General features: G+C 39.8%; 48 protein-coding genes. 13 read left to right on the top strand and 35 right to left on the bottom strand.

Going from position 1 to position 49802, the window contains the following annotated elements:
* The coding region (locus T408_RS11000) for a DegV family protein (protein WP_211230830.1) at window positions 1-442 on the top strand (442 nt) is incomplete at its 5' end.
* A gap of 57 nt (window positions 443-499) precedes the next feature.
* On the opposite strand, the gene addA is transcribed toward T408_RS11000, so the two are convergent.
* From addA to tig, 10 genes are all read right to left on the bottom strand, one after another.
* A complete protein-coding gene (addA, locus tag T408_RS0105550) occupies window positions 500-4342 on the bottom strand; it encodes a helicase-exonuclease AddAB subunit AddA (RefSeq protein ID WP_035420215.1) in 3843 nt (1280 codons plus the stop codon).
* Window positions 4335-7907 carry a PD-(D/E)XK nuclease family protein gene (locus T408_RS0105545; protein WP_028119073.1) on the bottom strand — a complete coding sequence of 1191 codons (3573 nt, stop codon included), beginning with the start codon at window positions 7905-7907 and terminating at the stop codon, window positions 4335-4337. The genes addA and T408_RS0105545 overlap by 8 nt, the downstream gene beginning before the upstream one ends.
* A 27-nt stretch (window positions 7908-7934) precedes the next feature.
* A complete protein-coding gene (pepT, locus tag T408_RS0105540; RefSeq protein WP_028119072.1) occupies window positions 7935-9167 on the bottom strand; it encodes a peptidase T in 1233 nt (410 codons plus the stop codon).
* Window positions 9168-9206: 39 nt separating this feature from the next.
* Entirely contained in the window at window positions 9207-10007 is an 801-nt protein-coding gene (locus T408_RS0105535) for a Nif3-like dinuclear metal center hexameric protein (protein ID WP_051444814.1), read from the bottom strand.
* Window positions 10000-10722 (bottom strand): tRNA (adenine(22)-N(1))-methyltransferase, encoded by a 723-nt coding sequence (locus T408_RS0105530; protein ID WP_028119070.1) that lies wholly within the window; start codon window positions 10720-10722, stop codon window positions 10000-10002. Before T408_RS0105530 ends, T408_RS0105535 begins: the two co-directional genes overlap by 8 nt.
* Window positions 10723-10794: 72 nt before the next feature.
* Window positions 10795-11913: an RNA polymerase sigma factor RpoD gene (rpoD, locus tag T408_RS0105525; RefSeq protein ID WP_028119069.1), complete on the bottom strand. Its 1119-nt coding sequence runs from the start codon at window positions 11911-11913 to the stop codon at window positions 10795-10797.
* Between the two features lie 3 nt (window positions 11914-11916).
* Window positions 11917-13767: a DNA primase gene (dnaG, locus tag T408_RS0105520; protein ID WP_028119068.1), complete on the bottom strand. Its 1851-nt coding sequence runs from the start codon at window positions 13765-13767 to the stop codon at window positions 11917-11919.
* Window positions 13768-13786: 19 nt separating this feature from the next.
* Window positions 13787-14368, bottom strand: a complete 582-nt coding sequence (yihA, locus tag T408_RS0105515; protein WP_028119067.1) for a ribosome biogenesis GTP-binding protein YihA/YsxC — start codon at window positions 14366-14368, stop codon at window positions 13787-13789.
* Window positions 14369-14379: 11 nt separating this feature from the next.
* Window positions 14380-15618: an ATP-dependent Clp protease ATP-binding subunit ClpX gene (gene clpX, locus T408_RS0105510; protein WP_028119066.1), complete on the bottom strand. Its 1239-nt coding sequence runs from the start codon at window positions 15616-15618 to the stop codon at window positions 14380-14382.
* A 111-nt stretch (window positions 15619-15729) separates the two neighbouring features.
* The gene (tig, locus tag T408_RS0105505) at window positions 15730-17013 is read right to left on the bottom strand and encodes a trigger factor (RefSeq protein WP_028119065.1); all 1284 of its coding nucleotides are present in this window, start codon (window positions 17011-17013) and stop codon (window positions 15730-15732) included.
* A 210-nt stretch (window positions 17014-17223) separates the two neighbouring features.
* On the opposite strand from tig, the gene recU reads away from it, so the two are divergent.
* From recU to T408_RS0105490, 3 genes are all read left to right on the top strand, one after another.
* A complete protein-coding gene (gene recU / locus T408_RS0105500; protein ID WP_028119064.1) occupies window positions 17224-17838 on the top strand; it encodes a Holliday junction resolvase RecU in 615 nt (204 codons plus the stop codon).
* A gap of 17 nt (window positions 17839-17855) precedes the next feature.
* Complete coding sequence (locus T408_RS10995) at window positions 17856-20414, top strand: transglycosylase domain-containing protein (RefSeq protein WP_084543938.1); 2559 nt, start codon at window positions 17856-17858, stop codon at window positions 20412-20414.
* A gap of 207 nt (window positions 20415-20621) precedes the next feature.
* On the top strand, window positions 20622-21821 hold the full coding sequence (locus T408_RS0105490) for a dicarboxylate/amino acid:cation symporter (protein WP_028119063.1): 1200 nt from the start codon (window positions 20622-20624) through the stop codon (window positions 21819-21821).
* 51 nt (window positions 21822-21872) lie between these two features.
* Here the strand turns inward: T408_RS0105490 and T408_RS0105485 are convergent, their stop codons facing one another.
* The 7 genes from T408_RS0105485 to T408_RS10990 all read right to left on the bottom strand — a co-directional run bounded on the left by T408_RS0105485 (window position 21873) and on the right by T408_RS10990 (window position 26211).
* A complete protein-coding gene (locus tag T408_RS0105485; RefSeq protein WP_028119062.1) occupies window positions 21873-22289 on the bottom strand; it encodes a hypothetical protein in 417 nt (138 codons plus the stop codon).
* A gap of 139 nt (window positions 22290-22428) precedes the next feature.
* Complete coding sequence (gene rplS, locus T408_RS0105480) at window positions 22429-22785, bottom strand: 50S ribosomal protein L19 (RefSeq protein ID WP_028119061.1); 357 nt, start codon at window positions 22783-22785, stop codon at window positions 22429-22431.
* Between the two features lie 122 nt (window positions 22786-22907).
* Window positions 22908-23639: a tRNA (guanosine(37)-N1)-methyltransferase TrmD gene (trmD, locus tag T408_RS0105475; protein WP_028119060.1), complete on the bottom strand. Its 732-nt coding sequence runs from the start codon at window positions 23637-23639 to the stop codon at window positions 22908-22910.
* The gene (gene rimM / locus T408_RS0105470) at window positions 23629-24156 is read right to left on the bottom strand and encodes a ribosome maturation factor RimM (protein WP_028119059.1); all 528 of its coding nucleotides are present in this window, start codon (window positions 24154-24156) and stop codon (window positions 23629-23631) included. The genes trmD and rimM overlap by 11 nt, the downstream gene beginning before the upstream one ends.
* A 59-nt stretch (window positions 24157-24215) precedes the next feature.
* Window positions 24216-24461, bottom strand: coding sequence for a KH domain-containing protein (locus T408_RS0105465; protein WP_028119058.1), 246 nt, complete (start codon window positions 24459-24461; stop codon window positions 24216-24218).
* A 28-nt stretch (window positions 24462-24489) separates the two neighbouring features.
* Window positions 24490-24762, bottom strand: coding sequence for a 30S ribosomal protein S16 (gene rpsP, locus T408_RS0105460; protein ID WP_028119057.1), 273 nt, complete (start codon window positions 24760-24762; stop codon window positions 24490-24492).
* A gap of 117 nt (window positions 24763-24879) precedes the next feature.
* A complete protein-coding gene (locus T408_RS10990) occupies window positions 24880-26211 on the bottom strand; it encodes a branched-chain amino acid transport system II carrier protein (protein ID WP_051444813.1) in 1332 nt (443 codons plus the stop codon).
* A 171-nt stretch (window positions 26212-26382) separates the two neighbouring features.
* On the opposite strand from T408_RS10990, the gene trhO reads away from it, so the two are divergent.
* Complete coding sequence (gene trhO / locus T408_RS0105450) at window positions 26383-27357, top strand: oxygen-dependent tRNA uridine(34) hydroxylase TrhO (RefSeq protein WP_028119056.1); 975 nt, start codon at window positions 26383-26385, stop codon at window positions 27355-27357.
* Window positions 27358-27422: 65 nt separating this feature from the next.
* Here the strand turns inward: trhO and T408_RS0105445 are convergent, their stop codons facing one another.
* From T408_RS0105445 to T408_RS11740, 3 genes are all read right to left on the bottom strand, one after another.
* On the bottom strand, window positions 27423-28073 hold the full coding sequence (locus tag T408_RS0105445; protein ID WP_051444812.1) for an HAD family hydrolase: 651 nt from the start codon (window positions 28071-28073) through the stop codon (window positions 27423-27425).
* Between the two features lie 18 nt (window positions 28074-28091).
* Window positions 28092-28772, bottom strand: a complete 681-nt coding sequence (gene trhA / locus T408_RS0105440; RefSeq protein WP_051444811.1) for a PAQR family membrane homeostasis protein TrhA — start codon at window positions 28770-28772, stop codon at window positions 28092-28094.
* Between the two features lie 82 nt (window positions 28773-28854).
* A complete protein-coding gene (locus T408_RS11740) occupies window positions 28855-29568 on the bottom strand; it encodes a glycerophosphodiester phosphodiesterase family protein (RefSeq protein WP_169730303.1) in 714 nt (237 codons plus the stop codon).
* A gap of 204 nt (window positions 29569-29772) precedes the next feature.
* On the opposite strand from T408_RS11740, the gene T408_RS0105430 reads away from it, so the two are divergent.
* The 4 genes from T408_RS0105430 to T408_RS0105415 all read left to right on the top strand — a co-directional run bounded on the left by T408_RS0105430 (window position 29773) and on the right by T408_RS0105415 (window position 32941).
* On the top strand, window positions 29773-30057 hold the full coding sequence (locus tag T408_RS0105430; RefSeq protein WP_035420212.1) for an ArsR/SmtB family transcription factor: 285 nt from the start codon (window positions 29773-29775) through the stop codon (window positions 30055-30057).
* Window positions 30058-30126: 69 nt separating this feature from the next.
* Window positions 30127-30855 carry a TraX family protein gene (locus tag T408_RS0105425; protein WP_035420209.1) on the top strand — a complete coding sequence of 243 codons (729 nt, stop codon included), beginning with the start codon at window positions 30127-30129 and terminating at the stop codon, window positions 30853-30855.
* A 76-nt stretch (window positions 30856-30931) separates the two neighbouring features.
* The gene (gene thrC, locus T408_RS0105420) at window positions 30932-32428 is read left to right on the top strand and encodes a threonine synthase (RefSeq protein WP_028119051.1); all 1497 of its coding nucleotides are present in this window, start codon (window positions 30932-30934) and stop codon (window positions 32426-32428) included.
* Window positions 32429-32434: 6 nt separating this feature from the next.
* Entirely contained in the window at window positions 32435-32941 is a 507-nt protein-coding gene (locus T408_RS0105415) for a GNAT family N-acetyltransferase (RefSeq protein WP_028119050.1), read from the top strand.
* 19 nt (window positions 32942-32960) lie between these two features.
* Here the strand turns inward: T408_RS0105415 and T408_RS10980 are convergent, their stop codons facing one another.
* Window positions 32961-33431, bottom strand: a complete 471-nt coding sequence (locus tag T408_RS10980) for a methylated-DNA--[protein]-cysteine S-methyltransferase (RefSeq protein WP_035420207.1) — start codon at window positions 33429-33431, stop codon at window positions 32961-32963.
* A 127-nt stretch (window positions 33432-33558) separates the two neighbouring features.
* Between T408_RS10980 and T408_RS0105405 the strand changes: the two genes are divergently transcribed.
* Window positions 33559-34377 carry a transglutaminase domain-containing protein gene (locus T408_RS0105405; RefSeq protein ID WP_028119049.1) on the top strand — a complete coding sequence of 273 codons (819 nt, stop codon included), beginning with the start codon at window positions 33559-33561 and terminating at the stop codon, window positions 34375-34377.
* 104 nt (window positions 34378-34481) lie between these two features.
* On the opposite strand, the gene T408_RS0105400 is transcribed toward T408_RS0105405, so the two are convergent.
* The 3 genes from T408_RS0105400 to T408_RS0105390 all read right to left on the bottom strand — a co-directional run bounded on the left by T408_RS0105400 (window position 34482) and on the right by T408_RS0105390 (window position 38917).
* Window positions 34482-35342, bottom strand: a complete 861-nt coding sequence (locus T408_RS0105400) for a MetQ/NlpA family ABC transporter substrate-binding protein (protein ID WP_028119048.1) — start codon at window positions 35340-35342, stop codon at window positions 34482-34484.
* Between the two features lie 63 nt (window positions 35343-35405).
* Complete coding sequence (locus T408_RS0105395; protein WP_028119047.1) at window positions 35406-37190, bottom strand: ABC transporter ATP-binding protein; 1785 nt, start codon at window positions 37188-37190, stop codon at window positions 35406-35408.
* Window positions 37187-38917, bottom strand: coding sequence for an ABC transporter ATP-binding protein (locus T408_RS0105390; RefSeq protein ID WP_028119046.1), 1731 nt, complete (start codon window positions 38915-38917; stop codon window positions 37187-37189). The genes T408_RS0105395 and T408_RS0105390 overlap by 4 nt, the downstream gene beginning before the upstream one ends.
* Window positions 38918-39293: 376 nt before the next feature.
* Here T408_RS0105390 and nagB point away from each other — a divergent pair, with 376 nt between their 5' ends.
* Entirely contained in the window at window positions 39294-40007 is a 714-nt protein-coding gene (gene nagB, locus T408_RS0105385) for a glucosamine-6-phosphate deaminase (protein WP_028119045.1), read from the top strand.
* Window positions 40008-40062: 55 nt separating this feature from the next.
* On the opposite strand, the gene T408_RS0105380 is transcribed toward nagB, so the two are convergent.
* Both T408_RS0105380 and T408_RS0105375 read right to left on the bottom strand, forming a co-directional pair.
* On the bottom strand, window positions 40063-40347 hold the full coding sequence (locus T408_RS0105380; RefSeq protein WP_028119044.1) for a YkvA family protein: 285 nt from the start codon (window positions 40345-40347) through the stop codon (window positions 40063-40065).
* Window positions 40348-40435: 88 nt separating this feature from the next.
* Window positions 40436-41896 (bottom strand): FAD-dependent oxidoreductase, encoded by a 1461-nt coding sequence (locus tag T408_RS0105375; protein WP_028119043.1) that lies wholly within the window; start codon window positions 41894-41896, stop codon window positions 40436-40438.
* Window positions 41897-42039: 143 nt separating this feature from the next.
* Between T408_RS0105375 and T408_RS0105370 the strand changes: the two genes are divergently transcribed.
* A complete protein-coding gene (locus T408_RS0105370) occupies window positions 42040-42576 on the top strand; it encodes a TetR family transcriptional regulator (RefSeq protein WP_035420205.1) in 537 nt (178 codons plus the stop codon).
* A 311-nt stretch (window positions 42577-42887) separates the two neighbouring features.
* On the opposite strand, the gene T408_RS10975 is transcribed toward T408_RS0105370, so the two are convergent.
* The 9 genes from T408_RS10975 to T408_RS0105325 all read right to left on the bottom strand — a co-directional run bounded on the left by T408_RS10975 (window position 42888) and on the right by T408_RS0105325 (window position 49477).
* Window positions 42888-43643, bottom strand: coding sequence for a hypothetical protein (locus T408_RS10975; protein WP_028119041.1), 756 nt, complete (start codon window positions 43641-43643; stop codon window positions 42888-42890).
* 24 nt (window positions 43644-43667) lie between these two features.
* Window positions 43668-45026 carry a PFL family protein gene (locus T408_RS0105360; RefSeq protein ID WP_028119040.1) on the bottom strand — a complete coding sequence of 453 codons (1359 nt, stop codon included), beginning with the start codon at window positions 45024-45026 and terminating at the stop codon, window positions 43668-43670.
* 9 nt (window positions 45027-45035) lie between these two features.
* On the bottom strand, window positions 45036-45299 hold the full coding sequence (locus T408_RS0105355; RefSeq protein WP_028119039.1) for an ACT domain-containing protein: 264 nt from the start codon (window positions 45297-45299) through the stop codon (window positions 45036-45038).
* Between the two features lie 92 nt (window positions 45300-45391).
* Window positions 45392-46066, bottom strand: coding sequence for an RluA family pseudouridine synthase (locus T408_RS0105350; protein ID WP_028119038.1), 675 nt, complete (start codon window positions 46064-46066; stop codon window positions 45392-45394).
* Window position 46067: 1 nt separating this feature from the next.
* Window positions 46068-47147 carry a mechanosensitive ion channel family protein gene (locus T408_RS0105345; protein ID WP_028119037.1) on the bottom strand — a complete coding sequence of 360 codons (1080 nt, stop codon included), beginning with the start codon at window positions 47145-47147 and terminating at the stop codon, window positions 46068-46070.
* A 124-nt stretch (window positions 47148-47271) separates the two neighbouring features.
* On the bottom strand, window positions 47272-47823 hold the full coding sequence (locus tag T408_RS0105340) for an FUSC family protein (RefSeq protein WP_028119036.1): 552 nt from the start codon (window positions 47821-47823) through the stop codon (window positions 47272-47274).
* Window positions 47823-48275: a hypothetical protein gene (locus T408_RS0105335; RefSeq protein ID WP_028119035.1), complete on the bottom strand. Its 453-nt coding sequence runs from the start codon at window positions 48273-48275 to the stop codon at window positions 47823-47825. Before T408_RS0105335 ends, T408_RS0105340 begins: the two co-directional genes overlap by 1 nt.
* Before the next feature lie 178 nt (window positions 48276-48453).
* Window positions 48454-48807, bottom strand: a complete 354-nt coding sequence (locus T408_RS0105330) for a zinc ribbon domain-containing protein YjdM (protein WP_028119034.1) — start codon at window positions 48805-48807, stop codon at window positions 48454-48456.
* 19 nt (window positions 48808-48826) lie between these two features.
* The gene (locus tag T408_RS0105325) at window positions 48827-49477 is read right to left on the bottom strand and encodes an amino acid ABC transporter permease (protein ID WP_235731623.1); all 651 of its coding nucleotides are present in this window, start codon (window positions 49475-49477) and stop codon (window positions 48827-48829) included.
* A 116-nt stretch (window positions 49478-49593) separates the two neighbouring features.
* Between T408_RS0105325 and T408_RS0105320 the strand changes: the two genes are divergently transcribed.
* Window positions 49594-49802 (top strand): helix-turn-helix domain-containing protein (locus T408_RS0105320; RefSeq protein ID WP_028118946.1); only part of this gene is annotated, 209 nt, incomplete at its 3' end.

The raw sequence follows: 49802 nt of genomic DNA, 5'->3' as shown, positions 1-49802 counted from the left end.
TACGTTGCCTAAGTATTCAATTATAAACTCCAACTTTTGGGGGTCACATCAAAAGACGGCTTTTTCCTTTCTTCCACAAACGCTGGAGTATTTAAATGCCGGAGGCCGAGTATCAAATGCATCTTATCTTGGAGCCAAATTATTAAAAATATACCCGTCCATTGAGATCAAAGACGGCTTATTAGTCGCCGGGAAAAAATATCGTGGATCTTTTAAAAAAGCGGCCCTTCACTTTGTTGAAGACTTTCTCAAACAAGACCAACTAGACTTAACAAGCCTTAAATTAGTCGAAACAGTGGGATTAGACCCAGATACCAAGGCAGCCATTGAAAACTTATTAAAGGAACAAGGGATCCAGCCAGGTGAATGGTTACAAGCAGGAGCGGTAATTACTTGCCATGGCGGACCCGGCGCTTTTGGAATCAGTGCTATAAAAAAATAATAATGAACCCTAAGTTTGGCTTCTTTTAACAGGCAAGCAAACTTAGGGTTTTTCTAGTTAAAATTCAATTAAGTCTTCCATTTCAACAACCAGGCCAAAATCCAATAGGACCAAATAAACAGTCTTAACCGGTCGGCCTAAAGCTTGGCTCAAAGCTTCTTTGTAGATGGATAGTGGGAAACGATACTTATCCTTGATCTGATCAACCTGATCCTCCTGGCTAAAGTTAGAAAAGGCACGTTGACGGTCAGTTTTATAATCTAGAAGAATCAGTTGATCTTCATAAATCAAATAACCATCAATAACCCCGTGGATCAATAGCTGGTCTTGGCTTAATTGCCGAACTTGGCTAGAATCTATATGCTGGCCCAGAATTCGATCGGCATCCAATAGATATGAGAAGGCTTTTTCGCGTTTAAAATTTTCGGCATTTCGGATTAAGATTTGGCCCAAAGGGCTATTTAGAAATACCGCAATCTTATCTAAGTCTAAGAATTGGACTTGATCTTGAGTCATCTTTGCCTGAGCGACCAATTGATTGGCTTGCTTGATTAACAGGTCCAGATAATCAGTTGACTCCCTAAAGCAAGCGAAATCCAATTGTTGCAAATAAAAGTGAGTAAAGCTTCCAATGTCCGCATAAGAATAGTTACTAGTTTCCGCTTGAATAAATTTAGGGGCTTGGAAACTATCTTGGGTGTAGCGAATACCTTGAATACCTTGGGAGATGGTTCCTTCATAATCGATCTTCTCAATGAGGGGCTCCTCATATAGTCGCTTAAGTTCAGATACCGATTGATAACTTGACGTTGAAGTTGCCAATGGATAATCATAGTTTAATTGCCAATGACTAATCATTCCTTGACTAGGATCGGGAACAGGTGTTTCTTGGTGTAATTGTTCAGAGATTTGCTCTAACCAGTGGTCTATATTGTTAGTTTGCTGGGTTTGTTGTTGGACTTGACTCGCAACCAATTGATCACTATAAAAACTGATTTGAAGCTGATCCAATTGGAAGCTTGTAGTTTGGCTTTTATTCTCTTTAAAGCTCAGTGCTTGATTAATCCAAGTCAACCAAGATGGGCTGGATCGACGCAATTGGCGATCCACGGTCGTAGCATGAGGATCACTGAGTAAGCCAACTTGATCGGCTTGTTTCTCCCATTGCTCCACGGAATCCACAGTTCCTACTATAAATAATTTTTGCTCACAACGGGTGAGGGCCACATAGAGTTTACGCATCTCTTCAGCTTTCAAGCGATCCGCCTGTTCTATCTTATAAGCTTGGTGAACATAGGATGAGTATTTCAAATAAGTATCCGCTTGGTAGTAATCTGTCGCCATCCCATATTGCTTGGATAGAGTATAACCTTGTTGAACATCCTGTAAATTAAACTTTTTACCTGTATTGACCAAATAAACTACAGGGAATTCTAAACCTTTCGAAGCGTGAACGGTCATTACCCGCACTTGGTCTTCATCCGGATCTAGAACTTGAGGTTCTGCCAGATCATTTTCCCGGTTCATCACTTGCTCAATATAATAAATAAATGAAAAGAGATCTTTAGAGTGAGTAGATTGGTAATCTTGGGCTCGTTGGTAAAGGGCATGTAAGTTGGCCTGCCGCTGTCTACCATTACTGAGGCCCGAGACATAGTCCAAATAATAGGTCTCATCATAAATCTTCCATATTAATTCTACTAAGGAATGATCCAGCTGATAGCGTCGCCATTGATCTAACTGACTGAGAAAATAAGCGATTTTTTCTTGAATAACTAAGGCCTCTTTTTCCTTTACTTCTAAGCGAGCATATTCGAGAATAGCGGCATAGAAAAGCCCGTTCGGCACTTCGATCCGGATCCTAGCCAAATCTTCATCTGTTAGACCCACAAAATAGGATCTCAATACAGCAACCAAGGGAATATCCTGCATCGGATTATCAATTAATTTGAGCAAGCTCAAAAAGAGTTGGATTTCCTGCCTTTGGAAATAATTATCTATATTTTGAGCCTTGAGTGGAATTTGATAACGGGCAAAGATTTGCTGGTAGGTCAAGAAGACCTTCTTAGTTGAAGATAATATCACGATATCCTTATAAGATATCGACCTCATCATGCCCTGCTCCTTATCATAGATCTGATAGTCATTAGCTAACAATTCTTGAATAGATTGGGCCACCATATGAGCTTCTTTTTCTTCACTGGTCTGCCAATCTTTGTCTTTTGGATCTACTAGATCATCGGTGGAACTTTTACAGTTAATTAACAAATCGATCTTGAAGGCTGGATCTGGGCTCACCGGTTGAAAGCTTTTATTGCCTGTTTTTAGGGCTTCAGGTAAATGATAATCCATCTCACCAAATTTCTGATCCATCAATCTTTCAAATAGGTAATTAGTGAATTGCAAGACTTCGTCTCGAGACCGATAATTCTGGTCTAAGACAATCAATTCACCCTGATCACTGACTTGATAATTTTGATATTTTGCTAAGAACAAGGAAGGTTCAGCCATCCGAAAGCCATAAATTGATTGCTTGACATCCCCAACCATGAATAAGTTTCCAGGTAAATCTGTACGCTTTTCATGAGAGAGCCACGACAAAATTTCGGATTGGATCTCATTAACATCTTGATACTCATCTACCATCACTTCCTTAAATAAGTCTTGATAATAAACGGCAGCAGGACCTGCTTGGCGCTGAGAAGTTATTGGATCAATGGGAGCTAAGATATCTAAGGTGAAATGTTCTAAATCAGCATATTCTAGTATATGCTGGCTACGTTTATGGGCTTGGAGTTTATTTTTGAATAAGAGGACCAGATTGGATATCTTATCCAAACTACCTCCCGCTTGTTCTTCTACCCAGATCATCTCTTGATAAGGGTAAGTAATCGTCGATTGGATATCAGACTTAACCAGTTGGCTAGCTTGATCTCGTAATTCCTTAAGATCTTGGACCCATTCATAGTCTTCAGATTTCTTTGAATTATTGGGCCAGCGAGGAAAGTTGATGTTTGTGATCGCATCAATTAGTCTCTCCAAGTCGCTTGAGTCTAGTGCTTGATAGATGACGGCTAATTGCTCCTGGTCATGGTCGAGTACCGGCGCATACTTCTCGATGGTCTCCGACTGACAAGCATTCAAGCTTTGCTGCGCTTGGTCCAGTAGTTGACTAGCAGAAAAAATAGCCTCGCGGTATTGACTGGCTAAAGATTGTTCATAGAGGTCACTCGACATAAAACTTTGAAAATCCTTCGTCCATCTTCCTAAATTCTTTAACCATGAATCAGGTTGGGGATGTGAATTGGATCGTTCAAATATAACAATCACCATTTGATATAAACGGTCATCACTGCGTGCCTTAGCATATTGGCCTAGAAGATCGCTGTATTCTTCAAGACTTAAGCTAGATTCATGGTCACCTCTGACAATTTCAGTAAGTAAGTTCTCCCATACTTTCTGGTAAAGCATGGCTTGTTCGGTAGCATCAGTTAGAAGAGAAAAATTGGGGTTCAAATCTATTAAATAAAAAAACTGTTGAATGACCGCTAGACAAAAACTATGAATGGTTTGTATGTGACTGTTGGCTAGACGATTCAATTGATCTACATAGAATTGCTGTTCTGGACCCGGCAGCTGATCAGATATGATCTGTCTCAGCTTTTCTTCCAAGCGTTCCTTCATCTCCTTAGCGGCTGCTTCCGTGAAGGTTACCACCAGTAATTGATCCAAGTTTAAATGACCTCTTTCAAGGTGATTAATCACTCGTTCGATCAATACAGTCGTCTTTCCCGATCCTGCTGAGGCAGCTACAAGAATGTTATTTCCTTCTTGATGGATAGCTTGCCACTGTTGATCGTTAAATTTTGAATGAATGGGTTTAAGTGGTAGCTCACTCATCGGTATCCTCCTCTTGATAAATTCTAGCTAATTCTTCTAGAACTTGTTTACTATCCATTTGCTTGTGACGATAGACTTGGTAGTCCTCCGTAGGATCAAAACCTGTAATCACCCGGTATGGATGCTTTAAGGATAAGGTAAACTGATTTTCATAGAAGGGCTGGAACTCTATATGACCGGCTTGGATTGACTCAGCCGCCTGTCTGATTAATGTTTGCGTATGTTTCAACAAATAAGTTAATTCTTCTGAATTAAAGTAGTTAACGTAAGCGTAATAATCACCATTCTTTTTAACTTGAACGGGATAGATACGACTGCTTGTCTGGTCTTGCAAGCTGGCGTCTACTGTGGACAGAGTCGAACCGTCAATACTCAGCAAGCCTTGAAAACGAGGATAGAAATCAGAAGGTTGAACCTCCTTAGCTAAATCTTTAGATTCAACTATCTGATAATCATTCATGATGGGCTGATAGAAAGCACCTAGAGGTATTTGGTTGCTAAGATATTGACTCGCAACAGCTAGATAGGTTAATAGCTGGAGATCCAAGCCATAGTAGGCGTCAACAAGGTTAAATTTCTTTTCTGTAGATTTATAATCGATAACCTGGAATAAGTCCTGACTAGTATGACAATCAATACGGTCAATCTTACCATTAATGGTTAAGTGGCCACCAGAGGTAAGCTGATACTTAAAACCAGGAATCGATTCTGAACCTGGACGACCAAAGACCGTTTCAGTTAAATACGGTTGGAAATGATTAAGCCGACTCTGATAACTAATCACCTGTGTTAAATAATTCAATTGCTGCTGAATTTGGCTTTCAACTAAGGAGAGCCGCGGGTGACCTCGAAATAGATCAAAACGCGAGTCTACATTGATTAATTGACACGTTTCAGTAAATAGTTGATCCAGATCTTTGGGACCTGCTTGAGATAAGACTAGTTTCTTGGACTGGGCCAGCCTCATATATAGGTCGAGAAAATGATGGAAATAGTCTCCACTCTTAGCTGGTGTAATCTCATATCGATCTCGTTCTTGCAATTTCAAACCATAGGTCAAGAAATGACTATAGGGATCTTGATAATATTGCTCAATCTTTGAAATGGAAGCATAAATATCTTTGCCATAGAGCTTGAGGGCAAGGTTAGGGCTAATGTTTTTAGGAAGTTTGGAAAAGTTAAATAAACCAGGAATTAGATTAACTAAGTAGTGACTTTGAGCATCCTTCTGGCTAGTTAGATAACGCAAAATAGCTTGCAAAGCCGTCGGCAAGGAGTCGGCTTCCCTAGCTAAGACTTGAATGGCCTTAAGGATCGATGCAAAAATACTACGCTCAGATCCAAATTCATAAGTGTGCGGGGAATCAATCATAGTCATGAAATTAGGTGATTCACTAAAGAAGCTAGTCCCGCTACTTACTTTCTCTACAATCGGACGAATCAAGGGCGAGAATTGACGACTGGCTTCACCGACTTGCCGAGCATAAGTCAAATACAAACGGTTACTGGCTGTTAAAAATAGCTGGTAAGCAAACAGATTCTCTTGTTGCTTATCTAAGGCCGGATCTGCAAGTAACGACTGGTGTGGGAGTAAGTGTTGAATAATTTGCTGGCGATCTTCTTCTCTTAACAAACTATCGTTGGTGGTAGCCTTGGGAAGTGCTTGGTCATCTAAACCAATCACAAAGGCGACTTTATATGGTCTAATCCTTGGACTTTCAATATTTGTAAAAGTTACTTGATCCAAAGTCGGTGGAATAATATGGAAAGTTGCTTGTTTGAGACCGGCTAACAATAAATCACAAAAGTGATTATAGGTTATGGTTGATTGACCATATAAATCATGGAATTCTTCCAGAATAGCCATTAAATTAGCCCACACTTGCTCATACTGTCTCGAGTCACCAATCGCTCCTTGTAGGATAGCTTGGTCTCGCTTATTTTCCAATCTTTTTCTGATTCTACTAGCGATTAAACATTGATACAGCCAGTGACTAGCTTGACTACCAGAAACTTCTTGGTCCCAAAAAGCAAAACTTTGAACCAGGTCTACATTAAACCACTGCCGGTATCGATCCAGTAGTTCACCTAATGTTCCTAGTTCTTGGCCCTCCTGGTCCATATAGGCGAGCTCTCGGGTTTCAAATTCCCAATCAAAAGAAGGATTATTGAACCGATAAGAAAAATAGCCATTTGCCAGCATAATATTCTCGACGATGGCTAATTGGTGTTGCCATGATTCAAAAGCTAAATTTCCTTCGTCATCACTCAACCAATCCGGAGTAAAGAGATCTGACTTTAACACGGTCATCAAATCTGTGTATTGGTAGTGGTAGCGTGGCAAATTAAGAAAGGCTTCCAACCAAATAACCAAATGATGCTCCTCCATCAGAGTCTGGTTGTCATAAAAGACAGGCACTTGATTGCGGTCAAAGTAATGCTGGTAGGTGGCTTGATAACGCCCTAGGTCTCTAGTTAAGACCACAATATCTTGATAGCGATATCCTCCTTCTTTTACCAGGTGGTCTATTTCGTTGGTAACCATTACCAATTCACTTACCGGAGTATCCATCTCAAAAACTTGTAAGTGATCAGCAGAGAGGGATTTAATTTGAGTAGAAATGGGCTTTAAATTTAAATAATCACGTGCTGTATTTGCTAATTGCATAAGTTCTGGCTTGATAGCGTAAAAAGGCTCACTGATTTGCCAATCTGCTAATAAATCCACTTGCATAAAACTAGCTAAGTCCTTTAATTGATGATAAGTGCGCAGACTGGTATTTAATAGCGGTTGATTAACTTGATTCCATACTAATGCTTCTTCCTGGCTACAAGGCAAGCTCACAGCCAGCCACCGACAATATTTAGCCAATTGTAAGATAAGATTGACTTGCTTGGCATTAAATACTTGATAGTGATCAATAACGATATATAAAGACTTAATACGGTCTGAATGACCGGCTTCAAGATAGTCAAATAAATGTTGGTAGGATAGATCACTAGCTAAAGCCAAAGGCTCAACTCGATCTATGAATGCTTGATACAAAAGCTGAATTTCACTTAAGCGTAAATGATCTAAGAGCATTGGATCAATTGGATTGGTTGAACTTGATAAGGAAGAATCAGCTAATAAGAGATCTGCTGGTTCAACATTACCATCGTAAAGTTCAATAAATAAATCTAACAATTTATCCACAAAACCCATTTGATTGACTTGTCCAGCTAAAAGGGTCAGTTGCTCTTGGTGATCAATTAAGATCTGCTGAATGAGCATAGCCAAGCCACTATCACTAATTCCTGTCTGATGGGTCATTTCCTTGGGCATTAAAAACCAAGACAGCCGCGTAAATGAAGCAACTTGTATGTCTATCATTGCTGCTTGATCCGCTTCTTGATATTTCTGGATCGTCTCTAACATAAGCGACTCCATATCAAATTTCATATGCTCAGGAACAATGTAGTAAATTTCAGCAGAGGGATCCTGCTGCTTGATCTTTAAGAGATGATGAATGATTGGGGTTTTCTTATCAACGGCTAGGTCCCCAGTAATAATTTGAAGCGACACAAACTCCCTCCTCTAAGCACTAGCTATTTATTTTGCATTCAATTCAGCAATCTTGACTATCACTTGACAAGCTTTAACCATTGATTCAACTGCAACAAACTCATAACGGCCATGCATGTTCTCTCCGCCAGCAAATATATTAGGCGTTGGAAGTCCCATAAAGCTGAGTTTAGAACCATCTGTTCCACCCCGAATACCCGCAATCACAGGTTCAATATCTAAGGATTCCATAGCTGCTTTGGCTAGTTCTATTGGGGTCATATCTTGCTCGATAATTTCCGCCATATTGTAGTATTGATCTAATAGCGAAATTTCAACTGGATCGTAAAGATATTTTTCGTTAATTTCTTGGCAGATAGCGACTAATTTTTCTTTCATTTCTTGGAAGGTTTGTCGGTCAAAGTCACGAATAATTAAGATTAATTCAGCTTCTTCAACTGTTCCCTTAATTTCATAAACATGATAGAAACCATCCCTTCCATCTGTTAATTCAGGTACTTGTTCAGAAGGTAAACTAGATAGGATTTGATTAGCTAGACTTATCGCATTAACCATCTGTCCCTTGGCCGTTCCAGGATGGACGCTAACCCCTTGAATTTCAATTTTTGCTTCACAAGCGTTAAAGCTTTCGTATTGCAATTCACCTACTGGCCCACCGTCCATTGTATATGCAAAATCACAAGCAAAGCCTTCCACGTCAAAATGATCAGCTCCACGTCCAATTTCTTCATCTGGACCAAAGGCGACCCGGATTTTTCCGTGCTGAATTTCAGGATGTTGGATTAGGTAATCCATAGCGGTCACGATTTCAGCAATACCAGCCTTGTCATCAGCACCTAATAGAGTAGTCCCGTCAGTTGTAATCAAGGTTTGACCTTGGTAGTCAGCCAACTGAGGAAAGTCAGAGACCTTCATCACATAAGCCCCTTCCCCATCGAGATCAATATCTTGGCCAGCATAGTTATTAATAATTTGAGGGTTCACATTTTCAGAATTAAAGTCAGCTGTATCAACGTGAGCGATAAATCCAATAGTGGCAACCGACTGATCATCCGGGGTATTGGCAGGCAGTGTCGCCGTTACAAAGCCATTATCAGTATTTAAGGCTACTTCTTCCATTCCAATTTTTTCAAGTTCTTCCACTAAGAGGCGTGAAAGATCTAGTTGTCGCTCGGTCGATGGAATAGACTGACTACTGGCATCGGAACGAGTATTAATCTTGGCGTATTCAATGAAACGATCTTGTAACTGGTTAAACATTTTCTTGGTCATAAATGATTCCTTTCTAAATAATTCAATCTATTCGACAGTAAATGGATTAGTAGAACTTTGACTGGCTAAAACTTGGACAGTGTTGGCATTTTCTTTAAGAAATTCTTCTAATTTATCGACCATTTGGTCAATAAAAATATGTTCAATATAATGTCCGGCATCAATGGTCATCAAATCTTCTTCATAGGCATCTTGGCCGTCATGGAAGGTAATGTCGCCCGTAATAAAGATATCGGCAGAACTAGCTACAACTTGGTCTAAAAGGCTCATACCAGAACCACCAATTATAGCAATGCTTTGATAACTTTCTTTGGCAGATTGTTCAATGACTGTCACTTGATCTAATTGGAGCTTGGATTTAATATGCTGAATAACCGCTGACCTTGAAAGAGGCTGAGGGAGTAATCCTATTCTGCCTAGTTTGGGTTCCCCCTCTACCGTTAAACCTCCTAATGACTCGATGGATTCTAGGTCTAAGGCTTGAGCTAGCCAATCATTCATGCCACCTGTCGCAATATCACAATTAGTATGCATGGCATAAATATTCAGGTCATGTTTGATTATGGCTTGATACATACGATTAAAGCCTTGGTCAAGGTCAAATCGTTGAATCGGTTTAAATAAGGGCGGGTGGTGAACAATTAGAGTGTCTACCCCCTGTCGAATAGCCTCTTGGACTACACTCGGTCTAACATCCAAGGCGACCATTATTTTTTCTACCTGGTGACCCCGACTGCCAAAGTGCAGACCGATTGGGTCCCAATCTTCTGCCAAGTAAGGCGGAAAGGAATCCTCTAGAAAATCGATCAGCTTCTGTAATTTAATCATCAATAAGTACCTCCTGTATCCGTTCTAATTCCAGTTCTTGAGTTCTAAGTGCTCGTGAATGTTGCTTGCTAGATTCTTGAATTGAATGAATAATTTTCTTAATTTTATTAGCTTCCTTGTGCCACTTAGCTTGGAAGACGCGACTAGTCTTCTGTTTTAATAAAAAGGGACCAAAGAATTTCTCCTCTTCAGAAAGAGGTTTCTGGTGGTCCAGCTTGCGGGAGGAGGCAACGATAATCTCATAGAAGTGCCGACTTTCTTGGATTATAGCTTCATCCACAATGGTATAGCCTTGCTGATCCAACCAGTCTCTCAACTGATATTCAGCCATATTAGGTTGTAGGACCAACAGATGATTGCTAGTAAGGTGATCCACACCCTCCTCCAAAATCTCCTGGATTAATCTTCCACCCATTCCACAAATAGTGACGACATTAATCAGATCATCAGGTTCAACTGCCTGCAAACCACTTGCCAGGCGAACGTCAATTTTGTCTGTGAGTCCATTATTGGCAACCTCTCGACAAGCTGATTGATAGGGGCCTTCAACTACATCCCCTGCTACAGCAAAGTCGATCTTACCCGCCTTCATTAAATTAACCGGTAAATAGGCGTGGTCAGTTCCTATATCTGCTAAGCGGCTAGGTTTTTCACTGAATTCCACGACAAAATCTGCAACTTGTTGCAGTCGTTTAGATAATTTATTACTGTCCATCTACGTTTATACTCCTCTTACAATCAAATAAAAAAGGTATTAGAGACAGCGTCCCTAATACCCTAGCTAAAATTATTCTAGAAAATCCTTTAACTGTTTGGAACGACTTGGGTGTCTTAATTTTCGCAAGGCTTTTGCTTCGATTTGACGGATTCTTTCGCGAGTAACACCAAACACTTTACCTACTTGTTCCAAAGTACGTATATTACCATCATCAAGGCCAAATCTTAACCGTAGTACATTTTCTTCCCGGTCTGTTAAAGTATCCAAGACGTCCTCTAATTGCTCTCTAAGCAATGAGGAAGAAGTAAAGGCTTCTGGGCTCAAAGCTCCCTCATCTTCGATAAAGTCACCTAAATGAGAATCATCTTCTTCTCCGATAGGTGTTTCAAGTGAGACCGGTTCTTGGGCAATTTTAAGAATTTCACGAACTTTTTCTGTTGGAAGGTCCATTTCTGCCCCTATCTCTTCTGGAGTCGGTTCCCGGCCCAAGTCTTGAAGAAGCGTCCGCTGAACTCTAACTAGCTTGTTGATCGTTTCAACCATGTGAACGGGAATTCGAATGGTTCTCGCTTGGTCTGCAATGGCCCGAGTAATAGCTTGACGAATCCACCATGTAGCATACGTAGAGAATTTGAAACCTTTAGTGTAGTCGAATTTTTCAACTGCCTTCATCAAGCCCATATTTCCTTCTTGGATCAAGTCTAAGAAGCTCATTCCGCGTCCAACATAACGCTTAGCAATTGAAACAACTAACCGCAAGTTAGCTTCAGCTAACTCTTGTTTAGCAATCTCATCCCCTGCTTCAATCCTTTTGGCGATTTCTACTTCTTCCTCAGCAGTTAAGAGGTCAACCCGTCCGATTTCTTTTAAGTACATTCTAACCGGATCGTTGACTTTAATTTTAGATTGAGCTGCTTTTGAAGCGGTTGTTTGTTGAGGAGCATCTTCAGCTCTAACCATTTGTTGCTTGGTTGGGCCACCGTCATCCCCGACAACAGCAATCCCTTTATCTTCTACTTGCTGAATTAACTTATCCATACCATCCGCATCCAGCTCATATGGACTGGCAATGGCCTTCGTTAATTCATTGTAATGAATTTGACCCACTGACTGCTTTTCGGCAATTAATTGATCAGTAGCTTGTGCAAGTGTTAGGCTTAATTCCTTTTTTTCTTCTTTATTAGACATCTGTTAGCCTCCCCTATGCTTGATTTTTCTTGTAAGATGCATAATTTCCTGCATAATTTTACGGCTTTGATTGGTATCATAATTAATTTGAGCAAGCTTTAATTTATCTCTGAGATCATCAATTTCTGCCTGGATAAATGCCGTTTGAATCACTTTTAAACAATCATCAATAATTTGATCTTGATAACCCATCAATTCATAGTCCCAAATCAGTGAAGTCAAAAAATTATTGATACTCGTATCTTCTATTTTATCAACAATTCCAGTTAAGGGCAATGGTGATCCTTCATCATAATAGTATTCTTGAAGGGCATAATAAGTCCGCTGAGCCACTTCATGAAAGAGTAAGAGTGGTTCATTTAAAGTTTCCACATAATTCCAAGCTTCCTCATAAAAAATCAGCAGCGACAAAATTTCTTTTTCACTTTGAAAGGCTGCTTTTGATTGGACTTGGATTTCTTTAGTGACTGGAAGCGAGCTGAAATCCATTTCTCCATAGGCAACTGATTGCTCTTCCCTATCTACAGGGCTAGTGGAACTTGATCTAGTCTCTTGAGGCTCATATCTCATCAATAATTCTTCCAGATGATTGATATTTAAATTAAATTCTTGGGCTAGATCTTGTAATCTGAGATCCTGTTCAATCTTAGAAGGTATTTGTTGAATATAAGGTATCAGCGCTTCGATATACTGGGCAATATCAGTTTCTCGCTCTAAGTTATAGTCCCGACTTAACTCCCGTTGAAAGAACTCGTAGGAAGTATCCGCTTGATCGAGTAGGGATTGAAAAGCTAGTTTGCCCCGTCTTTTTATAAATTCATCTGGATCCTGGCCGTTTGGAATGGTCACCGACTTAATTTGTAGGTGACTAATTGCGTTTGCCATCTCAAAAGCTCGCTTGGTCGCCTTAATACCAGCTTCATCCCCATCAAAAATTAAATAAAGATGGGAGCTCAACTTGCTGAGCTGGTCTAGGTGAGATTGAGTTAAACTCGTCCCCATAGTAGCAACCACTTGAGGAAATCCAGCCTGATGTAAGGCAATCACATCCATGTAACCTTCACAAATAATTACTTGATCAGCTTGCCTAATGGCTGGTCTGGCTTGATATAGATTATAGATTAAATAACTCTTATTAAATATTTCTGTTTGTGGACTATTGGTATACTTAGCCTGACTCTGACCGTCGATATCTCGACCCGAAAAGGCTACAATTTGCCCTTTTCGATCCTTAAGCGGAAAAATAATTCGACCTCTAAAACGATCAATCATTTGCCCTCTATCATTTAGATAAAAGATACCACTAGTCAATAATTGATCTTGACTGAAACCTTGCTGAGTCAAATACTCCGCTAAAACTTCCGAGTTTTGGGGTGCATAGCCCAATTCAAAAGCTTCTAGACTATCTCGTTCAAGATCTCTCCTTGCTAAATAGTCTAAACCCGGCTGACCGTTTTTAGAATTCATTAGATAATAGTGGTAGAATTCTGCGGTCTTCTTGTGAATATCATACAAATCTTGATGTTTTCTTTGTTGAGTTGACGAACTGGATAGGTAAGTCGGATCCAAGGGAACATTAGCAATTTCAGCTACTTTCGCTACGGCTTGAGGAAAGTCGATCCCTTCAATTTCTTGTATAAAACCAAAGACATTACCCCCTCGACCACAAGAAAAACACTTATAAATTTGCTTGGGTTGAGAAACGGAGAAGGAGGGGTTATTATCTTCATGAAAAGGGCAAGAAGCCATATAGTTACTTCCCCGGCGAGTTAATTGTACATATTGTCCAATCACATCAACTATCTCAGCTTGCTCTCGAACTTGATTAATGACTTCTTGAGGAATAAAGGCCATCTACTGCCACTCCTTTAATCTAGATAAAATCTTCAATTAAATCCCATAGATCTTCCTGGCCGTATCCAGTCTGGCTTGAAAATGGAAAAACCGTATCCACCGTTGGAAGATTCAATGCCTTCTTATAGATAGAAAACTGTTTGTTCCAGGCTGAAGGCTTTATCTTATCCATCTTAGTAATGACTATCGCAAATGGAATACCGGAATCTTCGGCAAATTGATACATCTGCTTGTCTAACTCAGTTGGCTCATGTCGACCGTCCATTAATAATAATAGTAATTCTAGATTTTCTCGCTGGTCAAGATATTGATTAATCATTTGGGACCATTTGGCGCGAGCCGTCTTGGCCACTCTGGCATAGCCGTAACCAGGCACATCAACGAATCGAAAGGTGTCATTAATCCGGTAAAAATTCAAGGTCTGAGTCTTACCAGGCTGACCGGATGTCCGAGCGAGTCCATTTCTTTGAATCATTTTGTTTATAAAGGATGACTTCCCGACATTGGATCGGCCGGCTAGGGCAATCTCCGGCAAGGAATCCATCGGGTACTGGTCTGGATAAACGGCACTTATCTCAAGTTCAGCACTGTGTACATGCATTAGATCACCCCTTACAAAGTCATGGCTTGACCGTCTTGGTCATAATATTCAGGAGCTGAATCTCCTTCGACACTTTCGGGTGTGATAACTACTTTAGCCACCTGTTGGTTGCCAGGAACAACAAACATCACATCCACCATTACTTGTTCAATGATGGAACGAAGGCCACGGGCACCTGTTTCTCTTTCAATCGCCTTGTGAGCAATCAAGGCCAGGGCCTCTTCTTGAAACTCCAAGTCAACACCTTCCAAGCTAAGCATTTTTTCATATTGCTTAACTAGGGCATTTTTGGGCTCTGTTAGAATACTAACTAGATCTTCTTCAGTTAAAGTTTCTAGAGCTGTAATAACCGGTACACGACCGATAAATTCCGGAATCAAGCCGAATTTCAAGAGGTCTTCAGGTGTGATTTGCTGCATCAAGGACTTCTCATCATCTTGTTTGTCATTATTTTGACCAAAACCAATCACAGTGGAACCTAAACGTTGCTTGACAATATTTTCAATACCGGCAAAGGCTCCCCCAATAATAAACAAGATTTGACTCGTATCGACTTTAATAAAGTCCTGACCCGGATGCTTCCGTCCCCCTTTTGGAGGGATATTAGCTTCAGTGCCTTCTAGTATCTTTAATAGGGCTTGTTGGACACCTTCACCACTTACATCGCGAGTAATTGATACATTTTCACTTTTACGTGCGATTTTATCAATCTCATCAATATAGATGATCCCTCTTTCGGCCCGCTCAACGTCGTAATCGGCAGCCTGTACAAGCTTAACAAGAATATTTTCAACATCCTCGCCCACATAGCCTGCTTCAGTTAAAGTTGTTGCATCAGCGATCGCAAAGGGTACATTGAGAATTCGAGCCAGGGATTGTGCTAGGTAGGTCTTACCTGACCCCGTTGGACCTATTAAGGCTATATTTGATTTTTGTAGTTCAACATCATCTTCATCTAGATTTTCGTTTTGCATAATTCTTTGATAATGATTATAGACCGCTACTGACAGAGTCTTCTTAGCCTCTTCTTGACCGATCACATAATCATCTAATACCGCAACAATTTCTTTGGGAGTCAAGATATTGATCGGCTCAAAATTTTGAGTAACCTTTAACTCTTCATCAATGATGGCCTTGCATAAATCGACACACTCATCACAAATGAATACATCTGGTCCTGCAATAATCTTATTAACCTCATCTTGAGATTTCCCGCAAAAGGAACAGTAATATTCTTGGTTTTTCACCATACTATGCCCGTCCTCCTAACATTATGATCTAATAGTGAAAAAAGAAATGCACAGCCCCTTTTAACTATAGTGACTCTGCATTCCCTCTATTGATTCTATATTGGTAGTTTACTACTCAGCTTGAGCGCTATCAATAATTAAGCTCATTGCTTTCTTCATCTTAACATCAGAATCTACCATATCATTAGTTACAAATCCTTGGACTTGACTAACTTCCATTCCGTATTGGTTGGCTAGATTTTGAATCTCTTCTTCTCTTTCACTATCAGAAACTTCAATATTTTCATCTTTAACAATTTGTTCCAAGACTAAATTTGTCTTAGTTCTTAATTCAGCTTCCTCAGCAAATTGGTCATGCAAGTCTGCTTCTGAGGTACCCGTAATTTGATAGTATAATTCTGGATTGATACCTTGACGGCTTAGATTATTTAAGAAGTAGTCCATTTGACGGTGAATTTCTTCATGAACCATTGATTCAGGAACGCCACCTTCAACTTCAGCATTTTCTACTGCTTGACGGAGGATTGCATCTTCGAAAGCATCCTTAGCCACTGATTCTTTTTGCTCCTCTAATTGAACACGAATCTTGTTGGTTAACTCGTCTAAGCTTTCCACTTCGTCATCTAAGTCCTTGGCTAATTCATCATCCAATTCAGGAAGTTCTTTTGCTTTAACTTCGTGGACTTTAACTGCAAAGACAGCATCTTTTCCAGCTAAGTCTTCAGCGTGGTACTCTTCAGGGAAAGTAACCTTAACGTCAACTTCAGCGCCTGGTTCAGCACCAATTAATTGATCCTCAAAGCCTGGAATAAATGATCCAGAACCTAGTTCTAATGAATGGTTATCAGCTTTACCGCCTTCAAATGGTACTCCATCTACTGATCCTTCATAGTCGATAACGACAGTATCGCCTTCTTGGGCCGCTTCGTCTTTAACAACTAGTTCAGCTAAACTATTACGACGAGATTCAAGAACCTCTTGAACTTCTTCATCTGACACTTCAACAGCTTCCTTAGTCGCTGTTAGGCCTTTATAGTCTCCTAATTTAACAGATGGCTTGGTAGTTACTTCTGCCTTGATAACCCAGTTTTGACCCTTTTCCATTGATTCCACATCAATCGCTGGTTGAGAGACAACTTCAATACCTGCTTCTTCAACAGCTTTTTGATAAGCATCTGGTAAAAGAGCATTTAAAGCATCTTCGTAGAGCGCTTCTTCACCATAAACATTATTAAAGATTTGGCGAGGTACTTTTCCTTTACGGAAGCCGGGTACTTGAATAGATTTTTTTACACGATTATAGGCTGTATCTAAGCCTTTTTTAATGTCTTCAGCTGGGATTTCAAAAGTAAGTGTCCCTTGGTTCGCTGATGTTTCTGAATAATTTACTGTCATTTACTTAACCTCCAACAATTGTATTAATAACATACCTAGTTATTATAACGGTTTTCACTCTGATTGTAAACACTTATAAACTGCCACTTGACTCCTCTCATATTATGAGAAAGTAGCAAGAACGCTAAAATAAGTGAAATCGTTGATTTCAATAATTATTCATTCACTTTTAACAAGTATCGGTTATAATAATAAAATAGGAGGGATTTCATGCTTAATTATCCAAGCGGTCAAAATCCAGCACGATTAAATAAGCAACTAGGCAAGCAGGCATGGACCAGTCGCTCCAAAAAGAGTCAGACGAATTATGGTAGCCGGGGCGCCAGCTTTGAAGCGCGTCTTAACGATAGCAATGAATATTATCTCAAACAAAAGCTTGCCGTTATCCATAAGAAACCGACCCCTATCCAAGTGGTTAAGGTTGACTATCCCAAGAGAAGTGCTGCTAAAATCACTGAAGCTTACTACCGTCACGCTTCAACCACTGACTATAATGGTGTTTATCAAGGGAAGTATATTGACTTTGAAGCCAAGGAAACTAAGAATAAGACTAGTTTCCCTCTGTCCAACATCAAGGAACATCAATTAACCCATATGTTAGCTTGTCAAGAACAAGGTGGGATTGCTTTCTTCTTGATTTCCTTTAGAAGTCATCGGCGGGTTTATTTATTACCACTTAATGCTATTATTGATTTTATCCATAATGAGGAACAAAAAAGCATCCCTTATTCCTATATTTGTGACCATGGCTTCGAATGTCCTTGCCCAGGCCTTCCAGCCATTGATTATTTAAAAGCTCTCGACCAATATATGTATCGAGATTGAAAGGAGCCCTACCTTATATGATTACTGGAAGTCGCGTCGAGCGTCAAAAATACCAAAAGAATAATCAACCACGCCAACTATTAAAGTGGTTATTAACGATCATTATCTCATTATTCTTTCTAGGGGTTATCGGAGGTGCAGCTGTCTTTGGTTACTTTGCAGCCAGGTCACCCGAATTGACCACACTTGATCTTCAATCTCAGGTGACTAGTAAGATTTATGACCAATCGGGGGAATTAATAAAGGAACTCGGTAACCAACGTAGCGAACCGATGGAAGAAGGAGAAATTCCTGATAATCTCAGAAATGCTGTCTTAGCAATTGAAGATGCCCGTTTTTATGATCATAACGGTGTGGATCCGATCCGGATTTTAGGAGCTTTAATTGCAAATTTACGGGCCGGACAGATTGCCCAAGGTGGCTCTACAATTACTCAGCAGTTAGTTAAGCTCTCTGTCTTTTCGACAGATTTCCAAGATCAAACCTTAGAGCGTAAGTCCCAAGAAGCGTGGTTAGCCTTACAATTAGAACAAGAATTAGACAAGGACCAAATCTTGACTTACTACTTGAATAAACTCTTTTATTCGAATAATGTTTATGGCGCAAAAGCTGCTGCCGAAACATTTTTCGGTAAGGATATTCAAGATGTTACGATTGCTGAAGCTGCTCTCCTTGCTGGGATTCCACAAGCACCTAGCCAGTATGATCCTTATGCTTATCCTGAAGAAGCGCAAGCTAGAAGAGATCTCGTCTTAGATGTTATGCTTGAACGCCAACTCATTACTGAAAGCGAGCACCATGAAGCTGTCCAGATACCAGTCGAAGAGATGCTTGTCCCATTAACGGAATCAACGATTACTGAGACGGATTTAGTGATTGATGCTTACTTGGATGTCGTCGCCAAAGAAGTGCAAGAGAAGTTAAATATCAATATTTACACCGATGGGGTAGAAGTCTTTACCAATATGGATTTCCAAGCTCAGAAGAAATTGTTTGATTTAGTTAATAACAGTCAGCAAATTGAATTTCCCAATAACCAAATGCAGGTAGCTTCATCGGTAATTGATGTTGATTCCGGCGATTTAGTGGCAGTGATTGGGGGTCGTAAGCAGGAAATTTTTATGGGACTCAACCGAGCAGCCACCTTAAATCGAAGTGTTGGCTCCACGATCAAACCCCTATCTGCTTATGGGCCGGCTATTGAATATCTAGATAAGTCGACTGGATCCTTAGTCATTGATGAAGCCTATGAATACAGCGATGGTAGCGAAATTTACAATTATGATTTTGAATATCTAGGTAACCAGACTTACCGTGAAGCCTTATCAGGATCCAGAAACATTCCTGCTCTTAAAGTTCTACAAGAGGTAGGTTTAGATAATGCTTATGCCTTTTTACAGAAAATGGATATAACCATTTTGAACGACAACCAGCGCGAATTGGTGGAATCCAATGCTATTGGTGGAGAAATGACCCCGATTCAATTATCAGCTGCCTATGCTACCCTTTCGAACTATGGTCATTACCGCCAACCAAGAGCGGTAAACAAAGTGATTACAGCCAGTGGGACTGAAGAAATCTTTGATCAAGTAGAACGTCAGGCAATGAAGGACTCAACAGCCTACATGCTAACCGATATATTAAAAGAAGTTCCTGGAAACTTTGCGAGTAAGGCCGAAATTGATGGCCTCTATCAAGCTGGAAAAACTGGAACAACCAATTATACTAAGGAACAATTGGCGGTTCATGGGCTTGGTGAAGGAGATTATGCCGCACCTGATGGTTGGTATGCTGGCTACACTCTAGCTTACGCCATGGCTACTTGGGTTGGTTATGATAACCCGATGGAAGCTGGAAATTATTTGAGTCTTGAAGAAACTCGTCTCCCACAAGAAATTTACAGAGAAATGATGGTCTATCTTATGAGAGATCTGCCGAACAGGGATTGGACCAAGCCTGATAGTGTCCGTCAAGTTGAAATCCAAAAGTACACTGATCCTATCAAGCTAACTAGTCCACAAACACCAGCTAAGCTAATCTCTCAAGAATTATTTATCAAGGGAACCGAACCCAAAGAAAGAGCCAATGGATCGGAGACAAGCGACAAATTTACCGCTCAATTTGATCCAGCCAGTCAATCCATCTTGGCTACTTGGGCACAAGATAATCGGGATGATAAATATGAGCTCTCTTTAAACGGAACCATTATTTATACAGGAACGGGTAATTATATTCAAATTCCAGTGAATTCATCCGGAAGCTATGCCCTCCAACTAAGAGTCATTCGTGACGGAAGAACACGAGAGATGAGAAATGTTACTCTAGCAGTCGATCTCTCCTACCGGATCCCTACTAATCCAACCGTACCCGAATCTGAAAGCATTGAAGAAACGAGCAGTGTGGATGAAAGTCAAACTAGTGTTGATAGCTCAGCTGGCGGAGAAAATCTAAGCCCAACCCCCCCTGCTACGCAGACCGGTGAGTCAACTCCGGCAACCGAGACAACACCTGAAGGCTTTGATCCCAATCGTCAAGCTCTAAACGGGGATACCCTCACCCCGCCTCCTGGCGAGTAAATATTTACTACATTTGATGATCACTTGTTCATCCCAAGCCTCCATTCAAGATGGAGGCTTTTTATTAGTTTTTGATTAGTTTTTATCTCAGTAAATTCATGTTTATTATTATTTTTTCATTAATTTGATATATTTCCCTTTATTCTATTTACAAACTCTTCAAAAATTAGTAGAGTTTAGGTATTACTCACTGAAAGGAAGATTAATTTGAATCAAAAAAAAGGTTTAGGACTAGTTCCTAAACTCTTAATAGGCATTATACTCGGTATTTTTGTTGGACAGCTCAATTTTTTACCCGCATTTATTTTGGAAATATTTGTCACTTTTTCTAGCTTATTTGCAAGTTTTCTAAACTTTATTATTCCATTGATGATCATTGCCTTTGTCGTTAAAGGAATTGCTGAATTGTCAGATGGGGCCGGAGCTCTTTTAGGGGTCACAGCGATTACCTCATATATTTCAACTTTAATCGCTGGTTGCTTTGCTTACGCAGTTGCAACCAACCTCTTCCCCCACTTTATCTCTTCTGAACTAGTCAGTCAGATAACTTCTGCAAAAGAAGGCATTAAACCCCTGTTCTCCCTACCTTTAGAGCCAATGATCGATGTGACTTCAGCCATTGTATTTGCTTTTGTTATGGGACTTGGTATTTCTTGGTTACTTGGTCAAGGTAGAGGACAAGCTCTGTTTGAGATTTTTGAAGACTTTGAGCAAATTATTATCGCTGTCTTGAACACAGCAATTATTCCTCTACTTCCCGTTTATATTTTTGGTAATTTCGCCAACCTTTCCTACACAGGTGAAGTATTCGCTATCTTATCTGTGTTTTGGAAGGTTTTCTTAGTAGTTATTTGCCTCCATTTAATATATATTGGTCTAATGTTTTTAGTTTTCGGTCTTTATGCTGGCAAGAACCCTTGGACATTAATCAAAAATCAAGTTCCCGGCTATATGACAGCGGTTGGAACCCAATCTTCTGCTGCCACGATCCCAGTTAATGTCTCAGTAGCTGAGAAGAATGGTGTCTCAGAACAAATCAGAAACTTTGTTGTTCCCCTATGTGCGACCATCCACTTAGCTGGTTCAATGATCACGATCACTTCATGTGCAACAGCGATCTTGTTAATGTATGATATGCCCCACCCTTTTAGCATGATTTTAAGCTTTATTTTAATGCTTGGAATTGCTATGGTTGCAGCCCCCGGAGCACCAGGTGGTGCGATCATGTCTGCCTTACCATTTCTACCAATGGTTGGAATTGTAGCTGAAAGCATGCAGCAACTTATGATTTCACTTTACATTACCCAAGATAGTTTTGGAACAGCAGCCAATATCTCTGGTGATAATGCTATTGCCCTTTTTGTTGATAAGGTCTACCATCAATACATCGCCAAAAACAAAGCTTAATTATTTTAGAACAACCCCATTTCACTTTTGTGAAATGAGGTTGTTTTTTACTTATTGATTTGAAAATTTCGGGATCACTTGCTTAGCAATGGCCGAACCGACGATAATAGTTTGATAGAGTGGTTCTGGGTCTTGGCCAGTTCTTAGTAAAGAGCGCAGGATAACCTCACCGTCTCCAGCTAGAAATAAATTATAGTAACCAGTGGTCGCTTCATTTAAGCGGTTTATTTCTTGTAAGATATCCAACTCCTTGGACCGATCTTTTACATAATGAATTTGGCGGTAGATAATTTGCGCGTCACAGTATTGTGTGTCAGATTCCTGAACAATAACTTCAACTACCACATGACGGTCCTCAGCAATTTTGTAGGTCATCCGGTATAAGTGATGGCCGTCTTCAATTGTTTGATAGTTATAGGGAACTCCTTTTTCTTTCAGCAATTTTTCAAAGTTTTTATTTATTGACATGCTTTCACCTCATTCAATATTTTACCACCTTGAGTATAACATGAATGATCCCCTAATTAAAAACGATTAATAAATGCTGACTGTTACTAGATAAATACAAATAAAAAAAACTCCCTCACTAAGAGGGAGTTGAAGATTCTTAGAATCTTTGTAATTCTTTGATACGTGCAGCACGTCCGTGACGATCACGGATGTAGTATAATTTAGCGCGACGTACTTTACCACGACGAATAACTTCAAGCTTAGCAACACGTGGTGAATGCACAGGGAATGTACGTTCAACACCTACACCGTTAGAAATTTTACGAACAGTATAAGTTTCACTAATTCCATGTCCACGACGTTTGATAACTAAACCTTCGAAGATTTGAACACGTTCACGTTCACCTTCAACGATCAAGGCGTGAACACGTACATTATCACCGGCACGAAATTCTGGAATATCATCACGTAATTGTGCTGATGAAATCTTTTCGATTAATGGATTAATACTCATATTTTTTCTCCTTCCGATAGACATTCATAATAACACAGTTACCAGCGGAATATCTCTGCTTGTGGATGACTCCACTCGTACTATTATACAAGAATTCAAGACTTTGTAAAGGATAAATTTCCTTATTTATCTTTTTCTTCTTGAATAATTTCTTCTAGCAATTGTTTTTGATCGGCTTTAAGCTTCTTATTTGCTAAGAGATCCGGTCGATTTAAATAGGTTCTTCTTAGACTTTCTTTTTGGCGCCATTGATCAATCAAGGCGTGATTGCCCGATAGTAAAGTCTCCGGCACCTCTAGGCCCCGATAACTGCGAGGGCGCGTAAATTGAGGATGCTCTAGAAGGCCTGCCTGGTGTGATTCTTCAATGATGGACTCCTCATTACCAACCACTTGAGGAAGTAAGCGAACCGTGGCATCAATCATCACCATCGTCGCTAGTTCCCCATTGGTCAAAACATAATCCCCCAATGAGACTTCATCAGTAATGAATTGGCGCACTCGGTGGTCAAACCCTTCGTAATGACCGCAAATAAAAACTAAATGGTCATCCTGGGACCATTTTTGAGCGGTAGCTTGATCAAATCGCTGACCAGCTGGGTCCAACAAAATAATTCGGGTCTGATCATCCATAGCTATCGTTTCCAAAGTTTCCACAATTGGCTCCACGCGAAGCAACATACCAGCACCCCCACCGTAGGGATAGTCATCGACATGGCCATGCTTATTGACGGCCTTGTCTCTAAAGTTATGTAGGTTTAACTTTAAGTGTCCTTCATTTTGAGCCAGCTTCATAATTGAGTGATTCATCGGCTCAAACATCTCTGGAAATAAGGTCAGGACATCAATTTTCATCATCTATCAAACCTTCCATTAGCTCAACTTGAACCTTACCAACTTCAAGGTCTACATCCTTAATAACATCATCAATAAATGGTAGTAAAATGTCTTTGCGTCCAGGCTTATGACTTTTAACTACCCAGACATCATTAGATCCTAACTCGAGGATGTCTTTAATAGTACCTAATAATTCTTCCTCATCCGTATAGACCTTTAATCCAATGATTTGATGGTAATAATAATCCCCTTCAGCCAGTTCTTCCTGTTGATCTGAATCAATGGTCAAATAGCCACCCTTATAGGATTCTACTTGATTGATATTATCAATTTCTTGAAAACTGATAATATAATGACCTTTATTGGCTCTGGCTTGTTCAACTGTCAGCTTCTGATCAGGAAGCCCGTCTTTAATCAAATAGACACTTGCTCCCGGTTCAAACCGTTGCTCTGGAAAGTCGGTATCTGCTAATAATCTTAGTTCTCCACGAATTCCGAAGGTATTGACAACTCTAGCTATCCGAATATGATTCATGATTAACTCCTTCACTAATTACAATAAAAAAAGCCAGAACCGAAGTCCTGGACTTATAGCTACTTTGCATCATTAACGATGATTCTAGACCGCTTTTGTCCTCGAGGACGAATACTATATACAATGGTTCTAATGGCTCGAATAACGCGCCCTTTGCGACCAATGACTCGTCCGATATCTTCAGGATTGAGGTCTAGATGATACTCCATAAACTCGTCTCCTTCAACAGACTGAATATTAAAGTCATCAGGAAACTCAATGAGTGGAAGAACCATTTCCGTAATTAAAGCTTTAATGTCTGGCATGAAATCACCCTTTTAAATAATCCTAAAATTATTTATTATACTTAGCTTCGTGATGTTTTTGCATAATTCCTTGGCTAGAGAATAGATTACGAACAGTATCAGATGGTTGAGCTCCTTGGCCTAACCATTTAAGAGCTAATTCTTCATCGATCACTAACTCTTTAGGTTCAGCGATTGGGTTATATGTTCCCACTTGCTCGATAATTGTACCATCACGTGGTGCACGTGCATCTGCTACTACAATACGGTAGAAAGGACGCTTCTTAGCGCCTGAACGTTTCATACGAATTTTAACTGCCATTAAGGCACCTCCAAATATTTATTATTTTTGATTACAGTTACGTATATTAACAGATAAAATTTAGTCTGTAAAGGTTTTTTCCTTTACAGTTAATGAAAAAAACAAGAAAACGTTTTCTTAAATTTCTTCTTGTCGCATCAATTGGATATAACCTTGTTGCTTTCCCCATCTAAGACTCCAGCAGACGCCTCCTACTAGTCCACCTAACAAGGCAAAGACTAGCCAGGCAAAATTGGATTCAATGAAAGGAAGACGGCTCAAATAAGTAGTCAATAACTGATCCTTAGGTAAAAACTGATACACAGCTTGAAAGCAAGTAAAAATAAAAGTGGAGACCACGGCCCCTTTACAGACGCCGTCATTAATGAGGTAAGGGCCCCATAAACCCATGATCGTTATCAGTATCCCTAAAGGATAAGCTAAAGCGAATAAGGGACTACTAAAATGAATGATTGCCTCAACCCCGATAGATCCTTGAATCACACAAAATATACAAGCCAATAGAACAATTCTTTGATATTTGACTTTGTGATCTAAAAGCTCAACCGTAAAATCACAAACTGATGTTAGTAGTCCCGTAGCAGTGGTCAGACAAGCCAAAGTGACAGCTAATGACAAGCCAAACTGACCATATTTACCTAGTAATTGATTAACTAACAAACTTAGTAATTGGGTGCGTTCAATATCAGGAGGATAAATGGTTGAAGCAGTGGCACCTATATATAGAAGGCCCCCATAGATAACCATTAACAAGATCGTTGCAATCATGGATGCTTGATAAGTTAAGCGAAGACCCGCTTTAGGCGTGTATCCTTTTTGCTGAATGGTTTGAATCATGATACTTGAAAATAAAAGACCAGTGATCAAATCGCCCATTTGATACCCTTCAACAAAGCCCCATTGGAAAGGATAATCCACAGGTTGGTACATCATCTGGTCGGAAATGGGCTGACTTACACCCTTGACCAAAATAATACCGACAATAATAATCAGCACCGGGGTTAAAATACCTCCGATTTTATCAACAACTCCCTGTTTATCGACCGTTAAGAAAAAGACGATCGTAAAAAAGATAATCAAAGTTAGCCAAGTAGGCACTTGAGGCCATAAGAAGCGCACCCCCACCTCATGGGTAGTCGCCCCGGTTCTTGGGATCAATATCAAAAGAGCAATAAGATACATAGTTAAACCATTAAACCATTTATAAAAATTTGGATGAATAGCTTGAGTAACCCGTTTGATGGATCCCCCGCCTTTTACAATTGCTACCATTGATAATATGCAAATAATGATGCCTGTAATAAACAGACCTAAACTCGTCCATAACCACTGGTCACCAACTTGGACTCCCATATAAGGAGGAAAAACTAAATTGCCAGCACCGAAGAAAGTTGCAAATAGCGTGAATCCGACTACGACTGTATCCTTCCACCTGGGCGATTTAAGCATAATTAGGCCTCTTTTCTTTTTCTTTTATTATAGCGCTTACATTACTATAGGGTCAATTTTGTGAAAGAGATCTTTATCTTTTCCAAGCAAATAGGCGTACAAATGCTAGGATTAGTAGTATAATATAGTCCAAATTATTTGTAGCCTGCAACTACAAAGGAGGAAATTAAATTGTCTAAAGAATATCGTGTCTTATTATTTTATAAGTACCAAACCATTGAAAATCCTGAACAGTTTGCTAAAGAACATCTAGCTTTCTGTAAAAACATTGGCCTTAAGGGGCGTGTTCTAGTTGGTGAAGAAGGAATTAATGGAACAGTATCTGGTACCATTAAACAAACCGACCAATATATGGATTATGTCCATCAATTACCAGGATTTGAAGATGTTTGGTTCAAAATTGATGAAGCGGATGATTATGCCCACAAGAAAATGTTTGTGCGTCCACGTGAAGAAATTGTTTCCTTGGATCTGGAGGAAGATTTAGATCCGCTAGAAATTACTGGTGATTATCTTAAACCAAGTCAATTCCGTGAAGCCCTATTAGACGAAGAAACGATTGTCTTGGATACGCGAAACGATTATGAATATGACCTCGGTCACTTCCAAGGAGCAATCCGCCCTGATATTCGTAATTTCCGCGAATTACCTCAATGGGTAATTGACAACAAGGAACAATTTATGGACAAGAAGGTCGTCGTCTATTGTACCGGGGGAATTCGTTGCGAGAAATTCTCAGGTTGGATGGTACGCGAAGGAATTGGTAAGCAAGTGGGACAGCTTGAAGGTGGTATCGACACCTATGGCAAGGATCCTGAAGTTCAAGGAGATCTATGGGAAGGACAGATGTATGTCTTTGATGAACGAATTTCTGTGCCCATTAATCATGTAAATCCAACTGTCATAGCTAAAGATCATTTCGACGGCCAGCCATGCGAGCGTTATGTTAACTGTGCGAACCCAGAATGCAACAAACAAATTTTTGCTTCAGAAGAAAATGAGGCAAAATATTTACGTGGTTGTAGCCCAGAATGTCGTAGACATCCGCGAAATCGCTATGTGGCAGAACATCATCTAACAAAAGGCGAATGGGAACAACGTCTAAATAAGATTGGCGAATCCTTAAAGGATAGCCAGCCTGCATAATTTTAACCCCCAAGAGCTTATAAAATGGCTCTTGGGGGTTAAAAATTTGATATTTATTTTAGTCCTTACTTGTCAAGTAAACTTGAAACCTTCACTGATTCCATCGAGTTGACAACTTGGTCACAAACAGTATCCAAATGCTGACTAGGGTATGCAGGATTAGCAAAGCCGATACAGTACATGTCAGCAGCCTTAGCTGCTTGGGCTCCATTTAAGCCATCTTCAAATACCAAGCAGTCCTTAGCTTCCACTCCCAGCTCTTGAGCGGCCTTCAAAAAAACATCAGGTGCTGGTTTTCCCTCAGCCACATCTTCGGCTGAGACAAGGACGTCAAAACAATCTGCCACACCTAAAAATGCAACCACTTCTTTGATTAATTTCATTGAAGAACCAGATGCAACAGCTAATTTACAACCTGCCTGGTCTAATTGCTTGATCAGTTCCACTGTGCCTTGGATAGGATCCCAGCCGTCACGGTCAATCTTTTCTTGGTAATAATCTAGCGATTGATCATGTAGAGTTTGAACTTCTTGGTCTAATCCAAATTCATCCACAATCGCTTGCCAGGTCTGCCAATGCGTCTTACCTGTGTGTTGATAATGGTAATTAGGATCATGGTCTACCTCAGCTTCAGTTAAGGTTCGGTGGTTGGCGTAAGTAAATACAGCCTCAGAGTCGATCATTACCCCATCCATATCAAAAATAACAGCTTTCACCATTTCGCTCCTTCATCCTTAAATATAAACATAAATTGAAACAAACATACAGATAGCAGCAAACAAGACAAACCAATGCCAAATCACATGAAAATAGGCATACCGGTCATCTTGACTATAGAAGTAAGCACCCAAACTATAAAGAATCCCCCCACTAACCAACCAACATAGCCCTGGGAGCGCAAAAGACTCAATCAAAGGTTTGATGGTAAAAATAACCATCCAGCCCATCAACAAGTAAAGACGAGTTGAATACTTCTTCATCCAAGACCATTGACTAAGTTTAGCAATACAGCCCAAGATGGCCATGGCCCATTGAGCAAGCAATAAAAGCCAACCCGCAGCCCCCCCTACTACTAGTAAGGCAAAGGGCGTATAAGTTCCCGCAATCAATAAATAAATACTTAAATGATCAATCATTTGAAAAATCGGTCCCACAGCAGTTAAAGATAAGCTATGGTAGAGCATCGAATGGAAAAATAATAAGCTCATGGAAATGCCGTAGACTAAATAAGCAAGCAGATCCACTAACTGACCACTAGCTAGTCCCTTCCTTATCAATAAATACAAGGCAAGCAAGGAAAGACAAAAACCGATCCCATGACTCACAGCATTAAAAACTTCCTGACTTACTTGATAGACTTTAGAAGATAATATTGTGGGATTTGAAAAAACTGTCCGTTCTGATTTTGCTGACACATTACCAGCCCCCAATCCTTAAAACTTACAGTCATTATAGCACATTAAAGGAGAACGCCTTAATTAAATCCCCTATAACCACCTATCTCAATTCATGAACCTGATTAAGACACGCACAAATTAAGCGCTTGATGCTTGAATTGGTTTGATTTTTTATAAATTCAGCCTCAACTATATCATAGATATTAATATTAATACCGTTATCTAAGCAAGAATTAAACAAGTGGTCATCCACCATGTCAGTGGGGACAGTGATATCAGATACACCAAATCGAAAGGCATATTCACCAATATTAGGGATCATTTCCTTAAAGGTTAAGCTGGTCACTAAATCAGGATAGTAAGCTAGACAAGTTGCTATGGATCGATGATTAGAACTAGCTAAAATACTTCGATCAAGAACTTGAAATTGCTTTAATAATTCAAGAACTTTTGACTCTAATCCTTTGTAATGAACGAAATCATTTTTTAGTTCAATATAAAAAACAAGGTTAGTAGCACTAAACTCCTCTAGGAACTCTTCTAAAGTCAATAGATTAATTTTTTCGTCTATTGTATAGGAGCCGGTAAAACTATACTGTCTTAATTCCATTAAAGTTAAGTCCTGAATCCAACCTTGACCATTGGATGTTCGGTGAATTTGTTCATCACGGTGAATCACGGGATAGCCATCAGCCGTCAAATGCAATTCAAATGCTAGACCATCAGCATGATAGTCAAGTGCGGCTTGAAAGGCCGGCAAAGTATTTTCAGGGTATAATTGACTAATACCCCGTTGTGCAATTAATTGAACCATCTGGGAACTCCCTTCCATCTTAGAATGTAATCTCTTACACCCATTGTATCGAATGAATGTAAATTTAATGTTGATGGAAGGTAAAGTTAATGTAAAGATTTTATTTTATGCTCATTTTAAATGAAAAAATTAGTTAACCGCTTGTCGAATGCAATTGAAAATGATAGGATAAATAATAATGATTACTATTTAAGGAGTTTGCCAATGAATACTGATATTGAAAAAATGAGTCGCTTATTTAAAGTTTTAAGTGAACCCAACCGATTAAAGATCTTATTTATCTTGAAAGAGTCTGAAAAAAGTGTCACCCAAATATGCCAAGAAGTTGAAATGGAGCAATCTGCTGTCTCACACCAATTGCGTATTTTAAGGGAAGCCCGTCTAGTAAAATCCAATCGACAAGGCAAATTGAACATCTATCAATTAGATGACGACCATGTCTTCTCTGTTCTCAAGCTTGTCCATACCCATATTTTAGAGGAAGAATAGCCATTCTTTACAATTCTATCTAGCTGAATTACAATATAAAAGACTAAACAATTAGATAGGATAATAATTATGAAGTATGCCCCCCATTTTAGCCCAGTAACTGCCACTTGGATTAAGTTGATTGCGATGATCACGATGTTGATTGATCATACGGCAGCCATTGTCCTCTTGCCAATTCTACAAGATTCCCAAGCATTCCCTTTTTCAGCTACGACTATTGAAAATCTAGACTGGATTTATTATTGGATGCGGATGATTGGGCGAATAGCCTTTCCTCTATATGCTTTTCAAATTGTGGAAGGAAGCTTAAAGACTTCTAACCAGAAAGCCTACTTGCAAAGGCTCCTTCTGTTTTCGCTGGTCGCTGAGATTCCATTTGATCTAGCCTTTCACCATTCAATCTTTAGCCTATCGGGTCAGAATGTAATGTTTACCTTACTGTTTGGCGCTTTAGCTATATTTGCTTACCAATATCATTTCAAATCTTCTTATGGGTGGTTGAATTATGTCCTCCCTCTCGTTCTTATCGGCTTAGCAGAATTTATGCAAACGGACTACGGGGGTAAGGGAGTTGCATTTATAATCATTTTATACAATCTATACCGCCTTCTGCCTCGATGGTTGCCGGTTATTGCTGGAACTTTATTCTATCTTATCTACAATCAATGGACTGCCTGGTTGGCCTTTCTTTTTATGGCTCTATACAATGGCCAACGAGGACTTCTTAGAGGCCGATGGGTCTATTTCTTCTACCCCCTGCACCTAGTCATCCTCGTAGCAATCAGGGCTTTAATCTAATTTTTTCGACAAGCTGGGACTAATCTTTTAGCCCAGCTTGTGTTATACTATAAAAAAATTAAAAATAGGTGAAAAAATGATTTACAAAAGTACACGAAATCCTAACAATACATTAACTGCTTCTCAAGCTATCCTGCAAGGTCTATCCCAGGATGGAGGACTCTTTGTTCCTAGTGACATTCCTCGACTAACTAATAATTGGCAAGAGCTCGCCAACTATTCTTACCAAGAGATGGCTTTCTATGTCCTTAAAGAATTCCTTACCGATTTCAGTGAAGATGAACTACGAGCTTGTATTCAAGCTGCTTATGATGAAAAGTTTGACACACCCATTATTGCTCCACTAGTAAAAGTCGGTACAAACTATCATTTAGAACTATTTCACGGGCCAACCATCGCTTTTAAGGATATGGCTTTAACCATACTTCCCTACCTGATGAAGACCGCTGCTAAAATCAATCACAACGAATCCAAGATCGTGATTTTAACCGCAACATCAGGTGATACTGGAAAGGCTGCCATGGCAGGTTTTGCGGATGTTGAAGGTACAGAGATTATCGTCTTCTATCCTAAAGAAGGGGTCTCATCAATCCAAGAACGTCAAATGTTGACTCAAGAAGGTCAAAACACACACGTGGTTGCTATCCACGGAAACTTTGATGATGCCCAGAGCAAGGTTAAAGAATTGTTTAATGACCCAGTCCTACGTGAGCAACTAGCTGATCATCAACTGCAATTTTCATCAGCAAACTCCATGAATATTGGGCGCTTGTTCCCACAAGTTGTCTATTATTACTATGCTTATGCGCAATTAATAAAAGCTGGTACAATTCAAGCAGGTGAAGAGGTCAACTTCTCTGTTCCGACTGGAAACTTTGGTAATATCCTAGCTGGCTACTATGCTCAACAAACAGGCTTACCTATCGGCCAACTCATCTGTGCATCTAACGATAATACGGTCTTATACGATTTCTTCCAAACTGGAACCTACGACCGTAACCGACCTTTTGAATTAACGATTTCACCTTCAATGGATATCCTAGTTTCAAGTAATTTAGAACGTCTTATTTATCACGCCGTAGGAGAAGACAGTAAGATTCTCAGTTCACTCATGAACCAGTTGCAAGAAGAGGGCCACTATCATTTAGAATCAAACTATCAAGTTCAACTTCATGATTTTCTAGCTGAGTTTGCCAGCCAAGGAGAGACCCTTCAAGAAATAAAAGAAGTTTATGAAGAATCTGATTACATCATGGATCCTCATACAGCCGTTGCATCTAAAGCATGGCGAAAACTTCAAGATCGAGAAGAAGTTGAAGCGAACCCGACTATTATTATTTCTACAGCCAGTCCCTTTAAATTCCCTGAGGCCATTCTAGATGCCTTAACGGTCGACAGAAGTAGTCTAAGTGATAAAGACATTCTGGAAAAAGTTAGCCAATTAACAGGTCTGGACTACCCGCCAGCTGTTGAACATCTATTAGAAGCACCTATTCTTCATAACAGACTGGTGGATGTTGCTTCAATGAAGGATGAAGTCTTAGATATCTTGAACTTAAATAAAGGAAAGTAAAAGAAAATGTCAAATTCAAGTAAACTTTTAATTAGAGAAGCTCGACTTGAAGATTTGCCGGCCATTCAGTCCATCTATGAACCTTATGTATTAGAAACAACGGTATCCTTTGAATATGAATCGCCCAGTCTTGATGACTTTGCCAACCGACTCCAAACGATTCAAGCAGAATATCCCTTCCTAGTGGCCCAGCTTGAAGACACAGTGGTCGGTTACGCTTACGGCCATCGTTACCAAGAGAGGAAAGCCTTTGACTATACTTGTGAGATTAGCATCTATCTAGCCTCTTCTAGTCAGGGGTACGGAATTGGACATAGTTTGTATCAGGAATTAGAAAAACAATTAAAGAAGGCTGGATTTATTTTATTAGTAGCTGCGATCACTGCAGATAATGATTCAAGCCTCAGCTTCCACCAGAGAAATGGGTTTACTCTGGCCGGACGATTAAATAAAGTTGGTTATAAATTTGGCCGATGGCTGGACCTTATTCTAATGACCAAGGAAATTAACTGACAAGACGCGGTGCGAGCAACTAGCCCTTGGGCTTAGTTGCTCCCTTTTTTTCTAAGCTTAATAAGTATTTCTTCATCTCAATACCTCCCCCATATCCGGAAAGCTGACCATTAGTAGCAATCACCCGGTGACAAGGGATCACAACATATATTGGATTACGATGATTAGCCTGGCCTACCGCCCGGCTAGCTCCGGGATTACCGATACTAAGAGCGACTTCTTTATAAGTCCGTGTCTGGCCATAAGGGATGGTCTGTAAGGACTGCAAGACCTGAACTTGAAAGTCACTCCCCTGCCATTTGATGGGTAGATCAAAAGATTGGCGACGGAGCTTAAAATAGTCAACTAATTGTTCTTGAGTCATTTGAGTGATAGAATTAGGTCGAATACTGGATTTTTCATGAGTGGGTTGAAGATAAAGCAGATGGTTCTCGCTAGCTCGAATTTCTAATAGGCCATATTCAAATTCTAAATAATCTCGATAAATCATAGTCTTACCTCACTGAATTCGTTTGACGAAAGGTGGAATAGTCCTGAAATTAAGTTGTAAACAATTATATTCCTTATTGCTGATTCTGATCACTTGTTCCCTAAACTCCTACCCAAGAGCTAACGCTTTGGATTTGGGAGTGTTTCAAGAAGGTATTGATACCCTTCAAACTTATTTGACCGATGAACAAACACTCATTCGAAAGGATTTCCCTGAAGCCATTGATGCAGGTCAAGTGGCCGGTGATGACTTAGAAAATCTTGTCAGTCAGGTCATCAATAATTTGGATCAGGGTCACTGGATTCATTACTATAAATTAGAAGGACCGATACCAGATGATAGTCAAATCCAAACTATACTACAGGAAAAGTTGATGTCCAGCTATTATGGGGCGGTTATTTCAAGTTATCAAACCTGGACTTATAGCATTGCTGATAAACATTGGCTTTTGTTTGATTTTTCCTTTCATCATAGTTTAGCTGATGAAAAAGAAATCCACGATTGGGCCTACCGTTTAGCCCAACAAATGACGGGTTGGGATGACTATCAAAAGGCCTTGCATATTCATGATACAATCATCAATATGGCTTCTTATTCCCTCAGTCCCACTGATACGGTTAATGGTTTCAGCATTCATTCGCCTATCGCCATCTTACAAGCGGGTGAAGGGGTCTGTCAAGCTTATGCCGGTCTCTTTCAGATTGCTAGTGAATACGCAGGACTAAAGAGTCGCTTAAGAACTGGCTATGCCCACGCCGAAGGTCAAATATCTAGCGCCGATAGTCATGCTTGGAATGAAGTGCTTATAGAAGACACCTGGTTGGGAGTTGACACAACTTGGGATGATCCAGTCATATTAGATCAACCCGAAGAAGAAGTTTTACTTCACGATTATTTTTTAACTGATTTATCCTCTAGTCATCAAGCCAATGATGCTATTCATTAAGACATATAAAAAACACATTCCCCTTAAGGTCTGGCTCTTTCGCTTGGATTAGAGAAACCAAGCGAAAGATTGCCTTTACCTTTTGTTGAGAATGTGTTCTTTTATTAGTTTTCTTTATTTTGTATTTGATCCATTAAGTCCCAAGCAGGAATACTGCCACCTTGAGTTACTTCTTCAATTTTATTGGCAACATCTTCAGATTGATAAAGCTCTACAATTTTCTTGTAAAGTGGATTATCCTTGTCTTCTGCTCGAGCAGTGATATTGTTAACGGCTAGCGGATCCATGGTTTCGACCGTATCACCATAGACAAAGATCGCATCAGAAGGTTTAAAATCTGTGGACCCTAAAAATGAATAGTCGATAATCGCAGCATCCACATCAGTAACAGCTGCTGGAATTTGAGCGGCATCGAGCTCAATGAATTCAAGTTCCTTAGGATTTTCAACGATGTCTGATGGTGTTGGCAAGTGATTGTCTTTATCTTCAAGTTTAATCAAACCGACATGCTCAAACATAGCTAAGCTTGAAGCTACCGCTGTAGGTGCTTGGTTGATGGCAACTTTGGCTCCTTGAGGTAGGTCATCAAGTGATTTATATTTGTCGGAATAAATTCTAAACGGAACATAATGAGTGTAACCAATTGTAGTTAAATCCCCATCATTTTCTTCATTCCAATTAGCCAAAAACTTATCATGCTGGAAGGCATTTAAATCAATAGATCCGTCACGCAAGGCTTGATTAGGCATATTGTAATCATCGAATAGAACAACTTCTAAATCGATTCCTTCTTCTTGCTTAGCTTTTTCTGCCACAAATTTCCAGATTTCCTCATATTCAGAACCTACTACCCCTATTTTAACTTTTTGACCTTCAAATTCCTTTGCTTCCACATGTAGTCCAACTTGACCAATCGTTAAAGCAAATACAGCAAACAGCGAAATGAGTGTTAAGATTTTTCTCATATTATCCCCTCCCTAGCTCTTATTATAACTTTTTTAATAGGCTTTTGAAAACCTCATTTAACACTAATAACCCATTAAATGAATATCAGCTGAATCTTCTTGATTAAACTGACTATTATAAAGATCAGCATAAAATCCAGAAGCTTGAATTAAGTCATCATGACTACCCTGTTCGATGATGGTACCATCCTTCATTACTAAGATCATATCGGCATCTCTGATGGTCGATAGCCGGTGAGCGATGACAAAACTAGTTCGCCCTTCCATCACTTTGTCCATGGCATCTTGAATTAGTTGTTCCAAGCGCGTGTCAACCGAAGAGGTGGCTTCATCCAAAATCAAGATATCTGGATCAGCCAATACCGCACGGGCAATCGTCATCAGTTGCCGCTGACCCTGGGATATATTTGATCCATTTTCTTCAATGATAAAATCATAGCCACCAGGTAAGGTCTTGATAAATTGATCTACATTAGCAATTTTACATGCTTGGTGAACTTCATAGTCATTTGCTTCTAACTTTCCGAGGCGAATATTTTCCATTACAGTTCCCTGGAACAGCCACGCATCCTGGAGAACCATACCCATATGACTTCTTAAATCATCACGGCTAGTAGCATAAATGGACTGCCCATCAATTCGAATATCCCCTCGATCAACATCATAAAAGCGCATCAATAAATTAATCAAAGTGGTCTTACCCGCACCTGTAGGGCCTACAATCGCTATCGTATGCCCCGCTGAGGCATCAAAGGAGATCTCCTCCATCAATATCCGATCTTGACTGTAACCAAATTGAATCCGATCAAAAACAACCTGTCCTTCTACTTCAGCGGGTAGGGATTGCTTGATTTGGGCTTGTTCTTCTTCCTTTTCGTCCAAAAAGTCAAAAATCCGTCTAGCTGAAGCAATGGCCGATTGAACCATTGGTATGAGCTGGGTGATCTGTCCCAGTGGCCCGGATATTTGAGAAATATAGGAGATAAAGGCTTGTAAGTTACCAATTGTTAACCGACCAGCAATCACCATCATACCACCGACAAAAATATTCACAATATAAGCCCCATTAAAGACTGTGGACATAATCGGATACATAATCATTGATAGGAAGCCGGACCGAGTTCCTAGCTCAAAAATTCTTTGATTTTTATCGATAAAGTCTTTAAGTGACTGGTCTTGTTGATTGTAGACAACTAATTCTGTATAACCCGATAATTGTTCCTGAGTAAAGCCAAACAAATCTCCCAAAGCATTAGCCATATTTTGAAAAACTGGTTGAGAATAACGAGAAATGATTCGAGAAAAAATTAAACTAATGACCAAGGCAGCGATAATAATCCAGGTTAAGGTCGCATTGATTAGAAACATCATGGCTAGAGACATTATAATCATCAAACCATTAATCGTAATATTGACCAAACCTTGCTGTAGAGCATTAGACACCGCATCCACATCATTGGTAACCCGGCTTAAGATATCTCCTAACTGATGCCGGTCAAAAAAGGAAACAGGAAGACGGTTTACTTTCTCAGATATATCTGAGCGCAGAGCGGCCATGGCATTTTGAACCACAGTTGCCATTAAGGCATATGAGCTATACTGGGTCACCCCATGAGCAATGGTCAAACTGTAATAGAGAACCAGTACCTTAAGGATGTACTCATAATTAAAGCCCTGCCCTCCTAATAAGTTTCGTCCTAATTCAGTAATAGCAAGCCCCATCACAAAAGGCATCGCCGCTGAAACCAGGGTATTAGCAACCATAGCCAAAAAGCCAACCATTAGTTGAAAAGGAGTTAACTTAATATAAGCATACAATCGACGCCAAATATAGGTAAAATCTTTCATCGGTTCAACTCCTCCTCACTCAATTGCGACGCGGCTATTTCATAATACAAGTTTGAAGTTTCAAGCAGTTCCTTGTGACTTCCAATTGCAGCCACTTCACCGTGGTCTAAGACGATAATTTGGTCCGCATTCATAATCGTCCCCACGCGCTGAGCCACGATCAGGGTTGTGGCTTGGCCTATTTCTTGGCTGAGGGCACTACGAACAGCGACATCTGTCTTATAGTCCAGAGCTGAAAATGAATCATCAAAAATATAAACTTCATGATCACCAATAACTGAGCGGGCAATAGATAGTCTTTGTTTTTGGCCCCCAGAAAGGTTGCTTCCTCCCTCAGATAAATACGTTCTCAGCCCTTTTTCTGTTTTTGCGATAAATTCGCTTGCTTGAGAAACATCCGTGGCCCGTTCCATATCATGAACTGCCGCCTGCTCAAAACCAAACCGAAGGTTAGCGGCAATTTCACCTGTAAATAAATTGGCTTTTTGAGGTGTATAACCAACTTTTTCTCTTAAAACTTTTAAATCAAGATCACGGATATCAATACCATCCAGCAAAATCTGGCCTGAGGTCACATCATAAAATCGAGGAATTAATTTGACAATTGTCGATTTACCAGAACCCGTAGACCCAATAAAGGCTGTTGTCTGTCCGGCTTTTGTTTTAAAAGAAATATTTTTTAGAACTGGTTCATCAGCATCTGGATACATAAAAGTCACATTGCGGAATTCTAAAGTCCCGGACCCATCTGTTTCTGTGATTGGATTCTCAGGGTTAGCGACCGAAATCGGTGTTTCTAGGATTTCTTGAAGCCGGTTGGCACTCACTTGAGCACGTGGATACATCATAAAGATATTAGAAAATAGCATAATAGAAAAAAGCGCTTGAGTGACATATTGAATAAAGGCTACTAGGTCTCCAATCATCAAGGACCCACCCTCAATGTAGGCCGCTCCAAACCATACCACAATGACCAAAGCTGTATCAATAATCAGCCAAGCTACTGGCGCTGGTATGGCCATTATCTTAAACAAATGGGTGGAAATATCGCGGTAATCTTGATTAACTCTCTCAAACTTATTTTGCATATAATCTTGACGGTTAAAGCCGCGAATCACTCGCATGCCAGTAATATTTTCCCGCTGAATTCGGTTAATATCATCGAGCGTAGTCTGCTGTTGAGTAGAGATAGGGACGGTTAACCGAGCCAAATACAAAATAATCAAAAAGATAATGGGAACCGTTGGTGCCACATAAGCTCCTAATTGTAAGGAGGTTTGTGTGATCATTACAACGGAAAATACTACCATTAAAGGAGCTGTTAATCCCATTCCAAAGATCAACTGAACAAATTGTAAAATTACAAAGGCATCAGTTGTGATCCGGTTTGTCATTGAAGGGACCCCTAATTCTTGAAATTCATGATGAGATAATTTAAGCATTTTTTCGTAAACATCATTACGAATATCTCGCGTAACCCCACTAGCCAATCTTGACAAACCAAATCGAGATCCAAGAAGAAATAAGAATGAAAGGACCACCATCCCAATCATTTGCACAATGTATCGATTCAACAAAGCTGTTTCGCCATTAGCGATGGCTTGGTTGATAATTTTAGAAACCGTCATTGGTAGACCTAAGTTAACGCCAACAAAGGCCAAGGAACCCAATAAGGTCAGTAACATTTCCAACTTATAGTTCTTGATATAAGATAATACTAAGCCCATAGGCAACCTCCTTTTTGAGTTAGTTAGCAAAAAAAGCCAGCAAGGAACTGCTGACATAAAACACTAGACTCTATTTATTATAGAAGTCCATTCTTTTAATGTCAATTTGTGAATGATTCATCTTGAATACATTTACTTGCATGAGCAAGCTTAATCGGTTACAATGGAGGAGCTTTTAGAAAATATATGGAAAGGATAAATGATAGCGCCAGTTCACCTTCGGGTGAGGACGAGGAATGAGCTTATCGAAAATTCGGCGGATGGCTCAGGGTTGTGCAATCCTTAGCAAGATGACAAAAACATGTGTGAACATGCTACAAAACATCAAGCAGCACCTAAAAGCCACTATATTTATTAGGAGGCAATTATTATGACAATGAATGTTTTAATTTTTGATAATCAAGAAGAAGCAAGTAAAAAAGCACTGGATATTTTTAAAGATGCTATAGATAAAGGGGCTAAAACTTTTGGATTAGCGACTGGTTCAACCCCAGAAAAGCTCTATGAATTAATGATTGAGTCTGATATTGACTTCAGCGATTCTACCTCGATCAATTTAGATGAATACTATGGACTTGCTGATGATCACCCTCAATCTTACCACTATTTCATGGAGAAACATCTCTTCAGTAAGAAACCATTCAAGGAAACTTTTATTCCAGATGGGCTCAATGAAGATGCTGAGGCAGAAACCAAGCGCTTTGATGAGATCATTGCCAATCACCCCATTGATCTTCAACTATTAGGTGTTGGCCCTAATGGTCATATCGGATTCAATGAACCGGGAACTGATTTTTTAATTAAGACTCATCTAGCTGACCTAACAGATGACACGATCAAGGCTAATTCCCGCTTTTTTGATTCAATTGATCAAGTGCCAACCAAGGCTTATAGTATGGGAATCGGATCCATTATGGATTCAAAAGAAATTCTTTTCATTGCTTTCGGAGAAAATAAAGCAGCAGCTGTCAAAGGAATGCTTGAAGGTCCCGTTACTGAAGAACTTCCTGCTAGTGTACTACAAAAACATCCAAATGTTACCTTGATCATTGATCAGGCAGCAGCCAGCCAACTAGAAAAAGATTATTAATATCTAAACACTAAAACCGCCAGCGAATCAAAAGTTCGCTGGCGGTTTTTTAGTCTTATAAAGGTTTAGCTTCTTTTAGATTAGTAACATAAGTCTCTCTACTCTTCGTGACTTGCTTCTTATGGTTATCCAATAAGTGCATAGCTAGCGAGAAAACAGCGGTCACAACTGCTGCATCATCGGCAAATCCCAACAAGCCAAATACATCGGGTAAAAAGTCAACCGGACTCACTAAATAAGCTACGCCACCGAGCATTAAGAGTTTAATATAGTTAGGTGTTTCTTTACTGAAAAATGAGCGCAAAAGTTCAATCAAGTTCGTCTTACGATGTAAATTCATCTAATCATCCTTTCCTCTTGCTAAATTAATTATAAAACTAAATCCTAAGCAATGGATGGGACTTAAGACTGATTTGTTGACCTTCCGGTTAATTGCGCTCTTTAATGATTTGCTGGGCTGCATTGCGTCCAGAGTAGAAGGCATAACCGACACATGAACCTGGTTTATCAGGGCCATAGGTATCTCCAACTAGACCAGAAGCATCATTGCCCACTGCATATAAGCCGGTGATGACTTGACCGTCATCAGTTAAAACTTGGTTTTGACGATTGACCTTAATGCCACCCATTGAAGCAAAGGCTCCTACCCCTAATTCAAAGGCATAGAAAGGCCCTTCCTCAACGGGATGTAGATAAGCTGGATCCTTACCAAACTGATCATCTTCACCTGATTTAGCTGCTTGGTTATAGTCTTGGATAGTTTTAACGAGCTTGTCTTTTGGTAGATTTATTTTTTCAGCTAGTTCTTCAATGCTATCGGCCTTAGCTATGAAGCTTTTTCCTGCTTCTATTGCTTGATCAATCTCTTCTTGAAGCTTGGTCATTTTGTGTCCTCGGTTAATATAGACCCCTAGCCCCATGAAATTACCTTCTTGAGCCATATAATCGATAATTCCCTTATCTAAAATACTGTAAACCTTATTTTGAGTATATAATGCATTCCCAGCCTCAGAGAAATTATAGATCACGCCTTCATCTACAAAGCGTTCACCCACTTCATTAACCCAAAGTAAAGGTTGTTGACCAGCTGCTACACACATTTCTGAAGTCATCATCTCATAATTAGGAGCATCAGGATCATTGAGGTAGCCACCAAATAATAGTGCTGTTCCTGTTCCATAGTTTTTGCCTCCTACTTGCCAAGCCATTTGCAGGCCATCTCCAGTTGACTTACCAGAGGTCACTGGTAAAAGGCGCTCACTATCATAGTGGGTATACTCTCGGATCATTTCAGGATTATCTAAGTAACCTCCCGTTGCCAAGACGACAGCTGATGTTTGGATTTTTTGACTTTCTTTTGATTGTTGATCCTCGATAACAATTGCTTCCACTTGACCATCAGATCCTAAGATCACTTCCTTACCAGCAGTCAAGGTTAATAATTCCACTCCTAGTTTTTCTGCTTGTGGCACAAAAGTCTCATGAATGACCTGGTCTCCAAATCCTTCATAAATATGCCAAGAGACTATCCCAGCTCCCATTGCTTGAACTCTTAAGAAATTCACGCCCAAATCACGCATCCAAGCAATCGTATCCGCGCTTCCTTCAATATAATCGCGCCAAATACCCGCATCTGCTCGATAGTTTGAATATTCAATTTCAGATTTTAATACTTCTGTTTTGGAAATCTCTACCCCAGCTTCTTGCTGTAGGTAAGAGTCAATACCAAACATACCTTCAGTATAGTTGGTGGATCCTCCTGTTGTCTTTCCTTTTTCTAATAAGAGTACGCTCAAGTTATTTTGCGCGGCTTCTACAGCAGCAGCCATTCCGCTGGCACCTGTTCCTACGACCACCACATCATAATAATCTTTGTTAGCTATTGTCATCACATAATCCTCCTTTATTGTTGGGTTGAAACCCTTACAATGTTATAATAATTGATGTGAACACTTGAACAAAGAGTCAATTTTCGCTGAGTGTTTCATTTTGAGACAGTTCTTGATTTTTGTCTCAAATAAGGAGGATGATCATGAATCGAACAAAGTTAATTATTTTCTTAGCTCTTGAGCAACTGCTAAAGCAAAAGTCCTTTGATAAAATTACAGTTGTCGACATTGTTCAAAATGCTGATATTTCAAGAGCTACTTTCTATCGGCATTTCCAAGATAAATTTGATTTAGCAAACTGGTACTACAGGCAGAAAGCTGAACAAGTATTCCAAGAGGATAATCAGGAACCTTTTGCCATCTTTTATGGATTATCAAAATTTATGGGGCAAGATGATTTAATTTTCATGCAAGTCATGATGAATAATGAAGGACAAAACTCTTTTTTTGACTTTGTATCGGACACTTTTTATGATTACTGGTCTCAACGTTATCGAGCTTTAATTGGCCGACCTTTAACCAAGGAAGAAAAATTTAGTCTAGCTATTTGGTCTAGAGGCGGTGCTTTAATCTGGCGCCATAAATTAAACGAAAAAGAAGCGATTGATCCTGAAGAAATGGCCCATTGTTTTCTGCATTCAATGCCCTATTTTCTACTGGGCTTACATGATCAAAAATAAAAAGGCTGTAAGGTAAGTCCCAATCACCTCTAATAACACAAATAAATCGTTAGGATTTGTATCTTTTGTTCGTTAATAAAAATGGATAGATTAATAATAGCAAAAAAAAGCAACAATCACTCAGCAGTAGTCTTAGGATAATTGGCCCATATCTCTCCCTTATGCGCTTTAGCGCTTAGGGAGAGAATAGCCAATTAAGCCGGGAGAGCCGTGGCTCTGAAGGCGATCCACTACAGCTGAGTGATTGTTTGCTTTTCGAAGCTTTTATTATAATTATTGTAACTTATCTTACAGCCTCTTTTTCCATATTTTTACCATATTCGGTAGCCGATGTAAGATTTTAGTAAACCGAGTTCGATATCCCAGCGACAATACTGGATATAAATCATGTCTTGACCATTGCCCTGGTAAGCGAGGTAAGGCAAGGAATCTTGACCATAGAAATGAAGGTCTTGATCTGCGTGGTTAAAAGATAAATTTTGTGTGATCTCATAACCCCGACTCAGACCTTGATCATCAGTGATGACCACTTCTACCCCAATATCCATCAAGCCCATATCATCCATCGGGTTAAAGATACCTGTTCCACTTAGATCATAGTAGTGTCCAAAAAAAGTATTCATATTATTTTCGCCTACATAGACCGCATGAGTATTCTCTTCAAGTAATTGATTTAAATACTCAAAGTCCTCTTCCTCTTTCATCTGACCCCGGAGGTCAACTATAGGGAAGGCATAGTCTCCAACCATCAAGGTGTTTTTAGGATAGCCCTTATCAAGCCCTTTATCAGGGAATTTCTCGGTGGGTTTACCTTCTTGATAGCTGGCTGGATAGATAGGGTCGTGAACAATGGCCCCTTCGACATCTTCGGGTCTAGGTGGAGTTTCATCTTCAGCATGCTCTTCCAAAAAACTACTTGTTAAGCTCTCCTCTGAAAATAAATTCGCTGGGTTTTCAACATAATTAGCAGACTCAATCTCTTCAGGATTGTGTCTTGTTTGTTGGGCTTGAACGGGTAAAGATAGCAGAGATAGACTTATAAACGACAATAAGCACCTTTTCTTCATAAAACTCCCCTTCTTTATTTTACCTTAATTCTTGAGACTTTGGATTGGCGCAGGAATACGTCCCCCCCGATTGATAAAGACATCGGGCGCTGTTTGATTGATAGGCATGATTTGGCTCTCTCCAAATAAGCCGCCCCAATTAAGGCTCTCAGAATCTGATCGACCAATTGCCGGGATCACTCGGACGGCGGTTGTCTTGGAGTTAATCATCCCAATGGCAGCTTCATCTGCAATAATAGCTGAGATAACTTCAGGGCTTGTCTCTCCTGGGATGACTATCATATCCAAGCCCACTGAGCAGACTGCAGTCATAGACATTAAAGTATCCAGATTCAAATTACCACTGGCTGTGGCTTGAATCATACCAGCATCTTCACTCACCGGAATGAAGGCTCCAGAAAGACCACCAACGCTTGAAGAAGCCATGATCCCCCCTTTTTTGACCGCATCGTTCAGGAGAGCCAATGTTGCAACCGAACCATAGCCTCCTACTTCAGCCAAGCCCATCTCTTCCAAGATATAGGCCACTGAATCGCCAACGGCTGGAGTAGGTGCTAATGAGATATCTACAATGCCAAATGGAATATCTAAAGCTTTAGCCGCCTGTGTTCCAACCAATTGACCGACCCGGGTAATCTTAAAGGCCGTCCGCTTAATCACTTCAGCTACCTCTTCAATTGGAGCCGACTTATCAAGGCGGGTCAAGGCTTTTCGTACCACACCTGGCCCCGAAACACCCACATTAATCACCAAATCAGGCTCCCCATCACCGTGGAAGGCTCCAGCCATAAATGGATTATCCTCTACTGCATTACAAAAGATAACAATCTTAGTTGCTCCAACACATTCGCGGTCAGCCGTTAGTTCTGCTGCTTGCTTAACTATTTGTCCCGTTAACTTAACAGCATCCATATTGATGCCAGCTCGAGTGGAACCGATGTTAACCGATCCGCACACTCGTTCAGTTTCAGCCATCACTTGTGGCATAGACTGAATCAATTCTAGATCTCCTTTAGAGAATCCTTTATGAACTAGAGCTGAGAAACCTCCTATAAAGTTAACGCCTACATCTTGAGCTACTTTGTCCAATGTTTGGGCATACTTTAATGGATCTCCCCCGCTGGAGGCAATGAGTTTGGCTATTGGTGTCACCGCTATTCGTTTGTTAACAATAGGGACCCCATATTGTTCTTCCAATTCTTGGCAGACAGGCACTAATTTCTTGGCTGATTGATAAATTTTATCATAAATTTTTTGACAAGATCGGTCAATATCACTGTCACAACAATCCATTAAGGAGATTCCCATTGTCACTGTACGAATATCAAAATCTTCTTCTTGAATCATTTTAATCGTCTCAAGTATATTGTCTTGGCGAATCATAAGGCCCTCCTATATTTGGTGCATTGATTGGAAAATATCTTCATGCATCACGTGAATTTGCATGCTTGGACAAGAAGCTTTGACTACTTGTTTGAAGTCATTGAATTCTAATGTGACACCGTTAATATCAACCATCATGGTCATTGTAAAATAATTTTCCATTAAGGTTTGACTTACATCAATGATATTGGCTCCTGCTTGAGCACATGCTGTTGCTACTTTAGCTAAAATACCTACTTGGTCCACTCCGATTACTGTAATAATCACATTCATCGCTTCCACCTCAATTTTAATATTTTAGTTAGTATACCAATTTTTGACAAAAAGTTAAGAGGCAAATCACTTATTTCTCCTTTGCTATCATTTTATTTAAGCTGAGAGAACCACGTCCAAGGTTCCTCTTGAACCGGCATACATTGGAAGTTGACGATTTCTTGGCGAGTTGGATGAGGAAAGGCTAGTTGATAGGACCACAAGGCTAGTTGTTGACCAACTTTAGAGTGGTCTAAACCATATTTTTGGTCGCCGTATATAGGATGGCCCATGTGTTGCAGTTGAACACGAATTTGGTGAGATCGACCCGTTTCTAAGGACACTTGAACTAAACTGTGATCCGCAATCTTGTCGATCACACGATAATTTAAAATAGCTTTTTTAGCTCCAGGATGACTGGGATCAACCACATGGACAATGTTTTTCTGGCGGTCCTTCCATAAGTAATCCACTAATTGTCCTTGATCAGAGTTAGGTTGGCCATTAACTACAGCAAGATAGGTCCGTTTCATCTGTTTTTGGCGTAAAACTTTGGACAATCTACTTGCAGCCTTCGATGTCTTAGCAAAAACCATTAGACCACCCACTGGCCGATCCAGGCGATGAACTAGCGCCAAGTAGACATTACCCGGCTTTTGGTCACGAATTTTAATCATGTCCTTAAGGGCAGTCAAAAGGTCCAAATCACGACTATTGTCCTCTTGAACAGGCATATTGCGCGGTTTATTTACCAGTAAAAGATGGTTGTCCTCATAAATAATTTCCATATTATACTAGCTCCTCTCGATTTAAGATATGAATATCTTGTCTTGGGAATGGGAATTCAACACCGTTTTCATTGAACTTATTGAAGATTGATACTCGAAGATCACTGGCAATTCTGAATTCTCTTTCGTCTTTTTGGCTGTCAATCCAAACCCATAAGCTAAAGTTTAATGAGAAGTCTCCATATGAATCAAAGAAAACACGCGGTTGAGGATGACTCAGTATATTAGGCCAATCGTGTCGCACCTCATCTACCGCTTCTAGGAGAAGCTTTTTGACTAGTTGTATGTCACTTGAATAATCAACCCCTACTTCGATACTAATACGCAAATCACGGTTGCCATAAGATCGGTTAATCAATTGATCCTCAATAAAATAAGAATTAGGAATAATCAGGCGCTCATTTTTTCGGGTTCGGACAATCGTTGCCCGCATCCGGATTTGTTCAACGGTAGCCACCATCTTATCAACAACGATCAGGTCGCCCACTTTGATAGGACGTTCAAATAATAGGATAATACCGGATATAAAGTTATTCATAATATTCCGGATACCAAAACCAATACCTACCCCTAGCACACTTGTAAACACTGTAATAGAAGTGGTATCAAAACCTAGCTGGCCAAGCGTAAACCAGACAGCTATAAACAAAATAGCATACTTGACCAGAGAATTGATGGTTGCTTGAGATGCAGGTTCGATATTAAATTGACGATAAACACCCGGCAAGATAAATTCTTCCAAGAAATTAACAAACTTGACGGTCAAAAATATTGAGAAGATTAAAGCCAAAATAAAGAATAAAGAAATACTTGTCCCCTCAAATGAAAAAAGAGGTCGATAAAACCAAGGTGTTGAAGAAAAATAAGTTAGAATAAAGACAATCAAACAAAATACCATCAACCAGTTAATCACTGATTCCCATAAAGCTTGCGCTCGCTCAGATTTTATCCATTTCCTAATTGCGCGCTTCAAGACTAGGGGAACAATAAATATCGCAATAAAAACTAATATGCCCCACAACCAATAGTAGGGGCCCTGCTCCTTAAAATATAACAGCCAATTTCTCAATACTTCTTGCATACCCTACTCCTTTAATTAATAACAATGTAGCTCCATTCAACAAATCATAAATCAAGCCGCATCAAAGCAAGATATGCTTGTTTTGATGCGGCTGGTTGGCCTCGATCGACTTAGCCAAAGAGGGCTAGTTGGCTTTAGAAATTTTACTTTTCCACCAAGTCACTATTTGATCCGTTCGTTCTCGGGGGAGTAACCATTCAATGGCTAAAGCGACAAAGGCACCAATAAAAGTATCCAGAATTCGGTTGAAAATATACGCATATTGGGCTTCTTCTGGAATATTAAAGAAAATAATGAGATAGGTGGCCGAAGCTCCGACTACTCCTTGAGGTATATTTAAGGAAATGCAAAGCATGATTGTCAAAGCTAGGCCGATTGGCGCCGAAATATAGTAGATCAAACGCCATTCGGGTAGCAGTCTCAGACTGAAAACAATTCCTGCACTCACTAAACCTCCAACGACATTGGCGAAAGCTCTAATGCGACCAAAATTAAAAGTCTCACCCATGTCCTTTCTTAACGCAAAAACTGCCGACAAAGACGCGATTTGTGGCGATCGTGCTGGTAGAAAGTCGTATATCAGGGTAATGACGAATACTGCTAAAGCAGTCTTGGCCGTTCTCATACCTAAATGGAATCCTTCTTTGAATTCCTGATAAGATATAGATGGCTTCATTAACGGCCGTACTCAGACACTTTCACAACTGGCTGACCTTTTTGAGTATAGACCCAATCTCTGACCTTTTGGGCGTTAGCCATTGTCACAATCAAGCGATCTCGATAGGGTTCGGCTAACTCATCAAATAAGTAGGTATCCTCGTCTAGGTTTAATTGTTTACGCTTGGTGTCTATTTCTCCCGCAGTTAATTTTTTATAGTGACGGCTTGGTAATTCGCCTTCTATTTGACGTTTTTCAATGCGGTAGAAATAATTATCATCATCATATAGTATCTCTAAGGCACCCGTATTGGTCCGATTATGTTCAACATCTTTATAGTGCTCTTTATGAATTTCCCACCAAGTCTCGATTCCCTGAATTGCTTCTTCTTCTGTGGGATAGCTACCGTGTTCTTTACGCACATTATCCCGGCGATTAATCCAATAATTGGTGTAAACTGTTTGTGTCATAATATACCTCCTAATCTACTGCTAATTATTTTTATTTTAACATAATTTAAGTATTAATGTGAGGATAATGTATGAATTCCAAGGCTGACTCTTTATGCTAACTATTAAAAGACCCTCACTTCAAACTTCATGACCAGTTTGGGTCATCCATTGAAAGTAAGGGTTACTAATATTTTGATTATTTTTTTACAACAGAAGATTTTAGCATGACTTTTCCAAAGCCATCGATCTTACAATCAATGTCATGCCCATCAATAGGGTCTTGAACAAGACGGATGTTCTTGACTTTAGTTCCTTGCTTAATGGTCTGAGTGGCACTTAACTTAAGGTCTTGAATAACCGTCACTGAATCTCCATCTTCTAAAATATTGCCGTTAGCATCACGTATCAAGCTCGCTTCAGCAGCAGCTTTAGCCTTGGCTTCTTCTTCTTCTTGACTCCACTCATGACCACACATGGGACAAATCAATAAGACACCATCTGTGTAGGTCATATCCTCATGGCAATTTGGACAAGCTGGTAATGTTGACATTTTAACTTCCTCCTAATAGTTATCCGTTTGATTGACTCAAGCGCCCTTCAAATCGGTTCATTAATTGTGAAACAGTAAAGGTCATAATAAAATATAACAAAGCAGCAAACAATAGAGGGGTAAAGGTGGTATAAGTAGCCCCACGAACCGTATCTGAAGCAAACATCAAATCCTTGATTCCTAGAACAGAAACGATCGATGTTTCCTTGATTAAGACCGCAAATTCATTACCAATAGCAGGTAAAATATTTTTGATTGCTTGTGGTAAAATAATTTTGCGGAAAGTTAGACTTTTTGGCATCCCCAATGCACGAGCAGCTTCATTTTGACCTGGATCAATCGACTGGATCCCACTACGCATGATCTCACTCATATAGGCAGCCGAATTAATCGTTACGGCCAAGACTGCAGAGATGAAATCATCCAAATGAATATTGAACATCGGCAACCCAAAATAAACAAGGTATACCTGAACCAATAAGGGAGTCCCTCGAATGATTTCTACATAGAACCGGGCAATACCATTTAAAATTTTGGACTCAGACAGTCTCATCAATGCTAAAATTGCGCCAAGAGGCAAGGCAAAAATCACTGTTGCTCCGGCAATTTGTATGGTGTACAACGCGCCTTTTAGAAATAAGGGCAGGTACTCTTGAATAATTTCCATCATTAAACACTCCTTTTGAATTGATAGATTGTAAAATTAATTGCGACAAATAATAAAAACCCATAACAGGTTCGTGTAAAATGTAAGTTACCACACCAACATGAACACGGAGGCCTGTTATGAGCTACAAACATCTTACCATAGAAGAACGATTAAAAATAGAAGTCCTGCATAAAGAAGGCTATAAAGTTAGCCGAATAGCTGATATTATTGGCTGCCATCGCTCAACGATTTATCGAGAGCTGAATCGTTGTCACTCAGAAGCCTATCAAGCTAGATCAGCGCAAAAACATGCGAATAAAAAGAAGGCTTCAAAAGGTCGTCGTCC

Source organism: Hutsoniella sourekii ATCC 700629 (assembly GCF_000518205.1).
Taxonomy (GTDB): Bacteria; Bacillota; Bacilli; order Lactobacillales; family Aerococcaceae; genus Hutsoniella; species Hutsoniella sourekii.
Note: the sequence above shows the minus strand (reverse complement) of the source record. Positions and strands in the feature narration are given on the sequence as shown.

What these genes read in the sequence shown, in the direction of transcription:
- T408_RS0105485 (WP_028119062.1), bottom strand. Translation starts at nt 22,289, where the DNA reads ATGTCAATAAATAAAAACTTTGAAAAATTGCTGAAAGAAAAAGGAGTT.
- pepT (WP_028119072.1), bottom strand. Translation starts at nt 9,167, where the DNA reads ATGTTTAACCAGTTACAAGATCGTTTCATTGAATACGCCAAGATTAAT.
- trmD (WP_028119060.1), bottom strand. Translation starts at nt 23,639, where the DNA reads ATGAAAATTGATGTCCTGACCTTATTTCCAGAGATGTTTGAGCCGATG.
- tig (WP_028119065.1), bottom strand. Translation starts at nt 17,013, where the DNA reads ATGACAGTAAATTATTCAGAAACATCAGCGAACCAAGGGACACTTACT.
- dnaG (WP_028119068.1), bottom strand. Translation starts at nt 13,767, where the DNA reads ATGGCCTTTATTCCTCAAGAAGTCATTAATCAAGTTCGAGAGCAAGCT.
- rpsP (WP_028119057.1), bottom strand. Translation starts at nt 24,762, where the DNA reads ATGGCAGTTAAAATTCGTATGAAACGTTCAGGCGCTAAGAAGCGTCCT.
- T408_RS10995 (WP_084543938.1), top strand. Translation starts at nt 17,856, where the DNA reads ATGATTACTGGAAGTCGCGTCGAGCGTCAAAAATACCAAAAGAATAAT.
- T408_RS0105325 (WP_235731623.1), bottom strand. Translation starts at nt 49,477, where the DNA reads ATGATGGAAATTATTCAAGAGTACCTGCCCTTATTTCTAAAAGGCGCG.
- recU (WP_028119064.1), top strand. Translation starts at nt 17,224, where the DNA reads ATGCTTAATTATCCAAGCGGTCAAAATCCAGCACGATTAAATAAGCAA.
- T408_RS0105400 (WP_028119048.1), bottom strand. Translation starts at nt 35,342, where the DNA reads ATGAGAAAAATCTTAACACTCATTTCGCTGTTTGCTGTATTTGCTTTA.
- yihA (WP_028119067.1), bottom strand. Translation starts at nt 14,368, where the DNA reads ATGCATGTACACAGTGCTGAACTTGAGATAAGTGCCGTTTATCCAGAC.
- T408_RS10990 (WP_051444813.1), bottom strand. Translation starts at nt 26,211, where the DNA reads ATGCTTAAATCGCCCAGGTGGAAGGATACAGTCGTAGTCGGATTCACG.
- thrC (WP_028119051.1), top strand. Translation starts at nt 30,932, where the DNA reads ATGATTTACAAAAGTACACGAAATCCTAACAATACATTAACTGCTTCT.
- addA (WP_035420215.1), bottom strand. Translation starts at nt 4,342, where the DNA reads ATGAGTGAGCTACCACTTAAACCCATTCATTCAAAATTTAACGATCAA.
- T408_RS0105375 (WP_028119043.1), bottom strand. Translation starts at nt 41,896, where the DNA reads ATGACAATAGCTAACAAAGATTATTATGATGTGGTGGTCGTAGGAACA.
- T408_RS10975 (WP_028119041.1), bottom strand. Translation starts at nt 43,643, where the DNA reads ATGAAGAAAAGGTGCTTATTGTCGTTTATAAGTCTATCTCTGCTATCT.
- T408_RS0105535 (WP_051444814.1), bottom strand. Translation starts at nt 10,007, where the DNA reads ATGATTAAATTACAGAAGCTGATCGATTTTCTAGAGGATTCCTTTCCG.
- T408_RS0105330 (WP_028119034.1), bottom strand. Translation starts at nt 48,807, where the DNA reads ATGTCAACATTACCAGCTTGTCCAAATTGCCATGAGGATATGACCTAC.
- T408_RS0105370 (WP_035420205.1), top strand. Translation starts at nt 42,040, where the DNA reads ATGAATCGAACAAAGTTAATTATTTTCTTAGCTCTTGAGCAACTGCTA.
- T408_RS0105355 (WP_028119039.1), bottom strand. Translation starts at nt 45,299, where the DNA reads ATGAATGTGATTATTACAGTAATCGGAGTGGACCAAGTAGGTATTTTA.
- T408_RS0105345 (WP_028119037.1), bottom strand. Translation starts at nt 47,147, where the DNA reads ATGCAAGAAGTATTGAGAAATTGGCTGTTATATTTTAAGGAGCAGGGC.
- rpoD (WP_028119069.1), bottom strand. Translation starts at nt 11,913, where the DNA reads ATGTCTAATAAAGAAGAAAAAAAGGAATTAAGCCTAACACTTGCACAA.
- T408_RS10980 (WP_035420207.1), bottom strand. Translation starts at nt 33,431, where the DNA reads ATGATTTATCGAGATTATTTAGAATTTGAATATGGCCTATTAGAAATT.
- T408_RS11740 (WP_169730303.1), bottom strand. Translation starts at nt 29,568, where the DNA reads ATGGTTCAATTAATTGCACAACGGGGTATTAGTCAATTATACCCTGAA.
- T408_RS0105530 (WP_028119070.1), bottom strand. Translation starts at nt 10,722, where the DNA reads ATGGACAGTAATAAATTATCTAAACGACTGCAACAAGTTGCAGATTTT.
- T408_RS0105335 (WP_028119035.1), bottom strand. Translation starts at nt 48,275, where the DNA reads ATGACACAAACAGTTTACACCAATTATTGGATTAATCGCCGGGATAAT.
- T408_RS0105430 (WP_035420212.1), top strand. Translation starts at nt 29,773, where the DNA reads ATGAATACTGATATTGAAAAAATGAGTCGCTTATTTAAAGTTTTAAGT.
- T408_RS0105380 (WP_028119044.1), bottom strand. Translation starts at nt 40,347, where the DNA reads ATGAATTTACATCGTAAGACGAACTTGATTGAACTTTTGCGCTCATTT.
- T408_RS0105390 (WP_028119046.1), bottom strand. Translation starts at nt 38,917, where the DNA reads ATGGGCTTAGTATTATCTTATATCAAGAACTATAAGTTGGAAATGTTA.
- T408_RS0105425 (WP_035420209.1), top strand. Translation starts at nt 30,127, where the DNA reads ATGAAGTATGCCCCCCATTTTAGCCCAGTAACTGCCACTTGGATTAAG.
- T408_RS0105340 (WP_028119036.1), bottom strand. Translation starts at nt 47,823, where the DNA reads ATGAAGCCATCTATATCTTATCAGGAATTCAAAGAAGGATTCCATTTA.
- rplS (WP_028119061.1), bottom strand. Translation starts at nt 22,785, where the DNA reads ATGAGTATTAATCCATTAATCGAAAAGATTTCATCAGCACAATTACGT.
- clpX (WP_028119066.1), bottom strand. Translation starts at nt 15,618, where the DNA reads ATGGTGAAAAACCAAGAATATTACTGTTCCTTTTGCGGGAAATCTCAA.
- T408_RS0105465 (WP_028119058.1), bottom strand. Translation starts at nt 24,461, where the DNA reads ATGCCAGACATTAAAGCTTTAATTACGGAAATGGTTCTTCCACTCATT.
- nagB (WP_028119045.1), top strand. Translation starts at nt 39,294, where the DNA reads ATGAATGTTTTAATTTTTGATAATCAAGAAGAAGCAAGTAAAAAAGCA.
- T408_RS0105395 (WP_028119047.1), bottom strand. Translation starts at nt 37,190, where the DNA reads ATGAAAGATTTTACCTATATTTGGCGTCGATTGTATGCTTATATTAAG.
- T408_RS0105415 (WP_028119050.1), top strand. Translation starts at nt 32,435, where the DNA reads ATGTCAAATTCAAGTAAACTTTTAATTAGAGAAGCTCGACTTGAAGAT.
- T408_RS0105360 (WP_028119040.1), bottom strand. Translation starts at nt 45,026, where the DNA reads ATGATTCGCCAAGACAATATACTTGAGACGATTAAAATGATTCAAGAA.
- rimM (WP_028119059.1), bottom strand. Translation starts at nt 24,156, where the DNA reads ATGAATCATATTCGGATAGCTAGAGTTGTCAATACCTTCGGAATTCGT.
- T408_RS0105350 (WP_028119038.1), bottom strand. Translation starts at nt 46,066, where the DNA reads ATGGAAATTATTTATGAGGACAACCATCTTTTACTGGTAAATAAACCG.